This is a genomic window from Streptomyces sp. NPDC025721 (genome assembly GCF_055558595.1).
The window spans coordinates 1-56,394 of record NZ_JBVHMF010000037.1; the positions used below are offsets into that span (position 1 = coordinate 1).

General features: G+C 72.1%; 50 protein-coding genes (1 of these 50 only partly in view). 31 read left to right on the plus strand and 19 right to left on the minus strand.

The genetic code is table 11. The annotated features are described in order from the left end of the window. Nucleotides 1–105: 105 nt before the first annotated feature. Nucleotides 106–1,074: an SDR family NAD(P)-dependent oxidoreductase gene (locus ACZ4EF_RS33625; protein ID WP_467507910.1), complete on the plus strand. Its 969-nt coding sequence runs from the start codon at nt 106–108 to the stop codon at nt 1,072–1,074. Between the two features lie 130 nt (nt 1,075–1,204). Further along, nucleotides 1,205–2,863 carry an MDR family MFS transporter gene (locus tag ACZ4EF_RS33630; protein ID WP_391052099.1) on the plus strand — a complete coding sequence of 553 codons (1,659 nt, stop codon included), beginning with the start codon at nt 1,205–1,207 and terminating at the stop codon, nt 2,861–2,863. Between the two features lies 1 nt (nt 2,864). On the opposite strand, the gene ACZ4EF_RS33635 is transcribed toward ACZ4EF_RS33630, so the two are convergent. Genes ACZ4EF_RS33635 through ACZ4EF_RS33655 form a run of 5 tightly spaced genes read right to left on the minus strand, consistent with a single transcriptional unit; the run spans nt 2,865 to nt 6,772 of the window. After that, nucleotides 2,865–3,944 (minus strand): serine hydrolase domain-containing protein, encoded by a 1,080-nt coding sequence (locus tag ACZ4EF_RS33635; protein ID WP_467507912.1) that lies wholly within the window; start codon nt 3,942–3,944, stop codon nt 2,865–2,867. Continuing rightward, nucleotides 3,941–4,873 (minus strand): DUF6895 family protein, encoded by a 933-nt coding sequence (locus ACZ4EF_RS33640; protein WP_467507914.1) that lies wholly within the window; start codon nt 4,871–4,873, stop codon nt 3,941–3,943. Before ACZ4EF_RS33640 ends, ACZ4EF_RS33635 begins: the two co-directional genes overlap by 4 nt. Next, nucleotides 4,873–5,856, minus strand: coding sequence for a DUF6895 family protein (locus ACZ4EF_RS33645; protein ID WP_467507916.1), 984 nt, complete (start codon nt 5,854–5,856; stop codon nt 4,873–4,875). The genes ACZ4EF_RS33640 and ACZ4EF_RS33645 overlap by 1 nt, the downstream gene beginning before the upstream one ends. After that, nucleotides 5,853–6,569: a hypothetical protein gene (locus ACZ4EF_RS33650; protein WP_467507918.1), complete on the minus strand. Its 717-nt coding sequence runs from the start codon at nt 6,567–6,569 to the stop codon at nt 5,853–5,855. The genes ACZ4EF_RS33645 and ACZ4EF_RS33650 overlap by 4 nt, the downstream gene beginning before the upstream one ends. 14 nt (nt 6,570–6,583) lie before the next feature. Further along, nucleotides 6,584–6,772, minus strand: coding sequence for a hypothetical protein (locus ACZ4EF_RS33655; RefSeq protein ID WP_391052108.1), 189 nt, complete (start codon nt 6,770–6,772; stop codon nt 6,584–6,586). 431 nt (nt 6,773–7,203) lie between these two features. On the opposite strand from ACZ4EF_RS33655, the gene ACZ4EF_RS33660 reads away from it, so the two are divergent. The 3 genes from ACZ4EF_RS33660 to ACZ4EF_RS33670 all read left to right on the plus strand — a co-directional run bounded on the left by ACZ4EF_RS33660 (nt 7,204) and on the right by ACZ4EF_RS33670 (nt 11,529). Then, the gene (locus ACZ4EF_RS33660; protein ID WP_355347483.1) at nt 7,204–9,423 is read left to right on the plus strand and encodes an NADP-dependent isocitrate dehydrogenase; all 2,220 of its coding nucleotides are present in this window, start codon (nt 7,204–7,206) and stop codon (nt 9,421–9,423) included. 223 nt (nt 9,424–9,646) lie between these two features. Beyond that, nucleotides 9,647–10,714: a Dyp-type peroxidase gene (locus tag ACZ4EF_RS33665; protein ID WP_467507920.1), complete on the plus strand. Its 1,068-nt coding sequence runs from the start codon at nt 9,647–9,649 to the stop codon at nt 10,712–10,714. After that, the gene (locus ACZ4EF_RS33670) at nt 10,711–11,529 is read left to right on the plus strand and encodes a family 1 encapsulin nanocompartment shell protein (RefSeq protein ID WP_355347477.1); all 819 of its coding nucleotides are present in this window, start codon (nt 10,711–10,713) and stop codon (nt 11,527–11,529) included. The genes ACZ4EF_RS33665 and ACZ4EF_RS33670 overlap by 4 nt, the downstream gene beginning before the upstream one ends. Before the next feature lies 1 nt (nt 11,530). On the opposite strand, the gene ACZ4EF_RS33675 is transcribed toward ACZ4EF_RS33670, so the two are convergent. Next, nucleotides 11,531–12,583, minus strand: coding sequence for a phosphotransferase family protein (locus ACZ4EF_RS33675; protein ID WP_467507922.1), 1,053 nt, complete (start codon nt 12,581–12,583; stop codon nt 11,531–11,533). A gap of 221 nt (nt 12,584–12,804) precedes the next feature. On the opposite strand from ACZ4EF_RS33675, the gene ACZ4EF_RS33680 reads away from it, so the two are divergent. Continuing rightward, complete coding sequence (locus ACZ4EF_RS33680; RefSeq protein ID WP_467507924.1) at nt 12,805–13,707, plus strand: ribonuclease BN; 903 nt, start codon at nt 12,805–12,807, stop codon at nt 13,705–13,707. 11 nt (nt 13,708–13,718) lie between these two features. Here ACZ4EF_RS33680 and ACZ4EF_RS33685 read toward each other — a convergent pair whose 3' ends face one another. Further along, complete coding sequence (locus ACZ4EF_RS33685; protein ID WP_467507926.1) at nt 13,719–15,281, minus strand: alpha-L-arabinofuranosidase B; 1,563 nt, start codon at nt 15,279–15,281, stop codon at nt 13,719–13,721. 604 nt (nt 15,282–15,885) lie between these two features. Here ACZ4EF_RS33685 and ACZ4EF_RS33690 point away from each other — a divergent pair. Together ACZ4EF_RS33690 and ACZ4EF_RS33695 are read left to right on the plus strand one after the other, a co-directional pair. Continuing rightward, entirely contained in the window at nt 15,886–17,043 is a 1,158-nt protein-coding gene (locus ACZ4EF_RS33690; RefSeq protein WP_467507928.1) for a site-2 protease family protein, read from the plus strand. Nucleotides 17,044–17,103: 60 nt separating this feature from the next. After that, nucleotides 17,104–17,625: a hypothetical protein gene (locus ACZ4EF_RS33695; RefSeq protein WP_467507930.1), complete on the plus strand. Its 522-nt coding sequence runs from the start codon at nt 17,104–17,106 to the stop codon at nt 17,623–17,625. A 157-nt stretch (nt 17,626–17,782) separates the two neighbouring features. Here the strand turns inward: ACZ4EF_RS33695 and ACZ4EF_RS33700 are convergent, their stop codons facing one another. Next, nucleotides 17,783–18,406, minus strand: coding sequence for a hypothetical protein (locus ACZ4EF_RS33700; RefSeq protein WP_355347459.1), 624 nt, complete (start codon nt 18,404–18,406; stop codon nt 17,783–17,785). Nucleotides 18,407–18,887: 481 nt separating this feature from the next. On the opposite strand from ACZ4EF_RS33700, the gene ACZ4EF_RS33705 reads away from it, so the two are divergent. Then, nucleotides 18,888–19,442 (plus strand): Rv1733c family protein, encoded by a 555-nt coding sequence (locus ACZ4EF_RS33705; protein WP_467507932.1) that lies wholly within the window; start codon nt 18,888–18,890, stop codon nt 19,440–19,442. 81 nt (nt 19,443–19,523) lie between these two features. Beyond that, nucleotides 19,524–20,684 (plus strand): cation:proton antiporter, encoded by a 1,161-nt coding sequence (locus ACZ4EF_RS33710; RefSeq protein WP_401314493.1) that lies wholly within the window; start codon nt 19,524–19,526, stop codon nt 20,682–20,684. A 79-nt stretch (nt 20,685–20,763) separates the two neighbouring features. Here the strand turns inward: ACZ4EF_RS33710 and ACZ4EF_RS33715 are convergent, their stop codons facing one another. Continuing rightward, complete coding sequence (locus ACZ4EF_RS33715) at nt 20,764–23,148, minus strand: phosphoketolase family protein (protein ID WP_391164240.1); 2,385 nt, start codon at nt 23,146–23,148, stop codon at nt 20,764–20,766. Nucleotides 23,149–23,427: 279 nt separating this feature from the next. Then, entirely contained in the window at nt 23,428–24,555 is a 1,128-nt protein-coding gene (locus ACZ4EF_RS33720; protein ID WP_467507935.1) for a universal stress protein, read from the minus strand. A 325-nt stretch (nt 24,556–24,880) separates the two neighbouring features. Between ACZ4EF_RS33720 and ACZ4EF_RS33725 the strand changes: the two genes are divergently transcribed. The 4 genes from ACZ4EF_RS33725 (at nt 24,881) to ACZ4EF_RS33740 (ending at nt 28,093) form a co-directional block, all read left to right on the plus strand. After that, a complete protein-coding gene (locus ACZ4EF_RS33725) occupies nt 24,881–25,573 on the plus strand; it encodes a CBS domain-containing protein (RefSeq protein ID WP_467507937.1) in 693 nt (230 codons plus the stop codon). Further along, on the plus strand, nt 25,573–26,004 hold the full coding sequence (locus tag ACZ4EF_RS33730) for a cyclic nucleotide-binding domain-containing protein (RefSeq protein WP_355347441.1): 432 nt from the start codon (nt 25,573–25,575) through the stop codon (nt 26,002–26,004). The genes ACZ4EF_RS33725 and ACZ4EF_RS33730 overlap by 1 nt, the downstream gene beginning before the upstream one ends. A 209-nt stretch (nt 26,005–26,213) precedes the next feature. Next, the gene (locus ACZ4EF_RS33735; protein WP_467507939.1) at nt 26,214–26,924 is read left to right on the plus strand and encodes a response regulator; all 711 of its coding nucleotides are present in this window, start codon (nt 26,214–26,216) and stop codon (nt 26,922–26,924) included. Nucleotides 26,925–27,025: 101 nt separating this feature from the next. Further along, nucleotides 27,026–28,093, plus strand: coding sequence for an Acg family FMN-binding oxidoreductase (locus ACZ4EF_RS33740; protein ID WP_355347435.1), 1,068 nt, complete (start codon nt 27,026–27,028; stop codon nt 28,091–28,093). A 127-nt stretch (nt 28,094–28,220) separates the two neighbouring features. Here ACZ4EF_RS33740 and ACZ4EF_RS33745 read toward each other — a convergent pair whose 3' ends face one another. The 3 genes from ACZ4EF_RS33745 to ACZ4EF_RS33755 all read right to left on the minus strand — a co-directional run bounded on the left by ACZ4EF_RS33745 (nt 28,221) and on the right by ACZ4EF_RS33755 (nt 31,732). Next, entirely contained in the window at nt 28,221–29,990 is a 1,770-nt protein-coding gene (locus tag ACZ4EF_RS33745; protein WP_467507941.1) for a sensor histidine kinase, read from the minus strand. Between the two features lie 78 nt (nt 29,991–30,068). Then, on the minus strand, nt 30,069–30,692 hold the full coding sequence (locus ACZ4EF_RS33750) for an FAD-dependent oxidoreductase (RefSeq protein WP_467507943.1): 624 nt from the start codon (nt 30,690–30,692) through the stop codon (nt 30,069–30,071). Between the two features lie 167 nt (nt 30,693–30,859). Continuing rightward, nucleotides 30,860–31,732, minus strand: a complete 873-nt coding sequence (locus ACZ4EF_RS33755; RefSeq protein ID WP_467507945.1) for a universal stress protein — start codon at nt 31,730–31,732, stop codon at nt 30,860–30,862. A gap of 388 nt (nt 31,733–32,120) precedes the next feature. On the opposite strand from ACZ4EF_RS33755, the gene ACZ4EF_RS33760 reads away from it, so the two are divergent. The 3 genes from ACZ4EF_RS33760 (at nt 32,121) to ACZ4EF_RS33770 (ending at nt 34,941) form a co-directional block, all read left to right on the plus strand. Beyond that, the gene (locus tag ACZ4EF_RS33760) at nt 32,121–33,011 is read left to right on the plus strand and encodes a D-alanyl-D-alanine carboxypeptidase family protein (protein WP_467507947.1); all 891 of its coding nucleotides are present in this window, start codon (nt 32,121–32,123) and stop codon (nt 33,009–33,011) included. Nucleotides 33,012–33,219: 208 nt separating this feature from the next. Next, nucleotides 33,220–33,636, plus strand: coding sequence for an ATP-binding protein (locus ACZ4EF_RS33765; RefSeq protein WP_355349754.1), 417 nt, complete (start codon nt 33,220–33,222; stop codon nt 33,634–33,636). Between the two features lie 315 nt (nt 33,637–33,951). Continuing rightward, nucleotides 33,952–34,941 carry an LAETG motif-containing sortase-dependent surface protein gene (locus ACZ4EF_RS33770; RefSeq protein ID WP_467350219.1) on the plus strand — a complete coding sequence of 330 codons (990 nt, stop codon included), beginning with the start codon at nt 33,952–33,954 and terminating at the stop codon, nt 34,939–34,941. Nucleotides 34,942–35,039: 98 nt separating this feature from the next. Here the strand turns inward: ACZ4EF_RS33770 and ACZ4EF_RS33775 are convergent, their stop codons facing one another. From ACZ4EF_RS33775 to ACZ4EF_RS33785, 3 genes are read right to left on the minus strand one after another with little or no spacing between them, the layout of a single operon-like run. Next, nucleotides 35,040–35,390 (minus strand): UBP-type zinc finger domain-containing protein, encoded by a 351-nt coding sequence (locus ACZ4EF_RS33775; RefSeq protein WP_355349748.1) that lies wholly within the window; start codon nt 35,388–35,390, stop codon nt 35,040–35,042. Then, a complete protein-coding gene (locus tag ACZ4EF_RS33780) occupies nt 35,387–36,907 on the minus strand; it encodes an ATP-binding protein (RefSeq protein ID WP_355349745.1) in 1,521 nt (506 codons plus the stop codon). Before ACZ4EF_RS33780 ends, ACZ4EF_RS33775 begins: the two co-directional genes overlap by 4 nt. Then, complete coding sequence (locus ACZ4EF_RS33785; RefSeq protein WP_355349742.1) at nt 36,904–38,586, minus strand: NAD(P)/FAD-dependent oxidoreductase; 1,683 nt, start codon at nt 38,584–38,586, stop codon at nt 36,904–36,906. Before ACZ4EF_RS33785 ends, ACZ4EF_RS33780 begins: the two co-directional genes overlap by 4 nt. A 345-nt stretch (nt 38,587–38,931) precedes the next feature. Here ACZ4EF_RS33785 and ACZ4EF_RS33790 point away from each other — a divergent pair, with 345 nt between their 5' ends. Next, complete coding sequence (locus ACZ4EF_RS33790) at nt 38,932–39,738, plus strand: VOC family protein (protein ID WP_391164287.1); 807 nt, start codon at nt 38,932–38,934, stop codon at nt 39,736–39,738. Nucleotides 39,739–39,840: 102 nt separating this feature from the next. After that, the gene (locus ACZ4EF_RS33795; protein ID WP_355349739.1) at nt 39,841–40,095 is read left to right on the plus strand and encodes a hypothetical protein; all 255 of its coding nucleotides are present in this window, start codon (nt 39,841–39,843) and stop codon (nt 40,093–40,095) included. Between the two features lie 128 nt (nt 40,096–40,223). On the opposite strand, the gene ACZ4EF_RS33800 is transcribed toward ACZ4EF_RS33795, so the two are convergent. After that, nucleotides 40,224–41,087, minus strand: coding sequence for a GH25 family lysozyme (locus tag ACZ4EF_RS33800; protein ID WP_401720709.1), 864 nt, complete (start codon nt 41,085–41,087; stop codon nt 40,224–40,226). A 365-nt stretch (nt 41,088–41,452) separates the two neighbouring features. Between ACZ4EF_RS33800 and ACZ4EF_RS33805 the strand changes: the two genes are divergently transcribed. The 11 genes from ACZ4EF_RS33805 (at nt 41,453) to ACZ4EF_RS33855 (ending at nt 52,461) form a co-directional block, all read left to right on the plus strand. Continuing rightward, on the plus strand, nt 41,453–41,986 hold the full coding sequence (locus ACZ4EF_RS33805) for a TerD family protein (protein WP_355349733.1): 534 nt from the start codon (nt 41,453–41,455) through the stop codon (nt 41,984–41,986). 547 nt (nt 41,987–42,533) lie between these two features. Then, nucleotides 42,534–43,523, plus strand: coding sequence for an urea transporter (locus tag ACZ4EF_RS33810; RefSeq protein ID WP_401314464.1), 990 nt, complete (start codon nt 42,534–42,536; stop codon nt 43,521–43,523). Nucleotides 43,524–43,679: 156 nt separating this feature from the next. Beyond that, nucleotides 43,680–43,985 carry an urease subunit gamma gene (locus ACZ4EF_RS33815; protein WP_355349727.1) on the plus strand — a complete coding sequence of 102 codons (306 nt, stop codon included), beginning with the start codon at nt 43,680–43,682 and terminating at the stop codon, nt 43,983–43,985. Next, nucleotides 43,982–44,827: a sirohydrochlorin chelatase gene (locus ACZ4EF_RS33820; protein WP_467507953.1), complete on the plus strand. Its 846-nt coding sequence runs from the start codon at nt 43,982–43,984 to the stop codon at nt 44,825–44,827. The genes ACZ4EF_RS33815 and ACZ4EF_RS33820 overlap by 4 nt, the downstream gene beginning before the upstream one ends. A 43-nt stretch (nt 44,828–44,870) precedes the next feature. Next, on the plus strand, nt 44,871–45,347 hold the full coding sequence (locus ACZ4EF_RS33825; RefSeq protein ID WP_467507955.1) for an urease subunit beta: 477 nt from the start codon (nt 44,871–44,873) through the stop codon (nt 45,345–45,347). Then, nucleotides 45,347–47,071 carry an urease subunit alpha gene (ureC, locus tag ACZ4EF_RS33830; protein WP_467507957.1) on the plus strand — a complete coding sequence of 575 codons (1,725 nt, stop codon included), beginning with the start codon at nt 45,347–45,349 and terminating at the stop codon, nt 47,069–47,071. The genes ACZ4EF_RS33825 and ureC overlap by 1 nt, the downstream gene beginning before the upstream one ends. A gap of 74 nt (nt 47,072–47,145) precedes the next feature. Further along, nucleotides 47,146–47,844 (plus strand): urease accessory protein UreF, encoded by a 699-nt coding sequence (locus ACZ4EF_RS33835; protein ID WP_467507975.1) that lies wholly within the window; start codon nt 47,146–47,148, stop codon nt 47,842–47,844. An 80-nt stretch (nt 47,845–47,924) separates the two neighbouring features. Then, complete coding sequence (ureG, locus tag ACZ4EF_RS33840) at nt 47,925–48,554, plus strand: urease accessory protein UreG (protein ID WP_467507959.1); 630 nt, start codon at nt 47,925–47,927, stop codon at nt 48,552–48,554. Beyond that, a complete protein-coding gene (locus ACZ4EF_RS33845; protein ID WP_467507961.1) occupies nt 48,551–49,615 on the plus strand; it encodes an urease accessory protein UreD in 1,065 nt (354 codons plus the stop codon). The genes ureG and ACZ4EF_RS33845 overlap by 4 nt, the downstream gene beginning before the upstream one ends. 79 nt (nt 49,616–49,694) lie before the next feature. Then, on the plus strand, nt 49,695–51,050 hold the full coding sequence (locus tag ACZ4EF_RS33850) for an ammonium transporter (RefSeq protein WP_467507963.1): 1,356 nt from the start codon (nt 49,695–49,697) through the stop codon (nt 51,048–51,050). Nucleotides 51,051–51,129: 79 nt separating this feature from the next. Then, nucleotides 51,130–52,461, plus strand: a complete 1,332-nt coding sequence (locus tag ACZ4EF_RS33855) for an ammonium transporter (protein WP_401314455.1) — start codon at nt 51,130–51,132, stop codon at nt 52,459–52,461. A gap of 138 nt (nt 52,462–52,599) precedes the next feature. Here ACZ4EF_RS33855 and ACZ4EF_RS33860 read toward each other — a convergent pair whose 3' ends face one another. Continuing rightward, a complete protein-coding gene (locus ACZ4EF_RS33860; protein ID WP_188280047.1) occupies nt 52,600–52,806 on the minus strand; it encodes a cold-shock protein in 207 nt (68 codons plus the stop codon). A gap of 307 nt (nt 52,807–53,113) precedes the next feature. Here ACZ4EF_RS33860 and ACZ4EF_RS33865 point away from each other — a divergent pair, with 307 nt between their 5' ends. Next, entirely contained in the window at nt 53,114–55,435 is a 2,322-nt protein-coding gene (locus ACZ4EF_RS33865; RefSeq protein ID WP_467507966.1) for an FUSC family protein, read from the plus strand. 85 nt (nt 55,436–55,520) lie between these two features. On the opposite strand, the gene ACZ4EF_RS33870 is transcribed toward ACZ4EF_RS33865, so the two are convergent. Further along, a protein-coding gene (locus ACZ4EF_RS33870) for an arabinofuranosidase catalytic domain-containing protein (protein WP_467507968.1) crosses the window boundary here: on the minus strand, nt 55,521–56,394 show its 3' portion. It continues 947 nt past the right edge of the window; only the last 874 of its 1,821 coding nucleotides appear in the window; the start codon falls outside the window, past its right edge — the gene reads right to left on this strand; it ends in the stop codon at nt 55,521–55,523.

Sequence of the window (56,394 nt, forward strand, 5' to 3'; positions counted from 1 at the left end):
TCCTCCACACCTACAACCACCACCGCACCCACACCGCACTCGGCGGCCAGCCACCCATCACCCGCGTCAACAACCCTCCAGGTCACTACACCTAGCGTGTGAGACATGACAACGACTCAGCACGCGATCGGCTCGGGATTCGGCGCACAGACCACCGCGCGGGAGGTGCTGGAGGGGATCGACCTGACCGGCAGGCTCGCCCTCGTCACCGGCGGCTACTCCGGCATCGGCCTGGAGACCACCCGCGCGCTGGCCGCGGCGGGCGCCCACGTCGTCGTACCGGCCAGGCGGCCCGCGACCGCCAAGGACGCGCTCGACGGTGTCGACGGCGTGGAGGTCGACGAGCTCGACCTGGCCGACCTCGACAGCGTCCGCGGTTTCGCCGAGCGCTTCCTGGCCACCGGGCGCGGCATCGACATCGTCATCAACAGCGCCGCCGTCATGGCCTGCCCCGAGACGCGGGTAGGACCCGGCTGGGAGGCGCAGTTCGCCACCAACCACCTCGGGCACTACGCGCTGGTGAACCGGCTGTGGCCGGCGATCGAGGACGGCGGCGCGCGCGTCGTCGCGGTCTCCTCGGCCGGTCACCACTACTCCGCCATCCGCTGGGACGACCCGCAGTTCGCGCGCGGCGGCTACGAGAAGTGGCAGGCGTACGGCCAGGCCAAGACGGCCAACGTGCTGTTCGCGGTGCACCTCGACCAGCTCGCCGCGCGGCGCGGGGTGCGGGCCTTCGCGCTGCACCCCGGCGGCATCCTCACCCCGCTCCAGCGCCACCTGCCCCAGTCGGAGCTGATCGAGCGCGGCCTGATCGACGAGAACGGCGAACCGCTGGAGTCCGCCGGGCTCAAGAGCACCGAGCAGGGCGCCGCCACCCAGGTCTGGGCCGCCACCTCGCCCATGCTCGACGGCAAGGGCGGCGTCTACCTGGCGGACTGCGAGATCGCCGAGCCCGCGCCCGCGGACGGCACCAGGATCGGTGTGAAGGACTACGCGATCGACCCGGACCAGGCCGCCCGGCTGTGGACGCTGTCCGCCGAACTGACCGGCGTGGACGCCGTCACGCCCCGGTAGGCCGCCCGCTCACGCCCCGCCCGCACCCGCGACCCCGCACTCCCCAGCAGCCGGTAGGGGGTCGCGGCACCGGGCGGCGTAATGTTGCCCAAGGCAAACAGAGCAGCATTACGGGAGAGGAAGCAGCACCATGAGTGCTCAGGCAGACGCCGCGCCGGCCGGCACCGCGGCGCCCCCGACGGAGTACACACACCGGCAGATCATGGTCATCCTCTCGGGGCTGCTGCTCGGCATGTTCCTGGCGGCACTGGACCAGACGGTGGTCTCCACGGCCATCTACAAGATCGGTGAGAGCCTCAACGGCCTGACCGCCCAGGCGTGGGTGACCACCGCCTTCCTGATCACCTCGACGATCAGCACACCGCTGTACGGCAAGCTCTCCGACCAGTACGGGCGCAAGCCGTTCTTTCTCTTCGCCATCGCGATATTCATCGTCGGCTCGGCGCTGTGCATGCTGTCGACGTCGATGTACATGCTCGCGGGCTTCCGCGCCCTCCAGGGCATCGGCGCGGGCGGGCTGTTCTCGCTCGCGCTCGCCATCGTCGGCGACATCATCCCGCCGCGCCAACGAGCCAAGTACCAGGGCTACTTCATGGCCGTGTTCGGCACGTCCAGCGTGCTCGGACCGGTCATCGGCGGCGCGCTGGCCGGGCAGGACTCGCTGCTCGGCATCGACGGCTGGCGCTGGATCTTCCTGATCAACGTCCCCATCGGCATCCTCGCCCTGTTCGTGGTCGCCAGGGTCCTGCACGTGCGCCAGGAACGACGGCCGCACCGGATCGACTACCTCGGGGCGACCGCGCTGATCGTCGCCCTCGTACCGCTGCTGATCGTGGCCGAACAGGGCCGCGAGTGGGGCTGGGGCGCCGCGTCCTCGCTGTCCTGCTACATCATCGGCGCGGTCGGCATCGTCGCCTTCCTGCTGGCCGAGCGCCGGGCGGGCGAGGAGGCGCTGCTGCCGCTGCGGCTCTTCCGCAACGGCGTCTTCGCGGTCGGCTCCGCGCAGTCCGCGATCATCGGCATCGGCATGTTCGGCGGCATCACGCTGCTGCCGCTCTACCTCCAGCTCGTCAAGGGCAACTCGCCGACCAAGGCCGGTCTGCTCACCCTGCCGCTGGTGCTCGGCATCATGATCTTCTCGATGGTGTCCGGCCAGATCACCTCGCGCACCGGCCGCTACAAGATCTTCCCCATCATCGGCTGCGCCCTGCTGGTGGGCGGCATGCTGATGCTGTGGCAGATGTCGGCCGACAGCAGCCTGTTCTACGTGGACGTGTCGATGTTCGTCGTCGGCGCCGGGCTCGGCCTGAACATGCAGACGATCGTGCTCGCCATGCAGAACGCGGTGCCGCCGCGCGACATCGGTGTCGCCACCTCCTCGACGACCTTCTTCCGTCAGATGGGCGGCACGCTCGGCGTCGCCGTCTTCCTGTCGATCGTCTACTCCGTCGTGGGCGGCAAGATCGGCTCCGCCTTCGCCGCCGCCAAGGGAGGAGAAGCGTTCCAGCAGGCCGCCGCCGCGCACCCGGACCAGCTCAAGACGCTCACCTCGGCGTCCTCGGGCAGCACGGGCACGCTCAACGACACGTCGTTCCTCAGCCATGTCGACCCGGCGCTCGCCCACCCCTTCAAGACCGGCTTCACCGACGCGATCAACGTCGCCTTCCTCGTCGGCGCGGGCGTCCTGGTGATCGCCTTCGTGCTGTCGCTGCTCATCAAGGAGGTCCCGCTGCGCACCACGGCGGGGGACTTCTCGCAGGAGGAGAAGGTGGAGGCGGCGACCTCCTGAGTCAGGGCGTGTCCCTCGGCTCGCCGCACAGCCGGTACAGCAGCGCGTAGGCCGTCTTGACGATGCGGCAGCCGCGGTCGTGCCGGGTGGCGCATCCGGCCACCGCCGTACCGGTCGCCGGGTGGAAGCCGAGGAACGTCTGCTGCCCGAAGGTGGCCCCCGCGTGGAAGAGCAGGGGGCCACCCGGCGCCGGATGGCGGTACCAGGTCAGCGTGTGCGTGTTCCGGTGACCGAGCCCCCGGCGCAGTTGCGGGACTTGGACGTCGCGCAGCGCCGCCTCCAACGCCGTGCCGCCGGGCCGCAGGTGCGCCTCGGCGTAGCGGAGCAGGTCGGTCGGTGTGGACCGGACCCCGCCCGCCGCCGTGAAGGCCGCCATGTCGGTCGGCGGCAGCGGCGTACGCCCGTCGGTCCGGTAGCCGACCGCCGCGAGGACACCGCCCGGCCCCGTCGTGGTGCCGGGCAGCCCCAGGGGCGCCAGCACCCGCCCCGCCAGCAGCGTGCCGTAGTCCGTTCCCGTGGCGTGTTCCATCGCGGGTCCGAGCAGCGCGATGCCGAGGTTGGAGTAGTGCCAGCGGCTGCCGGGGGCGTGGCGGGTACGGGTGTCCGCGAAGGCCCGCAGCAGCCGTCCGGTGTCGTAGCGGGCGTAGCTGTTGGTGTACGGCCGCAGCACCGCGCCCGCCACCAGGTCACGCGGCACGCGCGGCAGCCCCGAGGTGTGGGTCGCCAGGTGCCGCAGCGTGATCCGCCGCGCGTACGGGTGGGGGAGCGGCAGGTCCGGCAGGTGCGCGGCGAGCGGGTCGTCGAGACCGAGTACGCCGTCGCGGGCGAGTGCCGCCAGCAGCAGCACGGTGAACGTCTTGGAGAGCGAGCCGAGTTCGTACCGCGCCTCCTCGCGCGCCGCCCGCGGCGGCGCGCTGCCGCCGCCCACCAGCGTCCGCCGTCCCGCGCGGGAGACGGCCAGCACGACATCGGGCGCCCTGACCTCGGTGACCGCCCGCTCCAGCAGGTCGCGGACCGGCGCGCCGTCGGCCGTACGGTCCTCGGCCTCGTCCGGCGCGAGGTCCACCGCTGTGGCGCTCACGCGACCGCGTCCGCGTCCGCCGACAGCGCGCGGGAGGTGGCCATCGCGGAGGCGAAGGCGGCGACCAGCGTCGGGTGGTGCACCTGGTCGAAGACCTCGGCCGCGTTCCCGTCCGGCATCCCGTTGCGCACCGGCATCGCACCGCTGTCGGACTGCGCGGCGGCGTACCGCTCCCACACCTCGCCGTCGAGCGCCGGGCGCGGCAGACAGGCGTCCACGACCAGCAGTTCGCCGAGCAGGTCCCAGTGGGCGAGGTCGGCCCAGTCCTCGGTCCAGGCCGGGAGATACCGCGTCAGATAGTCGACGATCGCGGGCGGGATGCGGTCCGGCGCCTCGCCCCAGTTGGTGAGGTGGAAGACGGTGTGCGTGAGGTCGTACGCGATGTGGAACTGCACCGTCCAGGGCTCCGGCGTCTGGCCCAGCCAGGTGCGCTCCACGGCCAGGTCGAAGTCACCGCTGGGCACCAGGCCCAGCTTGCGCTCGGCGTTGAGCAGGCCCAGGCGCCGGTTGGGCACCATCTCCAGGGCCCGCCAGGACGCCGTGCGGCGCGAGAGGGCGACCGCGTCCTCCACACCGGGGTGCCGGTGGCCCAGTTCGTAGAAGGTCGCGTAGATCTCCAGCGGCACGGGGGAGAGCGGTTCGTCGCGCTGGAGCGCCGCCAGTACGTTGCCGCCGTCCAGCAACTCGCGCCAGGCGAAGTCCAGCAGCCGCAGCGACCGGTCGCGCTGCCGTGACCCGGCCACGCCCTCGCGCGAGAGCACCCGCATGTTGATCGCCAACTCGCCGATGGGCTTGAGGCGTTCGATGACCGCGCCGCTGGTGGCGTGGTCGTCGTCGGTGAGCCGGAAGTGCTCCCGGTTCGCGTCGAGCCAGGCCAGCGCGCGCTCGCCCACCTGGTGCAGGAGCGCGGGGGATGCGGCCGTCGTCATCACGATGCTGCCTCGCTTTCCAGGACCGGGCGCCGTACGCCCGCGGTCGGGCCCGCCGGCCGCGTCGGGCCGATCCGGGCCAGGGTGGCCGCGAAGGCGGTCACCAACGTGGAGTGGTAGCAGGCGGTGAACGCCTCGGCGGCGGCCGTGCCCGGCGGCGGCGCGGCGCCGATCTCGGGCACCGCGCCGTCCGCGCCCTGCGCCCCGGCCAGCAGCCGCCAGGCCGCCGCGTCCGGGACGGGCGCGGGCAGGCAGGCCGCCACGGCGAGCAGTTCGCCGACCAGATCCCACAGCTCCTCCTCCAGCCAGCTCTCCAGCCAGGACGGGATCCACAGCCGCAGATACTCGGCGCGGTCGGCGGGCATCCGGTGCGGGGCGCGGCCCCAGTCGGTGAGGTGGAAGACGTCGTGCGTCACGCCGTAGGCCGCCTTGCGGTCCAGCGTCCACGGCTCGACCGCCCGGCCGAGTCCCGTCATGGCCAGCACCGCGTCGAAGTCGGCGTGGTGGCGCAGCCCGATCCGCCGCTCGGCGTTGAGCACGCCGAGGGTACGGGTGTGGTCCTCGCGCGCCACCCGCCAGCCGCGCAGCCCGGTCATGGTGCGCACCAGTTCCTCGACGCCCGGATGGCTCAGCCCGGTCTGCGCGAAGACCCCGTACAGCTCGACCGGGTAGGTCGCGCGCGGCTCGCCGCGGATCAGGTCGCCGAACAGCTCACCGTCGCCCGTCTCACGCCAGGCGAAGCGGAAGAGGCCGTCCGCGAGGTCGCGGACGGCGGGCAGCGGGTGGTGCGTACGGATGAGGTGGCTGAGTTCGGCCAGCTCGCCGAGGGGTTTGAGCGTGGTGTTGGGATCGGCGTCGGTCGTCACGTCCGGGGGCAGCCGGAAGCACGGGCGCATGCCGTCCAGCCAGGTGAGCGCCGAGACGGCCATGCGGTCCAGCGGCTCCGGGCCGACGCCCGCCGCGGGGACCCGGCCGCCGGTCACGAACCGCGCCCGTGGAAACGCGCCGCCGCGGTGATGTGCAGCGCCACGCGGGGGTCGTCGCCGCTCATCTGACGGACGAACACCAGGCCGCTGTCCAGACCGAGCGAGTCCGGAACGTCCGGCAGGCCCGCCAGCCAGCGGCCGAGCCCGGCCGCCTGGAGCCAGTCCCGACGGCGGACCGCGCGGACGAAGCCGCGGGCCAGGTCGTCGGTGCGCTCCGCCAGGCACCCGGCCAGCGGGGTGTCGAGCCCCGGCAGTGACAGCGAGGCCAACTGCGAGGCCCGGTGGGCCAGTCGCGGCCACGCGTCGGTGGCGGCCCACTGCGTCGCGGCGGGCGGCTCCGGCGGCCGGCCGTCGGCGTCCGCGGGCAGGAAGGCGCGCGCCGCCGCCGCGAGCCCCCGGTAGCTCCACACCGACACCTCGGAGGCGTCGGCCCCCGGCGGATAGGCGGCGAGCGCGGCGCGGACGAGGGCCTGATCGGCCGTGCCCGCCGCGCCGCCCGTGTCATGGGCGGGGCCGCGGTCCAGCGCGTACGGCGCCAGTACGTCGGCGCCCAGTACCCGGATCGCGGCCGATGCCACCGCTTCGCCCTGCGGGAGTACGCGCGACAGCGCATAGGAGCCGCCCCCGCCCCGAAGGGCGAGGGCGACTGCCTGTGCGACGTCGGCGACCACAGCGCTCAGCGGGGATGTCCCCTGCGCCTGCTCTGCCAACGTGACCCCTCAGTTCAGGACGCGTCCGTCTTCGTCGGACGGGGGGTCGGGGGCGAGATCAGCAGAAGTCCTACGAGGAGCAGACCGCCGCCGCACTCGCGCGTGTCGCGGTAGATGCCCTCGGGTTCCGCGGAGTCCAGCAGTCCTTCGACCTCAGCGGCGAGGACCGCCGACTCGACCGGGGCTGTGAGATCCGAGTTCATGGAATCATCTCCTTGTTCGGCTGGATCTCCTTCAGCATGGCCGAGGTTCCAAAGTGCCGCAAACGGAACAAATCGCCCAAGTGGCGACCCGTATCGCGGCCGTGCGACACCGGCGCGTACGGCCCGGTCCGCGCCCCGGACACCGCGGCTCTTTCCTCGCCCGCGCGGCATCCGTCGTGGCCCGACGCTCCCGTACGACCGCGCGGGGAAGGGGAGTTCACGGCCATGAATATTGTCTGACAAGTGAGGTCGGGTGCCCGACGCTGCCCGACGCGGGACCTCTGACCTGCGCCGGGACGCGGTCATGCGGCGCGCGTACGGCGGTATCCGGGCCGTCCGCGCGGGGCGCGGAGGTGGGGGCGGGTAGGACACGGGTCGGTCACGGGATATCTTGATGTCGAGCAATGTTGCAGACCTGGACGGAGTGACCGGTGGCTGACTCGACCATCATCTACACGCATACCGACGAGGCTCCGGCCCTGGCGACGTACTCGCTGCTGCCGGTGATCGAGGCGTACGCCTCCACCGCCGGTGTCACCGTCGAGACCCGCGACATCTCGCTGTCGGGGCGGATCATCGCCGTCTTCCCCGAGTACCTGCGCGAGGACCAGCGGATCGACGACGCGCTCGCCGAGCTGGGTGAACTGGCCAAGACGCCCGCCGCGAACATCATCAAGCTGCCGAACGTCTCGGCGTCGATCCCGCAGCTCAAGGCCGCCATCGCCGAGCTGCGCGAGCAGGGCTACGCGCTGCCCGACTACCCGGACGACCCGAAGTCCGACCAGGACAAGGACGTCCGCGCCCGCTACGACAAGGTCAAGGGCAGCGCCGTCAACCCGGTGCTGCGCGAGGGCAACTCCGACCGCCGCGCCCCCGCCTCGGTGAAGAACTACGCCAAGGCGCACCCGCACCGGATGGGCGCCTGGACGCCGGAGTCCAAGACGAACGTCGCGCACATGGACGGCGACGACTTCCGTTCGACCGAGAAGTCCGCGGTCGTCTCCGAGGCCGGATCGCTCCGCATCGAGCTGGCCGGGGACGACGGCAGCACCACCGTGCTGCGCGAGTCCGTACCCGTACTGGCCGGTGAGGTCGTGGACGCCGCCGTCCTGCGGGTCGCGGCGCTGCGTGAATTCCTCACCGCCCAGATCGCCCGCGCCAAGGCCGAGGGCGTGCTGTTCTCGGTGCACCTCAAGGCCACCATGATGAAGGTCTCCGACCCGATCATCTTCGGCCACGTCGTACGCGCCTTCTTCCCCAAGACCTTCGCCGAGCACGGCGCGACGCTCGCCGCGGCCGGTCTCACCCCGAACGACGGCCTCGGCGGCATTCTCAAGGGTCTGGAGTCGCTGCCCGAGGGCGCCGCGATCAAGGCGTCCTTCGACGCCGAACTCGCCGAGGGCCCCGAGCTGGCCATGGTCGACTCCGACCGCGGCATCACCAACCTGCACGTGCCCAGCGACGTCATCGTGGACGCGTCCATGCCCGCCATGATCCGCACCTCGGGTCACATGTGGGGGCCTGACGGCCAGGAGGCCGACACCCTCGCGGTCATCCCGGACCGCAGCTACGCGGGCATCTACCAGGTCACCATCGACGACTGCCGCGCGCACGGCGCCTTCGACCCGGCCACCATGGGCTCGGTGCCCAACGTCGGCCTGATGGCCCAGGCCGCCGAGGAGTACGGCAGCCACGACAAGACCTTCGAGATCCCCGTCACCGGTACGGTGCGCGTGGTCGACGGAGCCGGCCGGGCCGTGCTGGAGCAGGCCGTCAGCGCGGGCGACATCTTCCGCATGTGCCAGACCAAGGACGTGCCGATCCAGGACTGGGTCAAGCTCGCCGTCACCCGCGCCCGCGCCACCGGCACCCCCGCGGTGTTCTGGCTGGACGAGGACCGCGCGCACGACGCCAACCTGATCGCCAAGGTCGAGCGGTACCTGCCCGAGCACGACACCGACGGCCTCGACATCCGGATCCTGCCGCCGGTCGACGCCATCGCCTTCTCGCTGGAGCGGATCCGCCGCGGCGAGGACACCATTTCCGTGACCGGCAACGTGCTGCGCGACTACCTCACCGACCTCTTCCCGATCCTCGAACTCGGCACGAGCGCCAAGATGCTCTCGGTCGTCCCGCTGATCAACGGCGGCGGACTGTTCGAGACCGGCGCCGGCGGCTCCGCGCCCAAGCACGTGCAGCAGCTCGTCAAGGAGAACTACCTGCGCTGGGACAGCCTCGGTGAGTTCCTCGCCCTCGCGGTGAGCTTCGAGCACCTCGCGCAGAGCACGGACAACCCGCGCGCCCAGATCCTCGCGGACACCCTCGACCGGGCGACCGGCACCTTCCTCAACGAGGACAAGTCGCCCAGCCGCCGCCTCGGCGGCATCGACAACCGCGGCAGCCACTTCTACCTGGCCCTCTACTGGGCCCAGGAGCTGGCCGCGCAGACCGACGACATCAAGCTCGCGGAGGCGTTCGGCGCGCTCGCCACGACGCTGGCCGAGCAGGAGCAGGCCATCGTCGGCGAGCTGATCGCGGTCCAGGGCTCGCCGGTCGACCTCGGCGGCTACTACCGGCCCGACGCGGCCAAGGCCGCGGCCGTCATGCGGCCGTCGCAGACGCTGAACCAGGCGCTGTCGACCCTGGGCTGACGCCGCGGCCACCGGGCTGACCTGTACGGATCGACCCCGGCGGACATCACCGCATCGCACATCCCCGCGCCCCGACCGGCATGTCCGGCCGGGGCGCGGGCACGAGTCCCGGTGCTTTGCGATAGTTGAGATGTCCCGCTTGTACGCGGACCCCTTCCGATCCACGGGGTCCCTGTCCGATCCGAGCCTGGTGAGGAACGCATTGACGACACAGGAGAGCGGCGTGCCCGCGGCACCGTCCCCGGCGGCGGAACCGCAGGCGGTGCTGAGCCCGCTGACCACCGCGGCGACCTTCCTGGTGGTGACCGTCGACCCCGGCGGCGAGGCCGTGGTGCGCGACCTGCTGGCCGACCTCGCGGGCTTGCAGCGGTCGATCGGCTTCGGCAGCCCCGAGGGCAGGCTGAGCTGTGTCGCGGGCATCGGCTCCGAGGCGTGGGACCGGCTCTTCGCCGGACCGCGCCCCGCCGGGCTGCACCCCTTCGAGGAACTGCGCGGCGCCCGGCACCGGGCCGTCTCCACCCCCGGCGACCTGCTCTTCCACATCAGGGCCACCCGGATGGACCTGTGCTTCTCGCTCGCCACCGAGATCATGAACCGGCTGCGCGGGTCGGTCACCCTCCGCGACGAGACCCAGGGCTTCGTCTACCGCGACGCCCGCGACCTGCTCGGCTTCGTCGACGGCAGCGAGAATCCGGTCGGCCCGGCCGCCCACCGGGCCGTGCTCATCGGTGACGAGGACCCCGACTTCGCGGGCGGCAGCTACGTCATCGTGCAGAAGTATCTGCACGACCTCGACGCCTGGAACGCGCTGCCCGTCGAGGAGCAGGAAAGGATCATCGGCCGCCGCAAGCTGAGCAATGTGGAGCTGGACGAGGACGCCTCGCACGTCGCGCTCAACACCATCACCGAGGCCGACGGCACCGAGCGCAAGATCCTGCGCGACAACATGCCCTTCGGCAGTCCGGGCAGGGGCGAATTCGGCACCTACTTCATCGGTTACGCGCGCACCCCCGACGTCACCGAGCAGATGCTGCGGAACATGTTCCTCGGCCAGCCGCCCGCCACCCACGACCGCATCCTGGACTTCTCCACGGCGGTCACCGGGACCCTGTTCCACGCCCCGGCCGCCGGTTTCCTGGACGACCTCCCCGACCCGCCCGCCCGCGCGTCCGCGCCGGGCACCGCGACCCCGGCCGCACCCGCCCCCGTCACGGTCCCCGTCGAATCCGCCCCCGCCGTACCCGACGACTCGCTGGGTATCGGCGACCTGAAGAGGAGCACCACGCCGTGAACAACCTGCATCGTGAACTGGCCCCCATCTCCGCCGCCGCCTGGGCCGATCTGGAGGACGAGGCGCGACGCACGTTCAAGCGCAACGTGGCGGGGCGCCGGATCGTGGACGTACCGGAGCCGGCCGGATCCGAGCTGTCCGCCGTCGCCACCGGGCACCTCGACGCCATCGAGTCGCCCGCCGACGGCGTCGCCGCGCACGTACGGCGCTCGCAGCCGGTGGTCGAACTGCGGCTGCCCTTCAGCGTCGACCGCCGCCAGGTGGACGACGTCGAGCGCGGCGCGAAGGACGCGGACTGGCAGCCCGTCAAGGACGCCGCCCGGCAGCTCGCCTTCGCCGAGGACCGGGTGATCTTCGAGGGCTACCCGGCCGCCGGTATCGACGGCATCCGCGCCGCCTCCTCCAACCAGGCGATCACCCTGCCCGACGACGTACGCGACTACCCGAACGCCGTCAGTCAGGCGATCACCGCGCTGCGCCTCGCGGGCGTCGACGGCACCTACCACCTGGCGCTCAGCGCCGACGCGTACACCGCGGTCAACGAGACCTCGGACCACGGCTACCCGATCCACCAGCACCTGGCCCGGCTGCTGGACGGCGACATCATCTGGGCGCCCGCCATCGACGGCGCCTTCCTGATCGCCGGCCGCGGCGGCGACTTCGAACTGCGCCTCGGCCAGGACCTGTCCATCGGCTACCTGTCCCACGACGACACCAGCGTGCGGCTCTACTTCCAGGAGACCCTGACCTTCCTCGTCCACACCGCGGAAGCCGCCGTCTCCCTGAAGTCCGCCCCGCGCGCCATCGCGGTCTGAGTCAGGGCGACCGGGTCCGGTCGGGTTCCAGGAACGCCAACGACTCCCGGAGGTTGTGCTCGACGACGCCCAGCATGAAGTCGCGGTCGGGGAAGTCGCCGTCGAGCAGGCGCAGCGGCCCGGCGACGAGCGACAGCCGCATGGCGAGCGCGTAAAACCGCAGCCGCCGCCCGTCCAATTCCGCCCCGCCCCGGTCCGGACCTCGGCCGGGCGCCGGGCGGCCGGGCAGCAGCCGGGCGTAGTGGTCGCCGAAGCGGATGCGCAGGAAGGCGTGCTCCCACTCGACGTCGAAGTACATCAGCCCCTCGACGTCGATCAGGACCGGCCTGCCTCGGGCGTCCACGAGTACGTGGTCGGGACCGAGTTCGCCGTGCACGACGGCGAACCGCTCGCGCGCGGGCACCGCGGCGTACGCCGTCCGCACGACGTCCTCCAGCCGGTCGCGGACGACGGCGATACGGGTGTCGCGCCGGGCGGCCTCGTACAGGTCGTCGAGGGCGCGGTCCAGGACGGCCCCCTCGCACGAACCGCCTTTCGACACACCGCCGTTGTCGACCAGTGCGACCTTGCCGAAGCCCGGAGCGGTGTGGTCCGCCATCAGGCCGAGCGCTTCGGCGAGGCGGTCCATGACCGGGGCCGCGCTCCGGGGGTCGGCGCGCAGCATCTCCTCAAGGGTCGGGCCCCGCACGTCCTCGACCACCGCGATGTCGGCGGGGTAGTGCGCCTTGCTGGTATCGGTCAGACGGATCCGCGGTGAGCGGACGCCGAGGTCGTGAAGGCGCCCGTGCGCGGCTTCGAAGAGGTCGATGCCGGAGGCGTGCGAGAACGGGTCGGTGTGGTCAGCGTCCGTGCCGTCGCTCGGCCAGTAGTTCTCGGTGTCGTCCCAGATGTAGACGATGACCGTCGAGTCGTCGTCGAGCGTCAGCCGGTAGACGCCCTTCTTGCTGCCGCCGCGCAGTCGGTCGACCCGTGCGATGCGGCGGCCGGGTCCGAGGGCGGCCCGTGCCACCCCTTCCAGCCGCTCGCGGTCCGGAAATCCGCGTTCCGTGTGCATGCCCCACCCCTCGTGATCGACCGTGCAGTCTCCCACGGGCGGCGGTGACGATGCGTATTCCCTTGTCCCCGTGCTCCCGTGCCGCGTCGCGGAGACCTCGCCCATCCCGGATAGCCGGCCGTGCGCGGGGGCATACGCCGAACACAGGAGCGACGAGGACGGCGTACGGGGAACGGTGACAACGACCGCACGGGGCTGAACTCCGGCTGAGGAGGGGGACGATGGTGGATCTGCGCCGGGTCTGGGAAGGCTCGGCGGCCGGACGCGTGTGGCGCAAGGGCGCCGAACTGGAGCTGCTGCAACGCTCGATGGGCTTCGCCGCGCTCGGCCTGGTCACGTTGATGCCGCTGCTGATCGTGGTCGCCGCGGCGGCGCCCTTCCAACGCACCGGCTTCGCCCAGTGGGTGGTCGACGGCATGGGCCTGCCCCCGCACCCCGCCGAGTCCGTGCAGCGCCTGTTCGCCACACCACGGCGGGTGTTGAGCACCACCAGCGCGCTCAGCCTGGCCTCGCTCGCGATCTTCGGACTGTCCTTCGCGGCCAGCGTCGAGACCGGCTACCGCAAGGTCTGGGAGCTGCCCGCCAGCCCCTGGCACAGCGTGTGGCGGCGCGCGGTGTGGCTCGCGGGCCTGACGGCGTATCTCTTCGCCGAGGCCCAGAGCGGCGCCTTCCTCAGCCACGGCTGGCGGCAGGCCGTCGTCCGCATCACCCTCACCCTCGTCTTCGGCGTCCTCTTCTTCTGGTGGGGCCAGCGCTTCCTCCTCGGCGGCCTCATCACCTGGCGCGCGGCCCTGCCCGGCGCCGTCCTCACCATGGCGGGCCTCGTCGGCCTGCGGGGCTTCTCCTGGCTGGTCTTCTCGCCGCTCATCGTCACCAACGCCGTCACCTACGGCTCGGTCGGCACCGTCTTGATGGTGCAGTGCTGGCTGATCGGCGTCGGCTTCGTCTTCTTCGGCGGCCCCCTCATCGGCTGCGAGATCCAGCAGACCCGCGCCCGCCGGGCGGCCGGCCCCCAGCAGACGGGGACGGAGGCGGAGACAGCGACGGAAGCGGAGACGGAGACGGAAGGAGAGGCGGTGGCGGACGGGGAGGGCCGCGTCGCCGGGTGGCGGCGCGGCCCGTAACGTCGGACGGCTCAGCCCCAGGGCTGGGAGACGACCCAGCTCGTGTCGTCGCTCCAGGACGTGGCGCTGTCCCAGGCGTTGGAGCCGCCGTTGCCGCCGATGTAGACGGTGTTGTTGTAGTGGCGGATGTCCTTGTCGGTGTAGTTGACGGACTGGAAGGTGTTGCCCTGGCCGTTGTTGCCCGGCTGCGGGCAGAAGGTGGCGTCCTGGGCGTAGAGGGAACCGCCGTCATTGGCATTGAGCTTGAGCTGGAAGTTGGAGTGGCGCAGGTACTGCCCCGAGGTGTTGGCGGACTCGAAGGAGACGCAGGCGCTGTTGGCCAGACCCGCCCGTACGATCCAGGTCGCGTCGGCCTTGTCGGTCGCCGAACTGGACGCGGACACCGGGGAGATGACCACATTGGCGTCGCTGTCGTCGTGCCGGATGTAGTCGGTGGTGCAGCACGCGGTCGTGGCCCGCAGCGAGATCCGCGAGCCGGGGGTCAGCGAACCGGAGCCCGACGACTGGGTCGTGTACCCGACGGACGCGATGTTGGTCTGCACCGCGTTCTCGGTGGCGTCGGAGGGGTAGCCGGACGTCATCACGCCCTCGTAGAACGTACCGGCGGAGCCCTTGCTGTTGTCGCCGCCGATGCCGAGGATGATCGCGCCCTCCTTGTGCATCGGGTTGTAGCCCGAGACGTTGGGGCGGACGCCGCTGTAGTACGTCGACAGGCCGCCCGACTGCGCGTTGCCGCCGCGGATCGCCCACTGGTTCGGGCCGCCCTTGACCATGGCGGTCAGGTAGCGGAAATTCACCGTCGGGTCGTTGGCGTTGTAGTGCTGGTTCACGCCGGAGAACAGGCCGTTCTCCAGGTCGGCCATGACCCAGGGGCCGTTGCCCGCGCCGTAGCCCCAGACCTTGATGTTCCCGAAGTAGATGGCCTCCATGTGGCCGTTGCCGGTGTCGTTGTTGCTGGTCTCGGCGTTGCCGTAGTCGAAGCAGCAGCCGCCGTTGTAGTGCGTGCCGTCGAGGATCGCGTACATCCCCTCCGGCTGGTCGCCGGTCGCGATCCCGCTGGTGTGGTCGTTGCGGTAGCCGGTGCCGGGCGCCACGTAGACGCCGTACGCCTTGTGGCCGCCCACCGTGGTCGGCGCCGCGGTCGCGTTCGCCAGATTGTCGGGTCCGCCCGCGGCCCCGCCGCCGGGCGCCTGGGTGAGGTTGTTGCCGCGTCCCGACTGGTCGTAGATGACCGTGATCACGCAGGTCGTCCCGGAGCAGAACGAGTCCTGTGCGGCGGCGTTGGCGTATCCGCCCGTGCTCAGCACGCCGATGTTCTGTGTGGCGTTGTCGGAGGCGCGCCTGACCTTGTAGAGCGAGCCGCTGTACGTGGAGTACAGCGCCCGTGTGGTGCTGTGGGCGGCCACGCAGGGGGTGCCGCCCGCGCTGTACGCGTCGCAGGGGAGCGAACCCGCCGCGTGGGAGGTGCCCGTGCCGCCGATCAGGAGACCCGCGACGAGGGTCGCCGCGGCGGCGAGGCAGAGCGCCCATTTCCTGAAGCGGCCCGCTAAGGGATTCGTTGCGGTCAGGGACATGAATGTCCTCCTCGATGTGAGTGGGGGGACCGCCGCCCGGCAGCGGGCGGCGGCGCATCGCACCTGGCCGCACGGCGGATCCGTGACGGTTGCGGTGAGCTTGAATTGTGATCGCTAACAATGCGACATGGTCCAGTGCTGCGGCAACGCGAAGGCGGCACGCGGCGGGTGTCGCACGCCGAGGCGCGCCGACCGTGCGTGAACGGTCCTGGCCCGTGCCGTCCCTGGCGGCGGCGGGATACCGGAGGGCCGTTCGCCCGCCGACGCGCTCCCGGCTTCCGGGCCCGTCCGTGGCGGCTCGGCCTGGACGCAGAGCGCGAGAGCGCGTCACGCGGGGGTCTGACCCTCTATCGCTTGGCCGTTATTGTTAGCGCTCACTGTGGCGGCGTCAAGGCGTTGGGCAGAAGAAATCCCGCCCTGGGCGCCCCGGCCTCCGTTCGTCGGGCGCCTCGGGGGACGGGGGCGGCGGCGCATGGGAGACGTCAAGATCCCGCCCCGGAGTCGGCCGGGCCGCACGGTCCGGGGCGCGGGGGAGGACCATGGAGGGGAGGGCGGCTTTTGTCGCGATTTGCGCGATGCGCGGTGAGCGGGGGCTGGAGGTGCGATGAACGGATCGGTGCGGTTGGGCCGGATCGCCGGTGTGCCGCTGCGGATGCACTGGAGCGCGCCCCTGCTGATCGTCTTCGTCGGCGTCGCCCTGGGCGGCGGCGTCCTGTCCGCCTGGGCGCCGGGCCACTCCGCGGCCGCCTACCGCACCGGGGCGCTGATCGGCGCACTGGCGCTCGCCGTGAGCCTGGTCGCGCACGAGGCGGCCCACGCCCTGGCGGCGCGCCGCGCGAAGATCGAGGTCAAGGACGTGACGGTCTTCGCGCTCGGCGGCGTCACGCGGATGGGGTCGGCGACCACGCCCCGCGACGAGGGCTGGGTGGCGGCGATCGGGCCGTTGACCAACCTGGTGCTCGGCGGGCTGTTCCTGGCCGCCGCCGTGGCGGTCGACGACACGCTGCACTGGGCCGTGGCCGCGGCCGTACTCGCCTGGGTCGCGTGGGCCAACGGACTCCTCGGCGTCTTCAACCTGCTGCCCGCCGCCCCGCTCGACGGCGGCCGGGTCCTGCAAGCGGTGATCTGGCGGATCCGCGGCGACCGCGAGCGCGCGGCCAGGATCTCCGGGCGCTGCGGCCAGGTGTTCGGCGTCGCGCTGCTCGCCGGCGGCTGGCTCGAAGTCCTCATGGGCCAGGCCGCGGGGCTGTGGCTGGTCCTGCTCGGCGCCTTCATCTCCTTCACCGCCTACGCGGAGGTCCGCCGCTCGGTGCTGTACGAGACCCTGCGCGGCGTCCGTGTCACCCAGGCGATGCACCCGGCCGTCGCGGGCCAGGACTGGCACACCGTGGACGAATTCCTGGCCACCTCGGCCTCCGGCGTCGGCGTCCGTACGGTGATTCCGCTGACCGACCTCGACGGCAGGCCCAGCGGCGTCGTCACCGCGTCCGCGCTCCTGTCCGTCCCGGCGGTGCGCAGGCGGGACACCCGGGTACGGGACGTCGCATTGCCGTTGGACCGCTGCCTGCTGGTCGACCCCGACGACCGGGTCACCGACGTCTTCGACCGTCTCGCCACCACCTCGGGCAGCCCCGTTCTCGTCCTGCACGACAACCGCGTCGTCGGCGTGGTCACCGCCGAGGACATCGCCGGGCTGACCCGGCGCCACCCGCACCCGCCGGCCCGGCCCCCTGCCGCCCACGGAGCGGGCCACACCACCTGACCGAAGGCCGCACCCACGCGGCGGCACGGGGGAGAAGCGACGGAAAGAAGGACTTCTGCCATGGATCCTGAACGCATCGAGCGCATGGTGACCGCCCTGCGCGCACGAGGCGTCATGGCCCACCGAGCCGACGCGGGCGTCTACGAATTCGGCATCGGCGTGGCGCTGGGGGACGGCAGCGAGGCCCAGTGGAACCTCGGCGGAGCCGCCGGGCTGGACGCGGTGGTGACGCGCGACGGCGTCCTCATCGGCTTCCTCCCGCACGTCCTCGGCGGCGCCGCCTTCACCGACGACCAGATCGTCGACGCCATCGCCACCGCCCGCTACCCGGAGGAGGGCCTCTACCCGGCCCAGGACGCCCGCCCGCGGCCCGACGCGCCCTCGCCGCCCGGCCCGCCCGCGACCTCCCGGCCGTCCACCGCGGACCGCCGACCCTCCACCGCGCCCGCGAATCCCCAGCCACCCCCCGCGGACCCTCGGCCGTCCCCCGCGAAGAACGTGCCGACCGCACGGCACCGCACGCTCCTGGCCAGGCTCCGCCGCCTGCGGCGCCTACAGCGGCTCCGCCGGGCCTCGCGCTGACGACGGCCGCTGACCGGCCGCTGACCGGCCACTGACCGACCGCTCACGAACGCTGTCGCCCGCTGACGGCGCCCACGACGGACATCGAGGGCGCGCACGCGTGCGACGGGGCACCGCCGTGGTGGCGGTGCCCCGTCAGGCGCGGGTGGTGCGGGGCTCACACGAGCCAACGGTGGCGGGCGACGAGAGGGACGCGGGCCCAGGCCCGGCCGAGCCCCCACGTGGTGCCCGCCGCGGCGAAGGCGAAGAGGATCATCGCGAGGGCGTAGATGAGGTGGTAGTCCACGAACGGGTTGGAGGACATGCTCGGCGCGCCGGTGGACAGGTGCTGCGCGGGCGGCCATTCGGCGGCCCACATCATGGCCATCAAGACGGTGCCCGCGGCGGCGGTCAGACGCAGGGCGACGCCGCTCATGAGGGCGACGCCGATGCCGAGCAGGCCGAGCATGAACAGCCAGTCGGTCCAGCCCTTGCCCGCGATGTCGTGGAAGAACGACTCCAGCGGACCGGCGGAGACACCCGACAGGAACCCCTTGGTGGGCGACCCGCCGTCGATCCAGCCCTTGCCGGAGCCGGTCGCGTAGTGCCACCCGAAGGTCTTGTCGAGGAAGGCCCACAGGAAGACGAAACCGGTCGCGATCCGTACGGTGGCGAGCGACTTGGCGACGAGCGCGGAGTCGGTGCCGACGGCCGTCGCGTCGCCGCCGCGGTCGGCGGACGCCTTGTTCCGAGCGGGGAGGCGGAACCCTGCGTGCTGCCGGGTGTGGTCGTGGACTGCCATGACGGCTCCCAGTTCAATGGGGGTTGACGTTCGGTCAGACACCACTGTGCCGCGCGGTGTTGGCCGCACGCTGGGGGCTCACGGCCCGACCCGCAGGGCCGAACGGCTCTGCCCGGCGGCCCGGTTGGGCCGAGAGCCCCGAGGCGTCACGTGCCGAGGCGTCGAGGCTTCGAGGCGGCAGGCGTCCCACGGCGGGCCCGGCGGCCACCGTCCGCCGCTGATGCCTTCCGGCGCCCCGACGGACCTCACCCGTTCGGCCATCGCGCGACCACTCACCGTGTGCTCATGACCGCTCCGTTTCGGTGACGGGTGGCCGAAGCTCTCATGCGGTCCGGCCGCGGAGCCCGGCGGCGTCCCACGCGGTCCGGTCCACCCACCCGACAGGGCCGTTCGGCCCTCCGCAGACGGCGCGGGAGGCGGGAGCGTGGAGACACGGGGTCAGTCGGCCCCCGTCGTGTCGCTCGACGAGGAGGGACCGACCATGGAACGCGGAATCTGGCTGTGGCGTCTGCGGAAGAATCCGCTGCGCCGACGTTCGTACGCCGTGGAGGCGTGGGCCTTCCTCGCGGCGGCCCTGGCCGCGCTGGTGGTCGCGGTGCTGGTCGGAGTCTCGACCGCGCACGGTCTCCAGCGCGAGTACGCGCAGCAGCGTCTCGACCGGCACAGCACCAGCGCGGTCCTGACCCAGAAGGCCCCGGGCGGCTACCGGCTGTCCCGGGTGGACGTACCGGCGCAGTGGAAGGCGCCCGACGGCACCGTGCTCACCGGCATCGTCACGGCCAGTCCCGGCACCTCCCGCGGCGCCGTCGTTCCGGTGTGGACCAACAGCCAGGGTATCGAGGTCGCGCAGCCGCTGTCCCCCTCCTCCGGGGAATTCCAGGCCGATGTGATCGGCGCGGGAGCGGCCTTCGCCATCTGCGTCGGCGTCCTGATCGGCTGCGGGATCACCACCAAACTCCTCGACCACCGCCGGTGTGCCCGCTGGGACGCCGAGTGGACGGACGCCGACTCGCGCTGGGGCCACCACAGCGTGTGACCGACGGTGCTGGCCCGGCCACGGTCCCGCCAGTACGGTGAGTGACCCGCCGGTCCTTCCGTCTGCCAGGAGACCCCGCCTGTGAGCTTCGCGACGCTGGCCGTCCTGTCCCTGGCCGCCCTGCTGGGCCCGTTGCTGGCCCTGCCGAAACAGTGGCACCTGCCCGTCGTCCTGGGCGAGCTGGCCGCCGGTGTCCTGCTCGGACCCACCGTGATCGGCTACCTGCACGCCGACGATCCGACGTTCGCCTTCCTCGCGGACATCGGCTTCGCCCTGATCATGTTCGTCGCCGGCGCACGGGTACCGGTGCGTGACCCGCAGTTGCGCGCGGGACTGGGCAGCGGGGCCGGGCGCGCCCTGGCCGTCGGCGTCCTGGCGGCGGTCCCCGCATTCCTCCTGGCGCGGGGCTTCGACACCGGGCACACCGCTCTCTATACGGTGCTGATGGCGTCGTCGTCCGCCGCGCTGATCCTGCCGATCGTCGACTCGCTGTCGCTCGGCGGCCCGCAGATCCTGCGCATGCTGCCCCAGGTCGCGGTCGCCGACACGGCCTGCATCGTCGCCCTGCCCCTGGTGATCGACCCGCGCCACGCCGCCCGCGCGGCGCTCGGCGCGTGCGCGGTCATCGCCTGCGCGGCGGCGCTGTTCCTGGTCCTGCGCCGGTTCGAGCGCGACGGCCTGCGGCGCAGAATGCACCGGCTCTCCGAGGAGCGGCGCTTCGCCCTGGAACTGCGGATCAGCCTGGTCATCCTGTTCGCACTGGCCGCGCTCGCCGTGCGGACCCACGTCTCGATCATGCTGGCGGGCTTCTCCTTCGGCCTGGTCGTCTCCGCGATCGGCGAACCCCGCCGCCTGGCGAAACAGCTCTTCGCCCTGACCGAGGGCTTCCTCGGCCCGCTGTTCTTCCTGTGGCTGGGGGCGTCCCTCGATCTGCGCGCCCTGGCCGGTCACCCCTCCTTCGCGGTGCTCGGCGCGGCGCTCGGGCTGGGCGCGGTCGCGGTGCACGCCGCGCTGCGGGTCACCGGCCAGCCCTTCGCCGTGGGCGTCCTCGCCTCCGCCCAGCTCGGCGTCCCGGTGGCCGCCGCGACCCTGGGCACCCAACTGCGCCTGCTCGAACCCGGTGAGGCCGCGGCCCTCATGCTCGGCGCCCTGGTGACCATCGCCGCCGCCACCCTCGCGACCTCCCTCACCGGCCCGAGCACCCCGAAGGACCACGGCCTCGCGGCACCGGCCGCCCCTTGACCGCGAGCCCCGCGCAGCGACGGCGGGCCTCCCGGAATTCGGAAGGCCCGCCGTTCCCACCTCTAATCGTTCCCGGCCCTCAGCCGGTCCAGGACCAGTCGGCGACCTCGGGGAGGTCGACGCCGTGTTCGCGGATCCAGGCGTGGTGGCGCAGCCGGGTGTCCTCCATCTTCTGACGGACGGGCGCCGCCGCCACCGCGAGGCCGGGGACGCGGTCGATGACGTCCATGACCAGCCGGTAGCGGTCGAGGTCGTTGCGGACCACCATGTCGAACGGCGTGGTGGTGGTGCCGTTCTCCTTGTAGCCGCGCACATGCATATGGGCGTGGCCGGTGCGGCGGTAGGTGAGCCGGTGGATGAGCCACGGGTAGCCGTGGTACGCGAAGATCACCGGCTTGTCGGGGGTGAACAGCGCGTCGTACTCGGCGTCGGGCATGCCGTGCGGGTGTTCGTCCTTGGGCAGCAGCCGCGCCAGATCGACCACGTTGACGACCCGTACCGACAGGTCGGGAAGGTGCTCGCGCAGCAGGGACACGGCGGCGATGGTCTCCTGCGTGGGGACGTCACCGGCGCAGGCCAGGACCACATCGGGTTCCGCGCCGTCCTCGGAGCTCGCCCATTCCCAGATGCCGGCGCCGCGTGCGCAGTGCGCGCGGGCGGCCTCCAGATCGAGCCAGTCGAAGCAGGGCTGCTTCCCGGCGACCACGACGTTCACGTAGTCCTTGGAACGCAGCACGTGATCGGCTACGGAGAGCAGGGTGTTGGCGTCCGGCGGCAGGTAGACCCGCACGACCTCGGGGGACTTGTTGAGGACGTGGTCCACGAAGCCGGGGTCCTGGTGCGAGAAGCCGTTGTGGTCCTGCCGCCAGACATGCGACGTCAGCAGGTAGTTGAGCGACGCGATGGGCCGCCGCCACGGCAGCGGCCGTGAGGTGCGCAGCCACTTGATGTGCTGGTTGGCCATCGAGTCGACGATGTGCACGAACGCCTCGTAGCACGAGAACAGGCCGTGACGGCCCGTCAGGAGATAGCCCTCCAGCCACCCTTGGCAGGTGTGCTCGGACAGGATCTCCATCACCCGGCCGCCGCGCTCCAGGTGCTCGTCGGTGTCGAGTACCTCGGCCTCCCACGCCTTCCCGCTCACGTCGTAGACGGCTTCGAGCCGGTTGGAGGCGGTCTCGTCCGGGCCGACCAGCCGGAAGTCCCGGTGCTCCGCGGTGTCGGCCATGATCTGCTTCAGCAGCCCGCCGAGCACCCGCGTGGGCTCGTGCAGATTCACCCCCGGCTTGTCGACCGCCACCGCGAAGTCCTCCAGCGGCGGCACCGGCAGGTCGCGCCGGAGCAGACCGCCGTTGGCGTGCGGGTTCAGACCCAGCCGCCGCTCGCCGTCCGGCGTGCAGCTCAGCACCTGGGCGCTCGGGCGGCCGTCCCGGTCGAAGAGCTCCTCGGGGCGGTACGAGCGCAGCCACTGCTCCAACTGGCGCAGGTGCTCCGGGTTGTCACGGACCCCGGCCAGCGGCACCTGGTGCGCCCGCCAGGTGCCCTCCACCGGCAGCCCGTCGACCTCGGCGGGTCCCGTCCAGCCCTTCGGCGTACGGAGCACGATCATCGGCCACCGGGCCCGCTCGCCGTCGTCGCCCGCACGCGCCGCGTCCTGGATGGCGGCGATACGGTCCAGCGCGGTGTCCATGGCCGCGGCCATCGCCCGGTGCACGTCGTGCGGGTCGTCGCCCGTCACGTGGATCGGGTCGTGGCCGTAGCCGCGCAGCAGTTCGTCCAGCTCGTGCTCGGGGAGCCGGGCCAGCACCGCCGGGTTGGCGATCTTGTAGCCGTTGAGGTGCAGGATCGGCAGGACGGCGCCGTCGTGCACCGGGTCGAGGAATTTGTTGGAGTGCCAGGAAGTGGCCAGCGGACCGGTCTCCGCCTCGCCGTCGCCCACGACACACGCCACCAGCAGGTCCGGGTTGTCGAAGGCCGCGCCGTACGCGTGGGACAGCGAATATCCCAGCTCGCCGCCCTCGTGGATCGAGCCCGGCGTCTCGGGCGCGACGTGGCTGGGGATGCCGCCGGGGAAGGAGAACTGCCGGAACAGCCGGGCCATGCCGTCCGCGTCCCGCCCGATGTCGGGATAGGTCGCGGAGTAACTGCCGTCGAGCCAGGAGTTGGCCACCACCGCGGGGCCGCCGTGTCCGGGGCCCCACACGCAGAGCGCGTCCAGCCCGCGGGTCCTGATCACCCGGTTGAGGTGGGTGTGCACGAGGTTGAGGCCGGGGGAGGTCCCCCAGTGGCCGAGCAGCCGCGGCTTGATGTGCTCGGGGCGTAGCGGCTCCTCGAGCAGGGGATTGGCGAGCAGGTAGATCTGGCCGACGGACAGGTAGTTGGCCGCCTTCCAGTGGGCGACCAGGGCGGCCAGTTCGGTGTCGTCAAGAGCGCTGCCCGGCTGGGCCGGGGGTGCCTGAGACATGTCTTCCTCCGCGGAGTCGAAGTCGTCGTCCCAGACTCGGAGGTCTCGCCCGCGGTCCGACAGAGCCGACCGGGCAGCGATCGGGGGCCGTTCGGGCCAGCGCCCCCGGGTCGGGACACGGCGTTCCTCGCGCGAGTCTGCCACGAGGTGCCGGTCGGCCGGGGTAACCGCCCCAGGCGTGTGGCGCGATCCGGACGGAGACGCCTTCCGCATCGCTCGCGGAGCAACCGCCCCGGCGCGTGGGGCCGACGCCCCGTCGGGCGGAGCGCCGCGCGTGACTCAGCCGTCCTGCCTGGCCTGGTGGCCGCGGAGCAGCCGGCCGTGGGCGGCACGGGAATGGGTGACGACGCATACGTCGATGTCGTCGCCCGAGCCCTCGACGATGATCTCGCCGACACCCCGGCTGAACAGCCTCTGGAGGCGGGTGCGCCGGGTCGCGCCGATCAGGATCTGGCTGGCGCTCACCCGCCGGGCGAAGTCGAGGACGGCGCGGGCCGGGTCGCCGCTGGTGAGCGTGTGGTACGTGCCGCCGAGCTCTTCCACCAGCGCGCGCTGTTCGGTCGGCAGGTGAGCGCGAGGGGACGTCGACGCGTCGTCGGGCTCGACGTGGACGGCGAGGAATTCGCCTCCCGCGCCGCGGGACGCGGTGCGCTTGGCGCGCCGGATGAGGGTGTCGCCCTCCGCGCCGCCGGAGAGGGCGACCAGCACCCGCTCGCGCGCGGACCAGGGCTGCTGGATGCCGTGGCCCTCGCGGTAGCGCTGAAGAGCCTCCTCCACCCGGTCGGCTGCCCACAGCAGGGCGATCTCGCGCAGGGCGGTGAGGTTTCCGGCGCGGAAGTAGTTGACCAGTGCCAGCTCGGCCCGCTCCGGCGGATAGATGTCGCCGTCGGCCATCCGCTGCCTCAGCGCCTCGGCGGACATGTCCACGAGCTCGATCTGGTCCGCGCCGCGGACCACGTCGTCCGGAACGGTCTCGCGCTGTCTGGCCCCGGTGATGTGCTCCACCACGTCGTTGAGCGATTCGAGATGCTGGATGTTGACGGTGGAGATCACGTTGATGCCCGCGTCGAGCAATTCGTGGACGTCCTGCCAGCGCTTCTTGTTCCGTGCACCGGGGATGTTGGTGTGGGCCATCTCGTCGACCAGCGCGAGTTGCGGGCGGCGGGCGAGGACGGCGTCGAGGTCCATCTCCGTGAAGGCGCAGTCGCGGTATCCGACGGTCCGGCGCGGCACCTGCTCCAGGCCCTCCGCCATCCGGTGGGTCAGCGGCCTGCCGTAGTCCTCCACGAAGGCGATGACCACGTCGGTGCCCTGGTCGGCACGCAGGTGGCCCTCGCCGAGCATCGCGTACGTCTTGCCCACCCCTGGGGCCGCCCCGAGATACACCCGCAGGCTTCCGCACGCCATGGCCGTTCCCTTCTCGCCGCCGAGGCCGAACCGGCCCGCACCTCGACCGGACGCCCCGATATCTCACCGTTTTACCCTTTATCTCTCCATTCTCCTGGTTATACATATAAAAGGAGGTTTCGCCGCGGGCTCCGTGCCGGTACCTGGCCGACGTGGAGCGGAACCGGACGGCGGCGCGAGTCGGCCCACCGGCCCCGGCGCCGGGACCTCGCGAGGGCCGGTCGGCCGGGGCGGCCACCCCTTGTGGCCCTGGAACACGGAGTGCGCGCGCCGCACCGTGAAGGGAGAGGGGCGGCAGGCGAGCGCGTCCGCGGAGGAGTGGGTCATGAAGCAGCGTGAGGTCGGGATCGTGATGACGAGTGACGTCGTCAGCGTCCGCCCCGCGACACCGTTCAAGGACATCGCCGGGCTGCTCGGGAAGCACCGGGTGAGCGGTGTGCCGGTGGTGGACGACGACGAGAAGGTGATCGGGGTGATCTCCGCGACCGACCTGTTGTTCCGCCAGGCGGAGCAGGCGTGGAACGTCCCCGCGCGGCGCATGTCCTTGAACCGTGCCGCGTACCGGAAGGCGGCCAAGGCCCGCGCCCGCACCGCGGGTGAGCTGATGTCGGCCCCGGCCGTCACCGTCCAGGCGTACGAGTCGGTCGTCGGCGCCGCGCGCACCATGCTGGAGCACGGGGTGGAGCGGCTGCCCGTCCTCGACGAGGAGAGCCGCCTGGTCGGCATCGTGACCCGGCGCGACCTGCTGCGGGTCTTCCTCCGCCCGGACGACGAGATCCGCGCCGAGGTGATCGACGAGGTCTTCGTCAAGACCTTCTGGGCGCCGTCGGACGCGGTGGGGGTCACGGTCACCGGCGGCGTGGTCACCCTGGAGGGCCGGCTGGAGCGGGCGGACCAGGTGCCGGTGGCCGGCTGGATGACCGGACGGATCGACGGGGTCGTCGGCGTCGTCAACAGACTCACCTCACGCTTCGGCGACTCCCTCGCCGAAGCGACGCGACCGGAAGGGGCACGGTGATGAGAACCGCTACCACTGGCCTGTTCAGCTCGCTCCCGTCCCCCGGACGGCAGCGGCTGGAGAGCCTTGCCCGAGAGGTGTCGTTCCCCGCGGGCACCCGGATCTACGAGGAGGGCGAGCGGGCCGACCGGTTCTGGGTCGTGCGCACCGGCGCCGTCACCCTCGACCTCCGGCGGCCCGGGCGCCCGGCCCCCGAGGTGGAGATGCTGGGCCCCGGAGACCTGCTCGGCTGGTCCTGGCTGTTCCCGCCGTACGTCTGGCAGATGGGCGCCCAGGCCCAAAGCCCCGTGCGGGCACAGGAGTTCGACGCCACCGTGGTACGGGCGCTGGCCGAAGCGGATCCGGTGTTCGGACGAGCCCTGGCGATGAAGGTCGGCGAGGTCGTCGCCCACCGGTTGCAGAGCACCCGGGCCAGACTGCTCGAGCGGTGAGCAGCCCGTGAGCCGCGGAGAACGCGGAAGCGAAGGAGGCTGAGCGGCTTCCCGGCCGTGGGCCCGCGATGGGCGACAACTGCGCTCCAGACCCTGCCCCGACGTCCGATACCGGCCAAGGGACCGTTCGGCCCTAGCAACGGGTCCGTACGACCGTTCATGATCGGAGGACCGGGCGCGGCACACGACAGGGCGAAGGATCGGCGCACATGACCGAAGTACGGCAGTTCTCACCGCAGGCGCCGATCAGGGTCTTCCTGCTGGACGACCACGAGGTCGTCCGGCGCGGCGTCCACGACCTGCTCGGCTCGGAACCCGACATCGAGGTGGTCGGCGAGGCCGCGACCGCCGCACAGGCCGAGGCCCGCGGACCGGCCCTGCGGCCGGACGTCGCCGTCCTGGACGTCCGGCTGCCCGACGGCGACGGCATCACCGTCTGCCGCGAGCTGCGGTCGCGGATGCCCGGTCTCGCCTGCCTGATGCTGACGTCCTTCGATGACGACGACGCGCTGCTCGACGCGATCATGGCGGGCGCAGCGGGCTATGTGCTCAAGCAGATCAAGGGCTCCGACCTGGTCGCCGCCGTGCGGACCGTCGCCTCGGGGCAGTCGATGCTCGACCCGGCCACCACCTCCCGGCTGATGAGCAATCTGCGCGGCGGCGGCCCGACAGCGACGGCGGAACCCGAGGTCGAGGCGCTCGCCTCGCTGTCACCGCGCGAGCGCGAGATCCTCCAACTCGTCGGTGAGGGACTCACCAACGGCCAGATCGGCAAGCGCCTGTACCTGTCGGAGAAGACGGTCAAGAACAACGTCTCGCGGCTGCTGGCCAAGCTCGGCGTGGAGCGCCGCATCCAGGCGGCCGTCATGGCCACGCACGACACCGCCCAGCACTCCGGGCCGGAGCACGGCCGCCGCTGAACACGGGGCCGACCGGCCCTCCGGCCGGGCACCAAACGGCCCCTCCCGCCGCCCGTCGTGCTCCGTCAGCCTGGAAGCAGGACGGCCGGGAGGAGAACACGATGCGGACCGCACCACTGGACGCGGAGACCCTGGAGAAGCTGATCTCCGCGGCGGGCGCGGCGCCTTCGATCCACAACACTCAGCCGTGGCGGTTCCGGCTCGACCCCGACACCAGCACGCTGGAGGTACGGGCGGCCGTCGACCGCGGGCTGCGGCACGTCGACCCGATGGGACGCGCCGTCCACCTGTCGGTCGGCGCCGCCCTGTTCAACCTCCGGGTCGCGGTCGCCCACTTCGGCTGGGACCCGGTGCCGCGGCTGCTGCCCGACCCCGCCGAGCCCGACCTGCTGGCCTCCGTACGCCTGGCCGGACCGCTGCCGACCGGTGCCCGCCGCGACCGGCAGGACCTGTACGACGCGATCTGGCGGCGGCACAGCAGCCGTCTGCCGTTCTCCGAGCAGGCGCTTCCCGCCCAGGTGCTGACCGAACTGGCCGAGGCCGCGGACGCCGAGGGCGCCCGGCTGGTACGGCCCGCCGCGGAGGAGACGGCCCGCCTGCTGGAGTTCACCACGGAGGCCGAGCGGCGCGGCATGAGCGATTCCGACCGCCGGGCCGAGAGCCGGAGCTGGATCCGTGAGGGGAGCGCGGACGGCCTGCCGGGCCGGGCGCTCGGCCCCCAGGACAGCGCGGGCCGACTGCCGCTGCGGGACTTCTCCGCGCTGCGCCCGGAGAACTACCAGCCTTCCGCGGCCTTCGAGCGGCACCCGGTGATCGCGGTCCTGTCCACCTGCCACGACCGCCCCGCCGACTGGCTGCGCGCCGGTCAGGCGCTGGAGCACGTCCTGCTCGTCGCGACCGCTCACACTGTCCGCGCGTCACTGCTCCATCAGGCGCTGGAATGGGACGACCTGCGGTGGCTGCTGCGCGACCCGCGCGGCGGCATGGAACACGTACAGATGCTGATCCGCCTCGGCTACGGACCGGAGGGCCCGGCCACACCCCGGCGCCCCGTCGCCGACGTCACCGATGCCGGAACGCACACGCCCGAGGGCCTGTCCGGCGGATCACGAACGGCCCCTTCGACCCCTGGCACGCACGCCCGCCGCGTTGCCGGAATACCCGAATAGCTCCGCTATGAGGCCATCCCGGCGCCTTGCGCTCGCACGCGCCAGGCGCCGCCTGGACCGCCCATGATCCGCCGGACAGGCCCTAGGTGTATTGACCTGGAGGGTCGTTGACGCGCGCGGCGCCCGGCTACGCCTTGGGCCCCGCCGAGGGCGGGGCGGCCGGCACCCGCCAGACCAGGCGGGTGCCGCCGCGGGGGCTGGCGGAGAGGGTCAGCTGGCCCCCGAGCCGCGCGGCCCGCTCCTCCAGATTGCGCAGCCCGCTGCGGTGCCCGCCGGAAGGGGCGCCCACGCCGTCGTCGTCGACCGTGACGGTCAGGGTCCCGGAGGCGACGACCAGGGAGACCTCGGCGGAGGTCGCCCGGGCGTGCCGTCCGACGTTGGAGAGGGCTTCGACCAGGACGGCGACGGTCTCCTCCGCGACCGGCGTGGGCACATCGGTGTCGATCAGCCCCTCCATCCGCAGGGCGGGGGTGAAGCCGAGCGTCGGGACCGCGTCCTCGACCGCCATCGAGGCACGTATCCGAAGGCCGCGCGCGGTCCGCTCCCGGTCGTGCGAGCGCAGCCCGAAGATCGTCGAGCGAATGATCTTGATGGTCTCGTCCAGGTCGTCTACCGCGCGCAGCAGCCGCTCGCTCGCCTCCGGGTGCTGGACGAAGCGCACCGCGCTCTGCAAGGTCATCCCCGTGGCGAACAGCCGCTGGATGGCCAGGTCGTGCAGGTCACGGGCGATCCGGTCGCGGTCCTCCAGCAGCGCGAGCTGCTCGGCGCCGCGCCGCCGCTCGGCCAGCTCCAGCGCCAGCGCGGCCTGCCCGGCGAAGCTCAGCAGCGGCGAGGACTCCGCCTCGGTGAAGGGGACAGAACCCAGCTCGCGGGCGAGCAGCAGCACACCGCGCACCGCGCCGCCCGCCATCATCGGCACGGCGATCGTCGGCCCCAGGCCGTTCCAGCGCGGCGGCCCCGACGTCACCCGCGGGTCCTTGGCGATCTCCACCGTGGTGATCGGCCGCGCCGCGGCCATCGCGGCGCCCATGAACGAGCCCTCGCACGGCAGCACCAGACCGCGGTGGGTCTCGGCGTCCACGCCCACGGCGATCATCACCTGGAGGTCGGTGGTCCCCTCGACGGGCAGCGCCACCACGCCCAGGTCCGCGGCCAGGATGTGCCGGCCGTGCTCGACGATCAGTCCGAGCACATCCATCTCACCGGCGCCCGACAGCAGCTTGCTCACGATCTCCGCGTTGGCCGCCATCCACCGCTGCCCCTCGCGGGCGGTCTTGTACAGCCGCGCGTTCTCGATCGCGACACCCGCCGCGACCGCCAGGGTCGACAGCAGCGTCTCGTCGTCGCCGTCGAACTCCCGGCCACCGCGCTTCTCGGTGAGGTAGATGTTTCCGAAGACCTCGTCGCGGACCCGGATCGGCACCCCGAGGAAGGAGCGCATCGGCGGATGGTTCGCCGGGAAGCCGTACGACGCCGGGTGATCGGACAGCTCCGCGAGCCGCAGCGGCTCCGGGTGGCGGATCAGCTCGCCGAGCAGACCGTGCCCCGAGGGCAGCGGCCCGATCGCGCGGGCCTCCTCCTCGGACACCCCGACGGTCAGGAACTCCGAGAGCCGGGCGTCGTCGCCGATCACGCCCAGCGCGCCGTACTCGGCGTCCACCAAGGCGACCGCGGTCTCCACGATCCGCCGCAGCACATGCGCGAGGTCCAGCTCCCGGCCCACCGACAGCACGGCCTCCAGCAGGCTGTGCACCCGATTCTGCGTGCCGCGCACCGCCCCGATGCGGACCTGCAACTCGTCCAGCAGCTCATCGAGCTGCAAACGGGGCAAGCGCCCGCCCGAGCTGTCGCCGTCCTCTCCCACCGGTCCTCCACGCGCACCGCGAACCCCGAGCATCAGCCCCTGCCCACACCGTATCGGCTGAGGTGCCCTGACGGCGGCCGAGTGCCGAGGCGAGAATCGGCGTACGAGCGGCTACGAGGGCTGTGCTGCGTCTCGCGGCTCCCGCGCGGGCACGCTCACGGGCGCCTGGTCCGCCGTGCGGGTGAGGAATTCCCGCACGCCCGCCACCAGGTGTTCGACCGCGACGTGCGGGCCCGCGCCGGTGTCGGCCGGTGTTCCCGTCGCGGCGCCGACGGCGAACACCTCGGGAGCGGCGCGGGACTGGAGGGTACGGGGGTCCACCCGGACGAGACCGCACGCGTCGCCGAGCCCGGCGGAGCGTACGACGTACCTGGTGCCGCCGTACAGCACACCGTCCGGCGTCGGTACGGGCCGCGCTCCGGTGGCGACCACGAGGACGTCGTAACCGATCGAGGAGCCGTCGGTGCAGCAGACCTCCCGCCGGGCCACGTCGACACTGCCGATCTCCGTGTGACGGAAGTCGATCCCGGCGCGGAGCCGGCCGTCCTCCGGCGGCAGGAGGGTGCGCGAGCCGAGGACACCGATGGCCATGAGAAGTTCGACCTCGTGGTCACGTGTGTCGTATTTCCCGACCACGACGATCTGGAATTCGCTCTCGTCGTACCGGCGGCGCAGTCTGTTGGCCGCCAGGATTCCGGTACTGCCGTTTCCCAGGATGACGATTCGCTTCTTCATACCCGCACTGTCCGGCAGCCCCGGTCACGTTCACCACGGGCCAACCGGCCTTCCCCCCGAGGCCGTTCGGGCACCGGCTCGACGACGCGATCCGGTCGACGGCCGACCGAACCGGACGGCCCGGGGCCGCGCCGCTCGCGGGGCGCGGCGGCGACGGACCAATCGCCTCAGGTGCCCGCCGGGGCGTGCGGCACGATCGCCACCGGCAGCGTCACCCGGCGGAGAACGGCGTGCGCGGTCGAACCGAGATGCGCGCTGACCGGGGTGGTACGGGGGCGGCGGCCCAGGACGAGGAGCGCGGCGTGCGATGCCGCCGCCGCGAGCCGCGCGGCGGCCCCCGCGACCACGGCCTCGGTGACCACCGGGGTACGGGGGTGCTTCTCGGCCCAGGGGCCCAGGGCAGCCGCGAGCGCCTGATCGGGATCGACGGGCCCGGCGCCGTCGTGGAGCGGCTCGCTCCAGCCGTGGACGACGCGCAGCCGCGCGCCGCGCCGGGCGGCTTCGTCGAAGGCGAATTCGACCGGTCGGCCGTCCGGCGCGGCCAGATCGAGGCCGAGGACGACGTCACCGGCGCCGTCGGCTCCCGGCGGAGCGCCCGCGCCGGAAGCGGCGCTCACCAGGACCACGGGGACCGGTGCCCGGCCCGCGACGGTGAGCGCGGTCGAGCCGAGCACAAGCTCCTGCACCGCCCCCGCGCCTCGTGTGCCCAGCACCATCAGCTCGGCGCTGTCGGCCGCGGAGAAGAGCACCGGAAGCACCTGCTCGGCGATCTGGTCGACGGTGACGGACAGGTCCGGATGCCGGCGGCCGATCTCGTCCGCGGTCGGGTGGGCGGACCACGCGGGACGCGGCACGCGCTCACGGGGACCCGCCGGCGTGACCGGTTCCGTACGGCCGTGTCCGGGCGGGACCGCCTGTACGAGACGCAGCGGGAGGCCGCGGCGCACGGCGTCGTCCGCGGCCCAGTCCGCCGCCGCGAGGCTCTCGGCCGAGCCGTCCGTCCCCGCGACGACGGCGCCCGTGACGATCGCGCGTGTCATGAGTGGACCTCCTTGGCGTGTTCCGTCCCCCTGCCTCCAGCATCCCCGCTTTCGGCGCTCGGCGTGAGGGACCGACGGCCCCGTACTCGGACCGAACGGGCCGGAGCCGTGCGATTGCGGCGGGGTCGGCCGAGATTCGCCGACGAGAACACCGGATCAGAATGTCGGATCAGTACGCCGGACCAGGACGTCGGATCACATGGTCGGATCAGAAGATCGTGCTACGCCGATCCGCCGGGACGTACGGCGGGCGGGTGAATTCGTCGTCGCGCGTACATCCATCGGGTCCGCCCGCGCATCCCCTGGTCGAGTCGCGTTCTTGAACGCCCGCGCAGGGTTGACCGTTGGAGTATTCGTCGTGAAAACCGGCAGTAATATCATTCGTCGCATGTCCGTGGCGGCCCTCACGGCAGGGGCCGTTCTGGCGTCCACCGGGCTCGCGGTCCCGGCCCGCGTCGAAGCGACCCCGGCGCCCGCGGCGACGGCGTCCCGGACCGCCGCCCCCGCGATCGTCGCCAAGGGCGGCTTCGTGATGGACGACGGCACCGGCCGGACACTGTTCACGAAGGCCGCGGACACCCGCCGTTCCACCGGATCGACCAGCAAGGTCATGACGGCCCGGGTGGTGCTGGCCGACAAACACCTCGACCTGAACGCGCAGGTCACCGTCCAGAAGGCGTACCACGACTACGTGGTGGCCAAGCGCGCGTCGTCGGGCGGTCTGGTCGTCGGCGACCGGCCCACCGTCCGGCAGTTGCTGTACGCGATGATGCTGCCGTCCGGCTGCGACGCGGCGTACGCGCTGGCCGACACCTTCGGCAGCGGCCGGACGCGGGCCGCCCGCGTGAAGTCGTTCATCGCGAAGATGAACTCCACGGCGAAGGGCATCGGTCTGAGTAACACCCACTTCGACTCGTTCGACGGCGTCGGCAACGGATCGAATTACTCGACTCCGCGCGATCTGACGAGGATCGCGAGCAGCGCGATGCGATACCCCACGTTCCGTGCCGTGGTGAAGACGAAGTCGGTCCGGCAGAGCGTCGCGATGAAGAACGGCGGCCACCGCACCATGACGTGGACCAATACCGACACGCTGCTCGGGAGTTATCGCGGCGCCGCCGGGGTCAAGACCGGATCCGGGCCCGTGTCCCTGTTCTGCCTGGTCTTCGCGGCCACCCGCGGCAAGAGGACCGTCATCGGCACGGTGCTCGCCGCCCCGACGCAGGCGGCCCGCACCGCGGACGCGCGGAAGCTGATGGACTACGCGCTGAAGGGGTAGCGGTACGGGGGCGGGAAGCCTCCCGCCACCTGCCCGGCATGGCGTTCGCGGGCGGGGGTAGGGGACGTTCATCCCCCGCAGGGGACTCGCAGGGGACCGCGCCCGGCCGCCCATCGCCCCACCGGCATGGCGGCCGGGGGCCCCGACCGTCACCGGAGCCGGGGCTCGGTCGGCGAGCACACAACGACTCGGTGCGGGAGCGTGCGAGATGTCCGTGAAAGCAGTCGGCTGGGCCAGGTCGTTCCCTGTCTCGTACGGCGTCAGAGCCGGGCGCGAGTGGGCGCGCGAGCACCTGGACGTGCTCGGCTGGAGCACGCAGGCGCCCGACACGGCGGACTCCGTCGTCCTGACCGTCTCCGAACTCGTCACCAACGCCCACGTGCACGCGCACAGCGAGGCCCAGGTCGTCATGGTCTGGGACGGCTGCTGCCTGCACCTGAGCGTCAGCGACTCCTCCGACATGCTGCCCGCCGAGAAGGCGCCCGACGAGGAGCGCACCCACGGCCGGGGCATGGCCATCGTGGACGCGCTCGCCGACGAGTGGGAGGCCCACCCGCGCCCCGACGGAAAGACCGTCACCGCCTGCTTCCACGCGCCCGGCGGCACCTGTACGCACTCCTGGTGAAGCGCCCCGCCGCGGGTGAACTCCAGTCAACTCCTGGGAACTCCTGCGAACTCCCGTGAACGCCGCCCCATTTCGGTATCAGTGCGGCGACACATTCGCAGGGCGATAATCCGACCGCAAAGCCGCGAAAACGGCGTTTTCGCGCTGTACAGACCGTCCCCCGCACGGGCATACTCGGTCACCGGCCAACAGGCCGATCATCGTCGGCGGCGAGACTCCATCGCAGGCCACCGGGCACGAGTCTCGCGCACGGCGTAGGGTCCGACCCGCTCCGCCTGCCTCCGCTGCCCGTTCACAGTGCAGGGAGCAGATTCAGTGCAGCGTTCCATCACCAGACGAGCCATAGGCGTGGTCGGCCTCGGCTCGCTCACCGCCGCCGTCACGCTGGCGGGCGTCGGTACGGCGCAGGCGTCCGGCAACGACAAGAACAACTGCGGCCGGTCGCACATCGAGCACTCCGAGGACGGCGGGAAGACCTGGTCCGACAACGGCCGGATCAACGACCCGGCCCCGACGAAGATCACGGTCCGGCTGACGGACAAGGTCAACAAGGGCTGCACGTACGTCGTCTCGCTCGCCTCCTACAGCGCCGAGGGCCCCACCTGGGACACCTCGGGCACGCAGGCGTTCCTCGGCTGGGACACCACCCAGCTCGACCACAAGAACACCCGGGCCACCCTGGACGTCAGCGCCTACGCGCCGTCCTGCTTCGGCCAGATCGACCTGTACGGCAACGGCATCAAGTACGACGGCGGCGAGGGCAAGGGCCACGGCAAGCTGCCGCGCTACCCGTACTCCGCGACCCCCGAGAACCTGATCACGGCGTGGAACGGCAGCGCGCCGTGCTCCACCCCGTCCCCGTCGCCCAGCGACTCGGTGACCGACTCCCCGTCCCCGTCCCCCAGCGAGACGACGGACAGCCCCGAGCCCAGCGACTCGACCACCACCTCGCCCGAGCCCTCGGACAGCGAGACGACCAGCCCGTCCCCGACGGACTCCGTCACCGACACCCCGTCGGACTCGCCGTCGGACACTCCGTCCGACACTCCGTCGACGACGCCGAGCTCCAGCGCCCCGGTCGTCGACGACACCACGTCACCGACGGCGTCGCCCACGAACTCCGCGGGCCCGGTCGGCTCGCCGGTCGTGGAGCCGGCCTCCGACACCTCCAGCGGTGACCTGGCCGAGACCGGCGGCAACGGCTCGCAGACCGTGGCCTTCGCAGGCGGCGGCGCCGCCCTGCTGGTCCTCGGCGCGGGCGCGGTCTACTTCACCCGCCGCCGCAACAGCAGCGCCCACCGCTGACGGATCCGGCGTACGCGGGCCGGGAGCACGCCGTGACGGCGTGCTCCCGCCCGACGTACGCCGGTCCGCGCGGTACGCCGACTCGGCGCGTCCGCCGCTCAGTTGAGGTGGGCGCGCCAGTCCGCCGGGACCCGGCCGGCCGGGCCCGGCACCGGCTGGTCGGCCGGACGGCTCTGCGGCGGGGCCAGCGCCACGTCGGTCTCGACGTACGCGTCGGTCGTGAAGTCCCAGAACCAGTCCTCGCCCGGCTCGAAGGTCCGCATGATCGGATGGCCGGTGGCCGCCGAGTGCGCGCTCGCGTGCTGCGCGGGCGACGAGTCGCAGCAGCCGATGTGCCCGCACTGGGCGCAGCGGCGCAGATGGAACCACCAGCCGCCCGCCGCGTCGCAGTCGGCGCAACCGGCCCCGCTGGGCCGGGCGGTGGGGTCGATACCTGGGGTGGTCGTCATGACGGCTCCCGCTGATTGTCGGACGGACTGTCGGAGCTGGCCTGCGGTGCCGCCTCCGGCCGGGCGTCGGACGCGGCATCAGGTGCGGCCTCCGGCTGCTCCGCCGTGAGCGGCAGGCGGACCAGGAAACGGGTGTCGCCGGGCACCGACTCCGCCTGGAGGTCGCCGTGGTGCTTGTTCACCACGATGCGCCAGGAGATGTCGAGTCCCAGCCCCGTGCCCTCGCCCACCGGCTTGGTGGTGAAGAACGGCTCGAAGATCCTTTCCCGGATCTCCGGCGCGATACCGGCTCCGGTGTCACGGAACTCGACCAGAAGCTGCTCGCGGTCCAGCGCCGTACGCACCGTCAGCGTGCCCGTCCCCTCCATCGCGGCCACCGCGTTGTCGATGAGATTGGTCCACACCTGGTTCAGCTCACCCGGATAGCCGGGGATCTTCGGCAGCGTACGGTCGAAGTCCTTGACCACCTTGATGCCCGGACCGAATTTGCCGGTCAGCATGTGCAGCGTGCTCTCCAGCAACTCGTGCACGTCCACCACCTGGTACGGCGCCCGGTCGAGCTGCGAATACTGCCGCGCCGCGTTGACCAGGGTCGAGATCCGGGCCGTGGAGTCCTGGATCTCGTTCATCAGCAGCTCGGTCTCGACCGTGTAGTTCAGCCACCGCATCGCGCTGTCGAGGGTGTCGGGCGTGACCGTCGCGGCCACCCGCTCCAGCCAGTCCGTGTCGAGCCCGGCCTGCACGAAATTCGGCGCGAGGTCCCACCCGGCCGTCACGCCGTGGTCGTCGAGCCAGTCGGAGATGGCGTCCTCGCGGTCCGAGGTCTCCATCGGGGTGAGCTGCACGGCCTTCGCGGACTGCTCGACCGCCCGCTCCTGGAGCTCGATCAGCGTCGCGAGCGTGGCCCGGTCGAGTGGCCCCCCGGCGATCATGCCGAGCTTGTGCCGCATCCCGGCCACCCGCTCGCGCAGCGTGGCCGTGGCCCGCAGCGCCGCCGCGGCCGGATTGTTCAACTCGTGGGTGAGACCGGCCGACAGCGACCCCAGGGCCAGTAGCCGCTCACGCTGGCCGATGGCCTGCTTGGTGCTGCGGTTGCCGAAGAACAGCCCCTCCAGCATGTGCACGGCCATCGGGAACCACTCGCGCATCAGCTCGGCGAAGTGGTCCGCCGACAGCACGTAGAAGCGCGACGGCTCGGTGACCCGCAGCGAGCTGTTGTAGACCTGCGGCACCCGGTCGCCCAGATACGACTGGAAGGCGCCCGCGTAGACCCCGCGGTCCGAGGTGCGCGAGACCTCCACGTCGTCGGCGCCCACCCGGCGCGACATCACCACCGTGCCCTCGAGCAGCACGTAGAAGCAGGTCGCGGGCTCGCCCTCCAGATAGACGGCGCCCGGCTCCTCCATCTGCACCCGGCCCTTGCGGCACAGCCAGTCCAACTGGTCGTCGGTCAGCTTCTCGAACAAGAAGAGCGAGCGCAGCTCGGCCACGTCGCACGGCAGGTACTGGACGCTCATAGCCGCTCCAGGTATCGGTGGACGAGCATGACGGCCATGGCGCCCTCGCCGACCGCGGACGCCACCCGCTTGGCGGACTCGGCGCGCGCGTCACCGGCCACGAACACCCCCGGCACGCTGGTCTCCAGGTGGTACGGGGGCCGCTCGAGCGGCCAGTCCACCGGGCGTTCGCCCGGCGGCGCCAGATCGGGACCGGCCACGACGAACCCGCGTTCGTCGCGCAGCACCACCCCGTCCAGCCAGTCCGTCAGCGGGGCGGCGCCGATGAACACGAAGAGCCAGCCCGCGTCGACCGTCTCGGTCAGGCCGGTCGTGGTGTCGCGCAGCGTGATCCGCTCCAGATGGTCCTCGCCCTCGGCGGACACGACCTCCGTGCGCGTACGCACCTTGATCGCCGGGGTGGCCCCGATCTGCTGCACCAGATAGTGCGACATGGACGAGGTCAGCGAGTCGCCCCGGACCAGGATCGTCACGGACTTGGCGCCCCTGGCCAGATACACCGCGGCCTGCCCGGCGGAATTCGCCCCGCCGACGATGTACACGTCCTGCTCCTGGCAGCGGGCCGCCTCGGTCAGCGCGGAACCGTAGAACACACCGCGTCCCGTCAGCTCCGACACGCCGGGCGCGTCGAGCTGCCGGTAGGACACGCCGGTCGCCAGGATCACCGTGTGCGCCGAGACCGCGGAGCCGTCGGCGAAAGTCACGGTCCGCGCCGAGCCGCTGACCTCGAGCCCCGTGACCTCGCACGCGGTCAGGATCTCGGCGCCGAAGCGGGTGGCCTGCCGGTGCGCGCGGTCGGTGAGCTGCCCCCCGGAGACCCCGTCGGGGAAGCCCAGGTAGTTCTCGATCCGGGAGCTCTGCCCCGCCTGCCCGCCGGTCGCGGTGCGCTCCACCAGCACGGTCCGCAGCCCCTCGGACGCGCCGTAGACCGCGGAGCCGAGACCGGCGGGGCCGCCGCCGATGACCACCAGGTCGTAGAAGCGCGCCGAGGGCGTCGTCGCCAGACCGACACTGCTGGCCAGATCCTGGTCGGTGGGCTCCACCAGCGGCTTGCCGTCCGGGGTGATCACCACCGGCAGCCGTACCCCGTCCTCGTCCGCGGCGGCCAGCAGCTTCTGGCCCTCCGGCTCGTCCGAGGCGTACCAGTGATACGGCACCTGATTGCGCGCCAGGAATTCGCGGACCCCGGACGAACGCGCCGACCAGCGGTGACCGATGACCTTCGTCTCCCGCACCGGCCGGTGGTCCGAGGCGCGCCAGGCGTCGAGCAGCGCGTCCACCACCGGGTACAGCTTCTCCTCCGGCGGGTCCCAGGGCTTGAGCAGATAGTGGTCGAGGTCCACCACATTGATGGCGTCGATGGCCGCGCCCGTGTCGGCGTACGCCGTCAGCAGCACCCGGCGGGCGCCCGGATACACATCCATCGCCCGTTCGAGGAATTCGATGCCGTTCATCGCGGGCATCCGGTAATCCGCCAGGATCACCGCGACCGCGTCACCGCGCAGCCGCATCTCGCGCAGCGCCTCCAGCGCCGACTCCCCGGACTCCGCCCGGACGATCCGGTGCTCCTCGCCGTAACGCCGCCGCAGGTCGCGTGCGACCGCACGCGACACCGAGGGATCGTCGTCGACGGTCACGATCACGGTCCGTGTCGCGCCGCTGGGCTCTGTCCCCAGCATCCATGCCCCCATTCGTGCGGATCACCGGTGCCGGGCCACGGCATGGCGCCGGGGCCCGCCACTCCCATCCTAGGTACGCGGCCTGGCACCCGCAGTTCCACCGTGTTCGCCCTCGGAGGACGCGCCCGGCGGCGCCTCGGAGACCCCCGGCAGCCGCGCCGTACGCGCTCACTGTCAGGTGCCGGGCACCACGGAGCGTGACGGTCCGACCGGCTCGGCAGGAGGTCCGGGCCCATCGACGGCACACTGAGGGACGGACCAGGACGATCCGCCCCGCCGACCCGGCGGCCCGCGGGAACGCGTCCGGCCCCGCGTCGAACCCGTCAGGTGGTGATTGCCGTGTCCATGCGCCAGAGCCCGCGCCCCGGGACGGGCGCGACATCCAGCGACGCCGTCTTCGGCGCGCCGTGCTGGGTCAGCCTGACCTCGCGCGACCTGGCCGCGACCCACCGCTTCTACGCGGCGGTCCTGGGCTGGACCTACCGCGGGACGAAGCTGGGCGGCCGGTTCAGCGTCGCGCTGGACGACGGCAGGCCGGTGGCGGGCATCGCCGAGCTGGCCTCCGCCTGGCAGGTGCCCGTCGCCTGGACGCCGTACTTCGCGGTCGAGGACGCCGACGAGACCGCGGCCAGGATCAGGGAGCGCAGCGGCACCGTCGCCGTCGGCCCGATCGCCTTCGAATCCGGCCGCGCGGCCCTGGCCGCCGACCGCAACGGCGCCGTCTTCGGCATCTGGGAGGGCCTGCTCTCCGAATCCTGGCCGCGCTGGCGCGACGAGCAGCCGGTGTGGCTGCGGCTGCGCACCCCCGACCCGTTCGAGGCGGCCATCTTCTACGGCGAGGTGCTGCTGTGGGCCAGCGACCGGCCCGGCGCCTGCGAGGTGGCGTACGAGGGCGACGAGGTGGTGCTGCGCAGCGCGGGGCGGGTCGTGGCCCGGCTCGGCCGCGGCGCCGTCCAGGCCGCGCCCGACCCCGTCGAGCGCCCGCACTGGGAGGTCTTCTTCACCCTGCGCGACCTGCCCGCCGCGCTGCGGGCGGTCCGCGCCAACGGCGGCGGTGTCGTGGCGCACCACGCGGGCCCCGCGGGGGAGTCGGCGGTCGTCCGTGACCCGGACGGCGGACTGTTCACGCTGACCGCGCCGGAGGTCGCGTAGCCCGTTCGGGGCTGCCCGTCAGCCGTGTGCGCGCGACGAGGTGCGGGCCGGGCGGTACCGGGTCACGGTGAAGGCTCACCCACCAACACACAGGAGAGTGACATGCTTCGTCGTATCGCCATCACCGTCGCCGCCGTTTCCGCCGCCGGGCTCATGTCGGCTGTTCCGGCCGCTGCCGCCGTCTCGCACGACGGCGGTCACGCCGGGATGGGCGGCTTCCACACCGCGGGCGGCTTCGCCGGCTTCGAGAAGACCAACCTCGGCGGCCCGTACGGGATCACCACCGTCAAGGGTGAGATCGGTGGCTTCGAGGCCGGTGGCGGCTACGCGTTCGAGGGCCACCACAGCTCCCACTGACGTCGCGGCCGTCCGCTGACGGCCCGCGTCCGCGCGTGCGGCGGCCCCGCGCCCACGGTTCCTCCCTGCCGTGGGCGCGGGGCCGCCGTCGTGCCCGCTCGGGTGCCGCCCGCTCGGGCGTCGTGCGCTCAGGTGTTGTTGGCGAGATTGCGCAGTCCGCTCAGCGCCCCGTTGAAGTAGTCCTGGTCACCGGGGAAGACGCCGGAGTCGGCGTGCTGCCAGAAGGTGTAGAACGGCCAGCCGGCCGGCAGGGTGCCGACGCTGGAGGCGTACCGCGCGATGAACAGCGGGTCGTTGGCCGAGTAGGCGGAGGTGTTGCCCGTGCAGGTCGTCCACCAGTTGGTCGTGGTGTAGATCGTCGCCCAGCGGGTGGTCTTGGCGTGCACCTCATTGATGAACGACGTGATCCAGGTACGCATCGCGGCCTGGCTCAGCCCCCAGCAGGTGGACGACGGCCCGTACTCGATGTCCAGCATGGGTGGCAGCGTCTTGCCGTCCTTGGACCAGCCGCCGCCGTGCGCGACGAAGTAGTCGGCCTGGGCCGCGCCCGTCGAGGCGTTGGGGTTCGCGAAGTGGTAGGCGCCGCGGATGAAGCCCGCGTTGTACGAACCCGTGTAGTTCGCCGAGAAGTTGGGGTCACGGAAGGTCGTGCCCTCGGTGGCCTTCATATAGGCGAACCGGGCGCCGTTGGCGTACGCGCCCGCCCAGTTGACGGCGCCCTGGTAGTGGCTCACGTCGAAGCCGAGGGTCTGGGCGGCGTTCGGGGTCACCGTGCCGCCGCCGCTCGACCGGCCCTCGTGGGCCGCGACGGTCGAGCCCATCCAGTCCAGTTCGGGGTGTGCGATGGGGCTGCCGCCGCCGGAAGGGGAGGCCGCGGTGGCCGCGCCGGGAGCCGCGACGAACAGGGCGAGGAGAGCGGTCAGCGTGCCGATCGCCGCGAGCGCGCGGCGTGGCACCGACCCGCGCCGGGAGTCGTGTCCGGCGTTGTCCATGTGCGCCTCCAAGGGCGAGGGGGGTTGGTTCCTTGGTGGTGTGGCCATGACAATGAAGGAGGTTACGCGCGTAGAACCCTGGGGCGGAAGGGGCTCCGGTGACCGTCATTGGTCTATGCCAGTACGCGGGGCCGGGAGCTGCGGCGCGCCCCGGCGGTGAAAGTGGGCAGGACGCCGCCGGAGGCGGTGTGGACAGCGTGCCCGGCGGTGTGGTTAATCGAGGCATGGACCCCGGCGGTCGGCGACGCGGCCACGGCCGGGGCGCGGACGACCGGGCGGCGCGGCCCGTGCATCCGGCACGTTCGCTTCCGGCACGATCGGTACGTTCTCGCACGTCGACGCGGTTCCAAGGAGGGGGAGACCCGGTGAGCAGCAGCCTCAACAAGGGCAGCGGGAAGATCGAGGTCCAACTGCGGTGGGATCCGAGTCCGTTGGGCTCGCCCGACACCGATCTCGACCTGATCGCCGCGACGTTCGCCACGGACGACCGGCACGGAGAGCCCGCGTACCTCGTGTACTTCGACAGCCGCTCGCCCGACGGCACCATCACCTTGAACCGCGACAGCAAGACCGGCAAGGGCTTCGGCGCCGACGAGAGCATGACCATCGAACTCGACCGGCTGTCGGCCTCGTACGGCCGCGTCGTGGTGGGCGTCGCCATCCAGCAGCGCGACGGCCGGCTCACCTTCGGCCAGGCGGCGAACCCCGACATCCGGCTACTGGAGGGATACAACGCCCTCCTGGAGTACGACTTCGCCGACGTGGCCGACGCCACCGCCGCGACCGTCGCCGAATTCACCCGCGGGGACGCGGGGGAGTGGCGGTTCCACCGGAACGTCCGCGGATACGACGCCGATCCGGCCGCCTTCGGACGGCTGATGGGCGGCGGGGCCGCCTAGGGCCTGTCCGGCGGATCACGAACGGCCCCTTCGACCCCTGGCACGCACGCCCGCCGCGTTGCCGAAATACCCGAACAGCTCCGCTATGAGGCCATCGCGGCGCCTTGCGCTCGCACGCGCCAGGCGCCGCCTGGACCGCCCATGATCCGCGGCGTTGCCGGGGGTGAGCCCCGCGACCAGGGCCGGACGCCCGTGCGGAGCGCCCCGCGCCGCTCATCCGCGACGAGCCGGGGCGCGCGCCGGCCTGCCCGCGGATCGCGGGAGGTGGCCGCACGCCCGGAGACGACGCGAGCGGGACGGCAACTGGCGTCCTGTGGGCGGAAACTACGCGCGGCCGGTCAGCGGACACGTCATCACATAAGTCGCCGAATGGGTGAAGACGCCATCATGTCGGCGCCGGGCGCGGCTCCGGCGCTGCTAGCTTCCGTGATGTTGGTCTGATTACACCGATTCATCCCTTTGTGGGTCGATCTGTGCTGATCGGTTGTCCGGATGCACGGCGCACGGGTCGCACCTGGCCGTTCTGACCGAAGGCGTGGAAATCTGCATGTCCGACAAGGCCGGACCGAGCGATGGCAGCGGCGGCGGCACGCTGGGGCGTCTGGAGAACCGCCCTCCGGTGTCGTTCGGGATGGAGGTGCTGCGCGGCATCGCTCAGGTGGACTTCATGCCGAGCGCGCTGTGCGGGGCGGTGTTCCTCGCGGCGCTGTTCGTCTCGGGCTGGCAGCACGGGGTGTACGGGCTGCTGGGCGCGGCGGTCGCCACCGCGACGGCCCACGCGCTGGGCATCGAGCACGCGTTGGTCGGCGCGGGGCTGCGGGGGTTCAACGGCTGCTTGGTCGGCACCGGCTTCTCGGTCTTCCTCGGCCCCGGCCACTGGTCGACGTTCCTGCTCGCCGTCTTCGCCTCCAGCCTGGTGGTCGTGGTGACGACGGCCCTGGCGATCATGCTGGGGACCTGGGACGTACCGACGTTCACCATTCCGTTCTGCCTGGTCACCACCGTCATGACCGTCGGGGCGCCGGGATTCGAGAAGGCGTGGCACCAGGGGCACAGCCTCGCCGCCCTGCCCGCGACCGCGAGCGGCCGGACCGCGCTGACGTGGGATCAGACCTGGCACGCCTTCCTCTCCAGCTTCGGCCAGATCTTCTTCATGTCCCAGTGGTACGTCGGCCTAATGTTCCTCATCGGCATCGCGCTGGCCAACCGGCTGGCGGCGGCGATGGCGTGTGTGGGGAGCGCGACCGCGCTGGCCGTCGCGGTCCTGCTCGGCGCACCGGCGGCCGAGGTCGGCCAGGGGCTGCTGGGGTACAACGCGGTCCTGGTGGCGATGGCGCTGTGCGGGGTGTTCGTCGCGCCCGGCCCCTGGAGCCTGGTCTACGCCATCGGCGGCGCGGGGGTGGCGACGGTGGTGACCGCCGCCCTCGACAACATCGTCGCGCCTTTCGGCGGACACGCCCTCACCTGGCCGTTCGTGCTGACCGCCGTGGTCTTCGTCGCCGCCGTCCCCTCGATCCCGCGCCTGCGCCGCACGTGACCGCCCGCACGTGACCGCCCGCACGTGACCGCCCGTATGCGACCGCCCGTATGTGATCACCCTCGGGCGGCCTCCCGCCCCCTGTCCGTACCCCTGAAGCCGAAGAGCCCAACCGAAGAGCCGAAGAGCCCAAGAGCCCAAGAAGAGAGTGAACGGATGAACCTCGCCCCTCGCGAAGTCGACAAGCTCCTCATCTACGTGGTGGCCGATCTGGCCCGCAAGCGCCGTGACCGCGGTGTGAAGCTGAACTACAGCGAGGCATGCGCGCTGATCAGCGAGGCCATCCTGGAGGCCGCGCGCGACGGGCGCTCCGTCGCGGAGTGCATGGAGCTGGGCAAGCAGGTCGTCGCCGCCGGTGACGTGATGCCGGGCGTACGCGACATGCTGCCGCTGCTCCAGGTGGAGGCCGGATTCGTCGACGGCACCAAGCTGGTGTCCTGTCACGACCCGGTCGGGGCATGACGGCGCCGAGCCCCGTCACTGTGCGCACCCCGGCCGCCGCCGCGAGCGTGGTGCTCGTCGGCGGGCACGAGAGCGCCGCCGCCCGCGACCTCGCGCCGTGGGCCGGGAGCGGCGCCGGGGACACGTACACCGTGGTCCCGGCAGGCGCGCCCCTCACCCAGGCGGTCGCCCGCCTCCTCGCCGAGCGCGACGCACCGGTCTGCGTGATCCCGATGACGCTGGGCCGCGACCGCGCGCTGGTCGCCGAGGCGGCGCGGTCGCTGCGCTGGGCGCAGGAGGGCGGCGGCAGCGGACGTACGGTGCTGAGCGCGCCCTTCGGCACCCAGGACCACCTGGTCGGCTGGCTGCGCGCCGCCGCGGGCCGGGGCGCGGGGGACGCTACCGCCGTCCTGGTCACCGCGCCCGCCGGCGACCCGTTCGCCGACGCCGAACTGTTCCGGGTGGCCCGGCTGGTGCGCCAGTACGGCGGCCACCGTTGGGTCGAGGTCGCCTTCACCGACGGCGACCCCGATGTGCCGCAGGGCGTGGAGCGCTGCCGACGGCTCGGCGCCGAGGACGTGCTGCTGCTGTCGGCCGGGTTCGGGCCGCCCGCCACGTCGTCCCCGCCGGTCGCGGGCGCGGTCGACGGCGGCCCGCTGCTGAGCCGGGCGGCCGTCGAGGGGGTCGTCGCGGCCCGCCGCACCGAGGCCCTGCACCGGCTGGCGCACGGCGACGACGGCGTCGCCGCGGGCCTGGACGCCGAACACGGCCACGGCTTCGCCCACACGCACGCGGACACCTCCGCACCATCCGCACCAGGTGCGCACACCCACAGCCACCCGCACGCCCATCTCCCGCACTGAACCGACCGGTTGCCGCCGTTCCCGCGAGAAAGAGAGACCAGCCATGCCGAATTACTTGTACGGCGATGATCCCGTCGAGATCAACGCCGGCCGCGCCACGGCCACGGTCACCGTGTCGAACACCGGTGACCGCGGGGTCCAGGTCGGCTCGCACTACCACTTCTTCGAGGCCAACCGGGCCCTGGAGTTCGACCGCGAGGCCGCGTACGGAATGCACCTGGACATCCCCGCGGGCACCTCGGTGCGCTTCGAGCCCGGCGACTCACGGGAGGTGACGTTGACCGAATTCGGCGGCCACCGGCGGCTGGTCGGCTTCAGCGGCCTCGTCAACGGCGGCCTGAACTCGGCCACCACCCGGATCGCCGCCGAAGCCCGCGCCGTCGCCCTGGGGTTCAAGGGCGCGACGGGGGACACCGCGGGCGGCGCGGGCAAGAGCGCCGCCGCCGACGGCGCCGCGAAGAACGACAAGGGCGCGAAGAGCGCGAAGAGCGCGAAGAACAAGACGAAGGGTGACCGGTGATGGCGACGCTCCCGCGCAAGCAGTACACGGACCTGTACGGCCCGACCGTCGGCGACCGCTTCCACCTCGCCGACACCAACCTCGTCGTCGAGGTCGAGAAGGACTTCAACGAGGGCCTCTACGGTGACGAGGCCGTCTACGGCGGCGGCAAGAGCATCCGTGACGGCATGGCCCAGGACCCGCAGGTCACCGCCGCCCAGGGCGCGTTGGACCTGGTCATCACCAACGTGGTCGTGCTGGACCCGGTGCTGGGCGTGGTCAAGGGCGACATCGGCGTCAAGGACGGCTTCATCGCGGCGGTCGGCAAGTCCGGCAACCCGCACACCCAGAACGGCGTCCACCCCCTGCTGACCATCGGTCCCGGCACCGAGGTCATCTCCGGCGAGCACCTGATCGCGACGGCCGGCGGCATCGACACGCACATCCACTTCGTCTCCCCGCAGCAGGCCGAGGCGGCGCTGAGCAACGGGATCACCACGCTGGTGGGCGGCGGCACCGGACCCACCGACGGCACCAACGGCACGACCTGCACGCCGGGCCCGTGGAACATCGGCCGGATGTACCAGGCGGCCGAGGATCTGCCGGTCAACATCGGGCTGTTGGGCAAGGGCAACGGCTCGCAGCCCGACGCGCTGGTGGAGCAGGTCGAGGCCGGGGTGTGCGGTCTGAAGGTGCACGAGGACTGGGGCACCACCCCGGCCGTGATCGACACCGCGCTACGGGTCGCCGACGAGTACGACGTGCAAGTGGCCATCCACACCGACTCGTTCAACGAGTCCGGGTTCTTCGAGGACACCCTGTCCGCGATCGACGGCCGTACGATCCACACCTTCCACACCGAGGGCGCCGGCGGCGGGCACGCCCCGGACATCATGCGGATCGCCGGTGAGCCCAACGTCCTGCCGTCGTCCACCAACCCGACCCTGCCGTACACGGTGAACTCGGTGGACGAGCTGCTGGACATGGTGATGGTCTGCCATCACCTCAGCCACGACATCCCCGAGGACGTGTCCGTCGCCGACTCGCGGGTCAGGGCGGAGACGATCGCGGCCGAGACGGTGCTGCACGACGAGGGCGTCATCTCCATCTTCTCCTCCGACTCCCAGGCCATGGGCCGGGTCGGCGAGTCCTTCACCCGCGCCTTCCAGACCGCCCATCACTGCAAGGACCAGCGCGGCAAGCTCGACGGCGACAGCGAGCGCAACGACAACCTGCGCGTGCTGCGTTACCTCGCGAAGATGACGATCAACCCGGCCATCGCGGCGGGCATGGCCGAGCACATCGGGTCGCTGGAGGCGGGCAAGCTCGCGGACATCGTGCTGTGGCCGATCAACGCCTTCGCGGCCAAGCCGAAGATGGTCATCAAGGGCGGCCTGGTCAACTGGGCGCAGATGGGTGACCCCAACTCCTCGCTGCCCACCCCGCAACCGGTCTACTACCGGCCGATGTTCGGCGCGAAGGGCCGCGCCAAGCAGGCCACCCGGGTCTCGTTCATGTCCCAGGCGGGCATCGCGGGCGGTGTCCCGGAGCGGCTCGGCCTGGAGAGCAGGATTCTGCCGGTACGGCACTGCCGCTCGGTGGGCAAGCAGCACATGGTCCGCAACAACTCCCTGCCGAAGATCACCGTCGACCCCGAGACGTACAAGGTGACGCTGGACGGAGTCCCCACGACCATCGACCCCGCCCGCGAACTGCCGCTCACCCAACTGTTCTTCCTGGCATGACGTCTTCGAACGGCGCGTACGCCTCGAACGACGCGCACGCTCCGGCCGCCCCGCACGCTCCGGCCGACTCCGTCATGGGGCGGCCGGGGCGGCTGGGGGCGCTGCTGGTCAGCCTCCAGCTGACCGACTCGGCCTTCCCCAGCGGCTTCTACACCCTCTCGCACAGCCTGGAGGGCTTCGCCCAGGCCAAGGCCGTGACGGCGGCCGACGTGCCGGGGCTGCTCGCCGATCTGCTGCGCCACGGGATCGGTCCCTGCGACGCCACCGCCCTGGTGCTCACGCACCGGGCGGTGTGCGCGGGGGACTGGGACCTGGTCGCGCGGGTCGACCAGCGGTTGCACGCGGCCAAGCTCAACCGCGAGACGCGGGTGGCCTCCACCCGCGTCGGGCGCCAACTCCTCGACATCGCGGGCACCGTGATCGGCGGACCCGTCCTGGAGCGCTACGCGGCGCTCGTGGCGGGCGGCGGGGCGCCGGGGTCGCAGGCGGCGGTCGCGGGCGCCGTGTACGCCGCCGCCGGGGTGGACGCGGAACAGGCGGTGACCGGCGACCTGTTCGCGCTCGCCGTCAGCTTCGTCGGCGCGGCGCTCCGGCTGCGCCTGACCGACCACGTACGGGCCCAGGTCGTCCTGCGGGCGACGGCGCCGGTGATCGAGGAGGTCGTCGGGCGGGCCCTCACGGCGGAGTTGGCCGACCTCGGGGGCTGCGTACCGATGGCCGACGTCATGTCGGGCCGCCACGAACGCGCGCAGGCCCGGCTGTTCATGACCTGACGTTCCGTCATGTCATTACTCCGGCCGCACGGCCGGACCCCACCACGACACACACATTCAGCGACGGAAGGCAGCACCCCATGCACAACGAACGCCACGTCCTGCGCGTCGGCATCGCGGGCCCGGTGGGATCGGGCAAGACGGCGTTGATCGAGGCCCTGGTGCCGATCCTCACCAGCCGCGGGCACCGGGCCGCCGTCGTCACCAACGACATCTACACCCAGGAGGACGCCCAGCACGTCCGGCGGACCCTGGAAGGCGTGCTCGACCCCGAGCGGGTGGTGGGCGTGGAGACCGGAGCGTGCCCCCACACGGCGGTGCGCGACGACCCGACGATGAACCTGGCGGCGGGCGCGGAACTGCTGGACCGTTTCCCCGACGTGGACACGCTGCTCTTCGAGTCCGGCGGCGACAACCTCACCCTCACCTTCAGCCCGGTCCTGGTCGATCTCTTCCTGTTCGTGCTGGACACCGCCGAGGGCGAGAAGATGCCCCGCAAGCGCGGTCCCGGCATCACCGAGTCGGACCTGCTGGTCATCAACAAGATCGACATCGCCCAGTACGTGCGGTGCGACCTGTCGGTGATGGAGGCCGACGCGCACCGGGTACGCGACGGCGCGCCGGTCATCCTCACCAACTGCCTGAGCGGGCAGGGTCTTGAGGAGATCGCCACCTTCCTGGAGACGTACCGCAAGGTCGCCGCCGTATGAGCCTCACCGGCGCCGCTCGTGCCCGGGCGCCGCGGCAAGCGCCGTCGCCGGCCGTACGGGTGGCCGAACCGGACGGCCCCGAGCACCCGGTGCGTACCAAGGGCTCCGGCGACCGGGCCGTCGCGCCGTCGCGCCCCGCCCGGCTGGACCCGGCGCACTACGAACCCGCGCGCGTCCCCCGGGAGGTCCGCCGGCACGCGGCCGTGCCCGACACCCTGCCGGTCGGTCACGCGGGCAAGGTCGGGCTGCTGGAGCTGACTTTCGAGCGCCGCGCCGAACGGACGGAACTGACCGGCCACTTCCAGAAGACCCCGCTCCAGATCATGCGGCCGCTCTACTACGACCCGGCCAGGCCCGACCTGCCCATCACACAGGTGATGTCGACCGGCGGCGGCATCCTGCAAGGCGACCGGCTCCGTATCGACGTCACCTGCGGACCGGGCGCGGCCACCCACCTCACCACGCAGACGGCCACCAGGGTCCACCGCATGGAGTTCGACTACGCGACCCAGCAGGTCGCCGTCGACGCCGGAGCCGACTCCTACGTCGAGTACCTGCCGGACCCGACGATCCCCTACGCCGGGGCCCGTTACTACCAGCGCACCACCGTCACCGCCGACGCCACCGCGACCGTCCTGGCCGCGGAGACGCTCTACGCGGGCCGCCTGGCGCGCGACGAGCGCCACGCCTACGAGGTCTTCGCCTCCGACGTCGAGATCCGGCGCCCCGACGGCGCGCTCCTCGCCGTGGACGCCATGCGGCTCGAACCCCGCGCTGCCCCGGTGACCGGCCTGGCCGTCCTCGGCGGCCACGACATCGTGTCCACCTTCTACGTCGTCACCGCGCGCGCACCGGCCGCGGCCGTCGCCGACACCCTGCACGAGGCCCTCGCCGACAGCCCGGCGCTCTTCGGCGTGAGCGTGCTGCCCGGCGACAGCGGGGCCTGGCTGCGGCTGCTCACCGACGACCCGCGGACCGCCGCGAGCGCGCTGCGTCTCGCGTGGGACGCCGTACGCAGGCTGCTGATCGGCGTACCCGCGCCCGCGATGCGCAAGCCCTGACCCCCGCACGCCCCGCCGACGACGACAACGGCGCCGACCTCGACCGACCGCCGTACGTTCACAGGAGTTCCCCTTGCTCATGGCCGCCACCGCCAACACGGGCGACACCGCCTGGCTCCTGGCGAGCACCGCGATGGTGCTGCTGATGACACCCGGCCTGGCCTTCTTCTACGGCGGCATGGTCCGCACCCAGCACGTGCTGGTGATGCTCAAGATGAGCTTCGTCTGCCTGGCCCTGGTGACCGTGCTGTGGCTGGCGGTCGGCTACACCCTCGCCTTCGGCCCCGACCTCGGCGCGGGCCTGCTCGGCAACCTCGACCACGCCTTCCTGCGCGGCGTCACCATGACCGACCTGCACGGCAGCGTCCCCACGCTGCTGTTCTCCTGCTTCCAGATGTCGTTCGCCATCATCACCGTCGCGCTGATCAGCGGTTCCATCGCGGGCCGCGCCACCATGCGCGGCTGGCTGGTCTTCGTGGCCGCCTGGACCCTGCTGGTCTACGTACCGCTGGCGCACTGGGTGTTCGCTCCCGACGGCTGGGTGTCCGCGCATCTGAAGGCGCTGGACTTCGCGGGCGGCCTCGTCGTCGAACTCAACTCCGGCGCGGCGGGCCTGGCCGCGGCCATCGTGCTGCGCAAGCGCAAGGACTTCGAGCGCCAGCCGGTGCGCCCGCACAATCTGCCGCTGGTCGTGATCGGCCTGGCCCTGCTGTGGTTCGGCTGGTTCGGCTTCAACGCGGGATCCGCGCTGCACGTGGCGGGCGCCGCGCCCACCGCCTTCCTCAACACCCAACTCGCCGCCTGCGCGGCCATGATCGGCTGGCCGCTGATCGAGAAGTGGCGGCTGGGCAGCGTGGACATGCTCGGCGTCACCTCCGCGGCCGTCGCGGGCATGGTCGCCATCACGCCGTCCTGCGGTGAGGTGTCGCCGCTGGGCGCGGTGTGCATCGGCTTCGCCGCGGGTGTGGTGTGCGCCTTCGCCATCAACCTCAAGTTCAAGATCGGCGTGGACGACACCCTGGACGTGGTCGGCGTCCACGGCTGGGGCGGCATCGTCGGCACGGCGTCCATCGGCCTGTTCGCCACCTCGGCGATGAGCGGGCGCGAGGGCCTGTTCTACGGCGGCGGTCTCGATCTGCTCTGGCGCCAGATCGTCGCCGTGCTGGCCTGCGGCTCGTTCTCCTTCGTCGTCACCTGGCTCATCGCCCAGGCCGTCAACCGCACGGTCGGCTTCCGTACCGAGGCGGAGTACGAGGACGTGCCGGGCCGGGACGAGGAGATCGCGTACGACAACGCGACGCTGGACGAGGTCAGGGCCCGGCTGGACGAGCCGCGCCACCCGGCGCGGGTGGGCGCCCCGGCGGCCCCGGACGACGACATGGCCCGCGTCAACAAGATCCTCGACGTCCTGGAACGACGCGAGCGCGACCGATGACCGCGCCCGCGTACCCCTCCGCAGCCGTACTCGTACCCGAATCAGCGGCCACGCCCGGCCGTCCGTGTGAGGACCTGTCATGAACCAGCACTTCGACTCCGGCAACACCGCCTGGCTGATGATGGCCACGGCCATGGTCCTGCTGATGGCCCCGGGACTCGCCTTCTTCTACGGCGGCATGGTCAGGACCAGTCAGATCATCGCCATGCTCAAGATGTGCTTCGCCTGCGTCGCCGTCGTCACGCTGATCTGGTGGGCGGTCGGCTACTCGCTCGCCTTCGGCCCCGACGCCGAGGGGCTGGGCATGATCGGCACCCTCGACCACGCCTTCCTGCGCGGCATCTCCCTCAACAGCGCGACCGGTGACGTGCCCACCGTGATCCACTCCGTCTTCCACATGAGCTTCGCCATCGTCACCGTGGCCCTGATCAGCGGATCGGTGGCCGGGCGCGCCACGATGCGCGGCTGGACGGCCTTCGTCTGCGCCTGGACGCTGCTGGTGTACGTGCCCATGGCGCACTGGGTGTTCGACAGCGACGGCTGGGTCGCCAAGGAGGTCGGCGCCGTCGACTTCTCCGGCGGCACCGTGGTCGAACTCAGCTCGGGCGCCGCGGGTCTCGCCCTGGCCATCGTCGCGGGCAAGCGCGAGGACTTCGAGCGCCAGCCGATCCGTCCGCACAATCTGCCGCTGGTCGTGATCGGCCTGGCCCTGATGTGGTTCGGCTGGTTCGGCTTCAACGCCGGTTCCTATCTGAACGGGCCCGCCAGCACCACCATGGCGTTCGTGAACACCCAGTTCGCGGCGGGCGCGGCCATGATCGGCTGGGCCGCGACCAGCTACTGGCACAACCGGCGCGTCACCCTGCTCGACATCTCCATGGGCGCGGTCACCGGCCTGGTGTCCATGACGCCGCTGGCCGCCGGGGTCAGCCCGGTATGGGCCACCGTCATCGGCTTCCTCGCCGGGCTGACCTGCGCCTTCGCGGTGAGCTGGAAGTACCGGCTCGGCGTGGACGACACCTTGGACGTCGTCGGCATCCACGGCTGGGGCGGCCTGTTCGGCATGCTGATGGCCGGCCTGGCCGCGACCGGCGCGGTCACCGGCAAGAAGGGCCTGTTCTACGGCGGCTCGTGGGGGCTGCTCGGCGACCAGCTCGTCGCCGTCCTCGTCCTGGGACTGTTCTCCTTCACCATGACCGCCGTCATCGGCAAGGTCGTCGACAAGACCGTCGGGCTGCGCCAGCCCGGCGGCATCGTGGAGCACGAGCAGGCGTACGACACGGACGTCGCCAGCCAGCTCCAGGACGTCACCGACACGTTGCGCGGTCCCGCCGCCCCGACGGACGACAACGACCCCAGTCATCTCATCGCCCAACTGCGCACTCTGCTCGCCTCCCACGAGCGGAACTGACCTTCGTACGGACCGCCGCGCGGGGGGCCGGACCCGAGGCATCGCATTGGATGCGTCACAAACGCGGCGGTCGCCCGCAAACGGACGGGTCCGGGCCCGCCATGACGGCGGACCCGGACCCGGAGGACCGTGTACGGCTCAGCCCGCGCGGACGATGTTCTCCGCCTGCGGACCCTTCTGGCCCTGGGTGACGTCGAAGGTGACGGGCTCGCCTTCGGTCAGCTCCCGGTATCCGTTGCCCTGGATGTTGGAGTAGTGGGCGAAGACATCGGGGCCTCCGCCTTCCTGGGCGATGAACCCGAAGCCCTTCTCGGAGTTGAACCACTTCACCGTGCCGTTGGCCATGCGTGTGAGTCCTCTGCGTCTGTGGTCTGCACCGGTCGCGGAACCTGGTGGATCCGCGGCCTGTGGACGCCCGCCTACGGGCACCCGCAGCCGTACGTACCCCATCGCGGCGCGCCGCATGCACGCCGATCGCGCGGATGACCGCGGAGGGCGAACATGCGCCGCGCCGCGGCCGGAAACCGGCCCTCGACCGACCCGTCATCCGGAGCAACACTGACCCGTCCGGGGGTGGGCGGTCGCACCGGCCGGGCACGCTCGTGGGATGCTGGGGCGGGATCCGATCTTGACGAGGGAACGCGGCGGCACGATGAGAACGGCACGGAGGATCCGCCACAGGGTCTGGGACCGCTACTCGGCCTCCGACCCCGGCCTGCTGCGGCTGATGGCGGGACTGCGGACGGTCGGCTCGATCGGTCTCGCGCTGCTGATCCTGTCCCTGCTGCACATCTCCGTGACCCATATGGTCGCGGGCGCCATGGCCGCCATGGTCTCCACCTTCGCCATCCGCGAGAAGCGGGTACGCGACCAGGCCGTCACCCTCGCCCTCGGGCTGCCCACCGCCTTCGCCTCGGTGTCGCTCGGCGCACTGCTCAACCCGCACATCGTCATCGGCGACCTCGCCTTCATCCTGCTGATCTTCGGCGCCGCCTACGCCCGCCGCTTCGGCGAACGCGGCACCGCGCTCGGCATGATCGGCTTCCAGATCTACTTCCTCTCCCTGTTCGTCCACGCCACCGGCGCCGGCCTGCCGTCGCTCTACCTCTCGCTGGCCGTCGCCTTCGCGTGCAGCGCCGTCATGCGCTTCGCGCTCGTCCCCGAGACCCCGGAACGCACCCTGGGGCGGCTGCGCCAGGCGTTCCGCGCCAGAACCGCCCAGCTCGTCGCCACCCAGATCGACCTCCTCGAAGCCGACTCCGACCGGCTGGAGAGCGTCATCGGCGACCTGCGCAAGGACGTCGCCCGGCTGCACGAGGCCGCCCTGATGATCCAGAGCGCGCTGGAGGTGGGCACCGACGACGAGGCCACCGCCGCCCTGCTGCAACGCCGGGTCGCGGACGCCGAGATCGCCGTCGAACGCCTCGGCCTGCTGCTGCTCACCGCCCGCAGCGCCGAACGCGCCGACACCCTGACGCTCCACCTGCCGAACGCGCCGCTGCCCGCACCCGCGCGCCGCACCGACGACGAGGACGACGCGCTGCGCAAGCTGCGCGCCGAGCTGCGGGCGCTGCACCTGCTGGTGACCCGGCTCGGCACCGACGACCCCGGCACCGCCGTCACCCAGGTGCGCAACCGCCTGCTGGCCTACCGCGACGACGAGAATCTGCCGCGCGCCTCGCTCGCCGTCCAGGACGCCTTCCGCGGCATCGGCGAGGCCGCGCGCGCCGTCCTCGGCCTGCGGCTGGCACTCGACGGGCCGGGCGACGAGTCCGACGACACACCCGAGACGATCCGCTCCCGCGAGGAGTTCGAGGCCGAGGACCTGGCGCTGGCGGGGGAGGGCGAGAGCGAGCAGGACCGTACCGGCCTCAAGCGCCGCACGACCCGCGCCGCCGTCCAGGTCTCCGCGGGGTCCGCGCTGGCCATCCTCGGCGGCGAGTTCCTGTCCACGCAGCGCTGGTACTGGGCGGTCCTGACCTGCTGGGTGGTCTTCCTCAACACCTCCTCGACCGGCGAGATCCTGGTCAAGGGCTACCGGCGGCTGATCGGCACGGTGTGCGGCGTGGTGGCCGGTGTGCTGCTCGCCGGGGCCGTCGGCAACCACACCTGGACGGCGTTCACCCTCGTCCTGGTACTGATCTTCGCGATGTTCTTCACCGCCCCGGTGTCGTACGCGCTGATGTCGTTCTTCGTCACCGCGATGCTCGGCCTGCTCTACAGCCTGCTGCACACGTACAGCGTCTCGGTACTCGTACTGCGCATCGAGGAGACCGCGCTCGGCGCCGCCTGCGGGGTCATCGCGGCCGTGCTGATCTTCCCGGTCCACACCGATCTGCGCACCGACGAGCAACTGGTCACCGTCCTGGCCAAGCTCCGCGACGTGGCCACCGCCGCCGTCGCCCAGCTCAGCGGCGGCCCGGCCGTCGACCTGCTGGACCTGGCCCGCGAACTGGACACCGCGCTGGACGACCTGCGCCGCTCCACCCACCCGCTGACCCACCCGATCACCCCGCTGCGGGGCCGCAGGCGCACCGCCCGCTATCTGGTCGCCCTGCTGGAGACCTGCGCCTACCACGCGCGCTCGCTCGCGGCGACCGCCGAACTGGTCCCGTACAGCAAGAGCATCGCCGCCGACCCCCGGCTGACGGCCGTCGGCGTACGCCTGGAGCACAACCTCGACGTGCTCATCGCCCATGTGGAGGAGATCAAGGACGACAAGGGCGGGAAGGGCAGGGCCAAGGACGGTACGACGGCAGCGGACGGGACGGCGCAGGGCGCGATCCGGACCGAGCCCAGCATCGCCTCCATGCTGGAGGGCACCGGCTCCGCCGTACCGCGCTCGGGCTCCGTCACCTTCCGCGTGCTGCGCCACCTCCAGCGGCTGGACGAGGGCGTGGCGGGCCTGGCCCGGCCGCTCGGCGTCACGGTCGAGACGCCGGCCGGCAGGACCGGCAGCCGCCGGGCGGCCTGAATCGGTCGCGCGTGAGCCTTGGCAGCCAGGGCCCGGTGGTACGGGGCTCGCGCTCCCGCACCACCGGGCCTCGGCGGCGCCGCGGTCAGTTCAGGGCGAACTTCTGCGCGGCCGTGCCGTTGCAGTCGTGGATCCGCAGGCGGGCGCCGTTGGCCGTGGCGCCGTCCGGGGAGTCCAGGCAGCGCCCGGACTGCGGATTGAGCAGCGATCCGTCGGACCGCTGGACCCACACCTGGCCGCCCACCGCGCTGTCGCAGTCGTACAGCTCCACCAACGAGTCCTGCGCGGTGCCGTTGCCCGCGATGTCCAGGCAGCGGCCGAGCGTGGTGAGCCGGTTCGTGGACGTGTGCACCCAGTGCTGGTCGCGGGCGTAGGACTGGCAGTCCCACAACTGCGCCGCGGACAGATTGCCGCCGATGTCATCGCCCGTGATGTCCAGGCACTTCGCGCCGGGCCCGGCGATCATCGATCCGCCGTTGACGGTGAAGACCTGGGCGGCCGTGCCGTTGCAGTCGTGGATCTGGAGGCGGGTGCCGTTGGCGGTCGCGCCGTCGGTGGCGTCCAGGCAGCGGCCGGACTGCGGGTTGAACAGCGAGCCGTCGGCCCGCCTCACCCACTTCTGCCCGCCGACCCCGTTGCAGTCCCAGAGTTCGACCTGCGTGTTGTTCGCGGTGCCGTTGCCGTTGATGTCCATGCAGCGGCCCAGGGTCCGCAGCGAACTGTCGGGCTCGTGCACCCAGTGCTGATCTGCGGCGCCGCTCTGGCAGTCCCAGAGCTGGACGGCGGCGCCCTTGCTCGCGATGTCGTCCCCGGTCACGTCCACGCACTTCCCGCCGGGCGCGGCGACCGTCGCCGGAGCGACCCCGGCCGTGTCGCCCGCGTAGCCGGCCGCCACGACGTTCGCCTGTACGGCGTTGTCCGCCGCGTCGGTGGGATAGCCGGAGGTCATGACGCCCTCG

Excerpts from the sequence above, each read along its gene's own strand:
- ACZ4EF_RS33625 (WP_467507910.1), top strand. The coding sequence starts at position 106 with ATGACAACGACTCAGCACGCGATCGGCTCGGGATTCGGCGCACAGACC.
- ACZ4EF_RS33630 (WP_391052099.1), top strand. The coding sequence starts at position 1,205 with ATGAGTGCTCAGGCAGACGCCGCGCCGGCCGGCACCGCGGCGCCCCCG.
- ACZ4EF_RS33640 (WP_467507914.1), bottom strand. The coding sequence starts at position 4,873 with ATGACGACGGCCGCATCCCCCGCGCTCCTGCACCAGGTGGGCGAGCGC.
- ACZ4EF_RS33655 (WP_391052108.1), bottom strand. The coding sequence starts at position 6,772 with ATGAACTCGGATCTCACAGCCCCGGTCGAGTCGGCGGTCCTCGCCGCT.
- ACZ4EF_RS33675 (WP_467507922.1), bottom strand. The coding sequence starts at position 12,583 with ATGCACACGGAACGCGGATTTCCGGACCGCGAGCGGCTGGAAGGGGTG.
- ACZ4EF_RS33680 (WP_467507924.1), top strand. The coding sequence starts at position 12,805 with ATGGTGGATCTGCGCCGGGTCTGGGAAGGCTCGGCGGCCGGACGCGTG.
- ACZ4EF_RS33685 (WP_467507926.1), bottom strand. The coding sequence starts at position 15,281 with ATGTCCCTGACCGCAACGAATCCCTTAGCGGGCCGCTTCAGGAAATGG.
- ACZ4EF_RS33690 (WP_467507928.1), top strand. The coding sequence starts at position 15,886 with ATGAACGGATCGGTGCGGTTGGGCCGGATCGCCGGTGTGCCGCTGCGG.
- ACZ4EF_RS33695 (WP_467507930.1), top strand. The coding sequence starts at position 17,104 with ATGGATCCTGAACGCATCGAGCGCATGGTGACCGCCCTGCGCGCACGA.
- ACZ4EF_RS33700 (WP_355347459.1), bottom strand. The coding sequence starts at position 18,406 with ATGGCAGTCCACGACCACACCCGGCAGCACGCAGGGTTCCGCCTCCCC.
- ACZ4EF_RS33705 (WP_467507932.1), top strand. The coding sequence starts at position 18,888 with ATGGAACGCGGAATCTGGCTGTGGCGTCTGCGGAAGAATCCGCTGCGC.
- ACZ4EF_RS33715 (WP_391164240.1), bottom strand. The coding sequence starts at position 23,148 with ATGTCTCAGGCACCCCCGGCCCAGCCGGGCAGCGCTCTTGACGACACC.
- ACZ4EF_RS33720 (WP_467507935.1), bottom strand. The coding sequence starts at position 24,555 with ATGGCGTGCGGAAGCCTGCGGGTGTATCTCGGGGCGGCCCCAGGGGTG.
- ACZ4EF_RS33725 (WP_467507937.1), top strand. The coding sequence starts at position 24,881 with ATGAAGCAGCGTGAGGTCGGGATCGTGATGACGAGTGACGTCGTCAGC.
- ACZ4EF_RS33730 (WP_355347441.1), top strand. The coding sequence starts at position 25,573 with ATGAGAACCGCTACCACTGGCCTGTTCAGCTCGCTCCCGTCCCCCGGA.
- ACZ4EF_RS33735 (WP_467507939.1), top strand. The coding sequence starts at position 26,214 with ATGACCGAAGTACGGCAGTTCTCACCGCAGGCGCCGATCAGGGTCTTC.
- ACZ4EF_RS33740 (WP_355347435.1), top strand. The coding sequence starts at position 27,026 with ATGCGGACCGCACCACTGGACGCGGAGACCCTGGAGAAGCTGATCTCC.
- ACZ4EF_RS33745 (WP_467507941.1), bottom strand. The coding sequence starts at position 29,990 with ATGCTCGGGGTTCGCGGTGCGCGTGGAGGACCGGTGGGAGAGGACGGC.
- ACZ4EF_RS33750 (WP_467507943.1), bottom strand. The coding sequence starts at position 30,692 with ATGAAGAAGCGAATCGTCATCCTGGGAAACGGCAGTACCGGAATCCTG.
- ACZ4EF_RS33755 (WP_467507945.1), bottom strand. The coding sequence starts at position 31,732 with ATGACACGCGCGATCGTCACGGGCGCCGTCGTCGCGGGGACGGACGGC.
- ACZ4EF_RS33760 (WP_467507947.1), top strand. The coding sequence starts at position 32,121 with ATGTCCGTGGCGGCCCTCACGGCAGGGGCCGTTCTGGCGTCCACCGGG.
- ACZ4EF_RS33765 (WP_355349754.1), top strand. The coding sequence starts at position 33,220 with ATGTCCGTGAAAGCAGTCGGCTGGGCCAGGTCGTTCCCTGTCTCGTAC.
- ACZ4EF_RS33775 (WP_355349748.1), bottom strand. The coding sequence starts at position 35,390 with ATGACGACCACCCCAGGTATCGACCCCACCGCCCGGCCCAGCGGGGCC.
- ACZ4EF_RS33780 (WP_355349745.1), bottom strand. The coding sequence starts at position 36,907 with ATGAGCGTCCAGTACCTGCCGTGCGACGTGGCCGAGCTGCGCTCGCTC.
- ACZ4EF_RS33785 (WP_355349742.1), bottom strand. The coding sequence starts at position 38,586 with ATGCTGGGGACAGAGCCCAGCGGCGCGACACGGACCGTGATCGTGACC.
- ACZ4EF_RS33790 (WP_391164287.1), top strand. The coding sequence starts at position 38,932 with ATGCGCCAGAGCCCGCGCCCCGGGACGGGCGCGACATCCAGCGACGCC.
- ACZ4EF_RS33795 (WP_355349739.1), top strand. The coding sequence starts at position 39,841 with ATGCTTCGTCGTATCGCCATCACCGTCGCCGCCGTTTCCGCCGCCGGG.
- ACZ4EF_RS33800 (WP_401720709.1), bottom strand. The coding sequence starts at position 41,087 with ATGGACAACGCCGGACACGACTCCCGGCGCGGGTCGGTGCCACGCCGC.
- ACZ4EF_RS33810 (WP_401314464.1), top strand. The coding sequence starts at position 42,534 with ATGTCCGACAAGGCCGGACCGAGCGATGGCAGCGGCGGCGGCACGCTG.
- ACZ4EF_RS33815 (WP_355349727.1), top strand. The coding sequence starts at position 43,680 with ATGAACCTCGCCCCTCGCGAAGTCGACAAGCTCCTCATCTACGTGGTG.
- ACZ4EF_RS33820 (WP_467507953.1), top strand. The coding sequence starts at position 43,982 with ATGACGGCGCCGAGCCCCGTCACTGTGCGCACCCCGGCCGCCGCCGCG.
- ACZ4EF_RS33825 (WP_467507955.1), top strand. The coding sequence starts at position 44,871 with ATGCCGAATTACTTGTACGGCGATGATCCCGTCGAGATCAACGCCGGC.
- ureC (WP_467507957.1), top strand. The coding sequence starts at position 45,347 with ATGGCGACGCTCCCGCGCAAGCAGTACACGGACCTGTACGGCCCGACC.
- ACZ4EF_RS33835 (WP_467507975.1), top strand. The coding sequence starts at position 47,146 with ATGGGGCGGCCGGGGCGGCTGGGGGCGCTGCTGGTCAGCCTCCAGCTG.
- ureG (WP_467507959.1), top strand. The coding sequence starts at position 47,925 with ATGCACAACGAACGCCACGTCCTGCGCGTCGGCATCGCGGGCCCGGTG.
- ACZ4EF_RS33845 (WP_467507961.1), top strand. The coding sequence starts at position 48,551 with ATGAGCCTCACCGGCGCCGCTCGTGCCCGGGCGCCGCGGCAAGCGCCG.
- ACZ4EF_RS33850 (WP_467507963.1), top strand. The coding sequence starts at position 49,695 with ATGGCCGCCACCGCCAACACGGGCGACACCGCCTGGCTCCTGGCGAGC.
- ACZ4EF_RS33855 (WP_401314455.1), top strand. The coding sequence starts at position 51,130 with ATGAACCAGCACTTCGACTCCGGCAACACCGCCTGGCTGATGATGGCC.
- ACZ4EF_RS33860 (WP_188280047.1), bottom strand. The coding sequence starts at position 52,806 with ATGGCCAACGGCACGGTGAAGTGGTTCAACTCCGAGAAGGGCTTCGGG.
- ACZ4EF_RS33865 (WP_467507966.1), top strand. The coding sequence starts at position 53,114 with ATGAGAACGGCACGGAGGATCCGCCACAGGGTCTGGGACCGCTACTCG.